At 36.2% G+C, this 57,671-nt stretch carries 58 protein-coding genes, 1 tRNA gene and 1 riboswitch (1 of these 60 cut by a window edge); of the genes, 23 read left to right on the top strand and 36 right to left on the bottom strand.

Features of this window, described 5'->3' with window-relative positions; translation table 11 throughout:
- Window positions 1-39 precede the first annotated feature (39 nt).
- From ACXY7N_RS05415 to ACXY7N_RS05395, 5 genes are all read left to right on the top strand, one after another.
- Window positions 40-483, top strand: a complete 444-nt coding sequence (locus ACXY7N_RS05415) for a MaoC family dehydratase (RefSeq protein WP_001067917.1) — start codon at window positions 40-42, stop codon at window positions 481-483.
- 147 nt (window positions 484-630) lie between these two features.
- The gene (locus ACXY7N_RS05410; protein WP_000241212.1) at window positions 631-816 is read left to right on the top strand and encodes an alpha/beta-type small acid-soluble spore protein; all 186 of its coding nucleotides are present in this window, start codon (window positions 631-633) and stop codon (window positions 814-816) included.
- Between the two features lie 114 nt (window positions 817-930).
- Window positions 931-2,250, top strand: coding sequence for a TrkH family potassium uptake protein (locus ACXY7N_RS05405; protein ID WP_016133939.1), 1,320 nt, complete (start codon window positions 931-933; stop codon window positions 2,248-2,250).
- A gap of 38 nt (window positions 2,251-2,288) precedes the next feature.
- Window positions 2,289-2,454, top strand: a riboswitch (yybP-ykoY riboswitch).
- Between the two features lie 90 nt (window positions 2,455-2,544).
- Window positions 2,545-3,339, top strand: a complete 795-nt coding sequence (locus tag ACXY7N_RS05400; protein ID WP_000383326.1) for a TerC family protein — start codon at window positions 2,545-2,547, stop codon at window positions 3,337-3,339.
- Between the two features lie 203 nt (window positions 3,340-3,542).
- Entirely contained in the window at window positions 3,543-4,394 is an 852-nt protein-coding gene (locus tag ACXY7N_RS05395) for a formate/nitrite transporter family protein (protein WP_098412876.1), read from the top strand.
- A 27-nt stretch (window positions 4,395-4,421) separates the two neighbouring features.
- On the opposite strand, the gene ACXY7N_RS05390 is transcribed toward ACXY7N_RS05395, so the two are convergent.
- The 9 genes from ACXY7N_RS05390 to ACXY7N_RS05350 form a co-directional block, all read right to left on the bottom strand.
- Window positions 4,422-4,733, bottom strand: a complete 312-nt coding sequence (locus ACXY7N_RS05390) for a cyclic-phosphate processing receiver domain-containing protein (protein WP_098412877.1) — start codon at window positions 4,731-4,733, stop codon at window positions 4,422-4,424.
- Window positions 4,734-4,747: 14 nt separating this feature from the next.
- Entirely contained in the window at window positions 4,748-5,470 is a 723-nt protein-coding gene (locus ACXY7N_RS05385) for a prepilin peptidase (RefSeq protein ID WP_016088798.1), read from the bottom strand.
- A gap of 112 nt (window positions 5,471-5,582) precedes the next feature.
- Complete coding sequence (locus ACXY7N_RS05380) at window positions 5,583-6,293, bottom strand: LutC/YkgG family protein (RefSeq protein ID WP_016088799.1); 711 nt, start codon at window positions 6,291-6,293, stop codon at window positions 5,583-5,585.
- Window positions 6,293-7,714, bottom strand: coding sequence for a LutB/LldF family L-lactate oxidation iron-sulfur protein (locus tag ACXY7N_RS05375; protein ID WP_000061930.1), 1,422 nt, complete (start codon window positions 7,712-7,714; stop codon window positions 6,293-6,295). Before ACXY7N_RS05375 ends, ACXY7N_RS05380 begins: the two co-directional genes overlap by 1 nt.
- Before the next feature lie 16 nt (window positions 7,715-7,730).
- Complete coding sequence (locus ACXY7N_RS05370; RefSeq protein ID WP_000869154.1) at window positions 7,731-8,450, bottom strand: (Fe-S)-binding protein; 720 nt, start codon at window positions 8,448-8,450, stop codon at window positions 7,731-7,733.
- 168 nt (window positions 8,451-8,618) lie between these two features.
- Window positions 8,619-9,308 (bottom strand): FadR/GntR family transcriptional regulator, encoded by a 690-nt coding sequence (locus ACXY7N_RS05365; RefSeq protein WP_254913065.1) that lies wholly within the window; start codon window positions 9,306-9,308, stop codon window positions 8,619-8,621.
- Window positions 9,309-9,536: 228 nt separating this feature from the next.
- Entirely contained in the window at window positions 9,537-10,937 is a 1,401-nt protein-coding gene (locus ACXY7N_RS05360) for a sensor histidine kinase (RefSeq protein ID WP_016133937.1), read from the bottom strand.
- Window positions 10,938-10,940: 3 nt separating this feature from the next.
- A complete protein-coding gene (locus ACXY7N_RS05355) occupies window positions 10,941-11,612 on the bottom strand; it encodes a response regulator transcription factor (RefSeq protein WP_000049878.1) in 672 nt (223 codons plus the stop codon).
- A complete protein-coding gene (locus ACXY7N_RS05350; protein ID WP_016088801.1) occupies window positions 11,605-12,579 on the bottom strand; it encodes a YncE family protein in 975 nt (324 codons plus the stop codon). The genes ACXY7N_RS05355 and ACXY7N_RS05350 overlap by 8 nt, the downstream gene beginning before the upstream one ends.
- A gap of 136 nt (window positions 12,580-12,715) precedes the next feature.
- Here ACXY7N_RS05350 and ACXY7N_RS05345 point away from each other — a divergent pair, with 136 nt between their 5' ends.
- The 4 genes from ACXY7N_RS05345 (at window position 12,716) to ACXY7N_RS05330 (ending at window position 17,965) form a co-directional block, all read left to right on the top strand.
- Entirely contained in the window at window positions 12,716-13,831 is a 1,116-nt protein-coding gene (locus tag ACXY7N_RS05345) for a CdaR family transcriptional regulator (RefSeq protein ID WP_016088802.1), read from the top strand.
- A 117-nt stretch (window positions 13,832-13,948) separates the two neighbouring features.
- On the top strand, window positions 13,949-15,361 hold the full coding sequence (gene glcD, locus ACXY7N_RS05340) for a glycolate oxidase subunit GlcD (protein ID WP_016133936.1): 1,413 nt from the start codon (window positions 13,949-13,951) through the stop codon (window positions 15,359-15,361).
- Complete coding sequence (locus ACXY7N_RS05335; RefSeq protein WP_016133935.1) at window positions 15,358-16,686, top strand: (Fe-S)-binding protein; 1,329 nt, start codon at window positions 15,358-15,360, stop codon at window positions 16,684-16,686. The genes glcD and ACXY7N_RS05335 overlap by 4 nt, the downstream gene beginning before the upstream one ends.
- A 466-nt stretch (window positions 16,687-17,152) precedes the next feature.
- Window positions 17,153-17,965, top strand: coding sequence for a CAP domain-containing protein (locus ACXY7N_RS05330; RefSeq protein ID WP_016133934.1), 813 nt, complete (start codon window positions 17,153-17,155; stop codon window positions 17,963-17,965).
- A gap of 41 nt (window positions 17,966-18,006) precedes the next feature.
- Here ACXY7N_RS05330 and ACXY7N_RS05325 read toward each other — a convergent pair whose 3' ends face one another.
- From ACXY7N_RS05325 to inhA1, 11 genes are all read right to left on the bottom strand, one after another.
- Window positions 18,007-18,612 carry a DUF1648 domain-containing protein gene (locus ACXY7N_RS05325; RefSeq protein ID WP_016088806.1) on the bottom strand — a complete coding sequence of 202 codons (606 nt, stop codon included), beginning with the start codon at window positions 18,610-18,612 and terminating at the stop codon, window positions 18,007-18,009.
- Window positions 18,613-18,703: 91 nt separating this feature from the next.
- A complete protein-coding gene (locus tag ACXY7N_RS05320) occupies window positions 18,704-19,627 on the bottom strand; it encodes an RluA family pseudouridine synthase (RefSeq protein ID WP_016088807.1) in 924 nt (307 codons plus the stop codon).
- 99 nt (window positions 19,628-19,726) lie between these two features.
- On the bottom strand, window positions 19,727-20,143 hold the full coding sequence (locus ACXY7N_RS05315) for a hypothetical protein (protein WP_016088808.1): 417 nt from the start codon (window positions 20,141-20,143) through the stop codon (window positions 19,727-19,729).
- Window positions 20,144-20,244: 101 nt separating this feature from the next.
- Window positions 20,245-22,437: an MMPL family transporter gene (locus ACXY7N_RS05310; RefSeq protein WP_016088809.1), complete on the bottom strand. Its 2,193-nt coding sequence runs from the start codon at window positions 22,435-22,437 to the stop codon at window positions 20,245-20,247.
- Between the two features lie 110 nt (window positions 22,438-22,547).
- Complete coding sequence (locus ACXY7N_RS05305) at window positions 22,548-23,195, bottom strand: phosphatase PAP2 family protein (RefSeq protein WP_016088810.1); 648 nt, start codon at window positions 23,193-23,195, stop codon at window positions 22,548-22,550.
- Between the two features lie 60 nt (window positions 23,196-23,255).
- A complete protein-coding gene (gene potD, locus ACXY7N_RS05300; RefSeq protein WP_016088811.1) occupies window positions 23,256-24,305 on the bottom strand; it encodes a spermidine/putrescine ABC transporter substrate-binding protein PotD in 1,050 nt (349 codons plus the stop codon).
- A gap of 38 nt (window positions 24,306-24,343) precedes the next feature.
- Window positions 24,344-25,144, bottom strand: coding sequence for a spermidine/putrescine ABC transporter permease PotC (gene potC, locus ACXY7N_RS05295; protein WP_000714199.1), 801 nt, complete (start codon window positions 25,142-25,144; stop codon window positions 24,344-24,346).
- A 6-nt stretch (window positions 25,145-25,150) separates the two neighbouring features.
- Window positions 25,151-25,999 carry a spermidine/putrescine ABC transporter permease PotB gene (gene potB, locus ACXY7N_RS05290; RefSeq protein ID WP_000715494.1) on the bottom strand — a complete coding sequence of 283 codons (849 nt, stop codon included), beginning with the start codon at window positions 25,997-25,999 and terminating at the stop codon, window positions 25,151-25,153.
- Window positions 25,996-26,979, bottom strand: coding sequence for a spermidine/putrescine ABC transporter ATP-binding protein PotA (gene potA, locus ACXY7N_RS05285; protein ID WP_016088812.1), 984 nt, complete (start codon window positions 26,977-26,979; stop codon window positions 25,996-25,998). Before potA ends, potB begins: the two co-directional genes overlap by 4 nt.
- A 236-nt stretch (window positions 26,980-27,215) precedes the next feature.
- A complete protein-coding gene (locus ACXY7N_RS05280; protein WP_016088813.1) occupies window positions 27,216-28,583 on the bottom strand; it encodes an aldehyde dehydrogenase in 1,368 nt (455 codons plus the stop codon).
- A 171-nt stretch (window positions 28,584-28,754) separates the two neighbouring features.
- Window positions 28,755-31,142, bottom strand: a complete 2,388-nt coding sequence (gene inhA1 / locus ACXY7N_RS05275) for a M6 family metalloprotease immune inhibitor InhA1 (RefSeq protein ID WP_016088814.1) — start codon at window positions 31,140-31,142, stop codon at window positions 28,755-28,757.
- Window positions 31,143-31,485: 343 nt separating this feature from the next.
- On the opposite strand from inhA1, the gene ACXY7N_RS05270 reads away from it, so the two are divergent.
- Together ACXY7N_RS05270 and ACXY7N_RS05265 are read left to right on the top strand one after the other, a co-directional pair.
- Window positions 31,486-31,620: an anti-repressor SinI family protein gene (locus ACXY7N_RS05270; protein ID WP_016088815.1), complete on the top strand. Its 135-nt coding sequence runs from the start codon at window positions 31,486-31,488 to the stop codon at window positions 31,618-31,620.
- 79 nt (window positions 31,621-31,699) lie between these two features.
- The gene (locus ACXY7N_RS05265) at window positions 31,700-32,023 is read left to right on the top strand and encodes a helix-turn-helix domain-containing protein (RefSeq protein WP_016088816.1); all 324 of its coding nucleotides are present in this window, start codon (window positions 31,700-31,702) and stop codon (window positions 32,021-32,023) included.
- A 72-nt stretch (window positions 32,024-32,095) separates the two neighbouring features.
- On the opposite strand, the gene calY is transcribed toward ACXY7N_RS05265, so the two are convergent.
- From calY to ACXY7N_RS05235, 6 genes are all read right to left on the bottom strand, one after another.
- Window positions 32,096-32,689 (bottom strand): biofilm matrix protein CalY, encoded by a 594-nt coding sequence (calY, locus tag ACXY7N_RS05260; protein ID WP_016088817.1) that lies wholly within the window; start codon window positions 32,687-32,689, stop codon window positions 32,096-32,098.
- Between the two features lie 295 nt (window positions 32,690-32,984).
- Window positions 32,985-33,803, bottom strand: coding sequence for a DUF4047 domain-containing protein (locus tag ACXY7N_RS05255; RefSeq protein ID WP_346724757.1), 819 nt, complete (start codon window positions 33,801-33,803; stop codon window positions 32,985-32,987).
- Between the two features lie 134 nt (window positions 33,804-33,937).
- Entirely contained in the window at window positions 33,938-34,525 is a 588-nt protein-coding gene (locus ACXY7N_RS05250) for a CalY family protein (RefSeq protein WP_016088819.1), read from the bottom strand.
- A 62-nt stretch (window positions 34,526-34,587) separates the two neighbouring features.
- Window positions 34,588-35,157 (bottom strand): signal peptidase I SipW, encoded by a 570-nt coding sequence (gene sipW / locus ACXY7N_RS05245; RefSeq protein ID WP_033659645.1) that lies wholly within the window; start codon window positions 35,155-35,157, stop codon window positions 34,588-34,590.
- Window positions 35,158-35,359: 202 nt separating this feature from the next.
- Window positions 35,360-36,646, bottom strand: coding sequence for a D-alanyl-D-alanine carboxypeptidase family protein (locus ACXY7N_RS05240; RefSeq protein ID WP_016133932.1), 1,287 nt, complete (start codon window positions 36,644-36,646; stop codon window positions 35,360-35,362).
- Window positions 36,647-36,801: 155 nt separating this feature from the next.
- Window positions 36,802-37,029 (bottom strand): hypothetical protein, encoded by a 228-nt coding sequence (locus ACXY7N_RS05235; protein WP_000251865.1) that lies wholly within the window; start codon window positions 37,027-37,029, stop codon window positions 36,802-36,804.
- 285 nt (window positions 37,030-37,314) lie between these two features.
- Between ACXY7N_RS05235 and ACXY7N_RS05230 the strand changes: the two genes are divergently transcribed.
- The 3 genes from ACXY7N_RS05230 to ACXY7N_RS05220 all read left to right on the top strand — a co-directional run bounded on the left by ACXY7N_RS05230 (window position 37,315) and on the right by ACXY7N_RS05220 (window position 39,015).
- Window positions 37,315-37,539: a hypothetical protein gene (locus ACXY7N_RS05230; RefSeq protein WP_016133931.1), complete on the top strand. Its 225-nt coding sequence runs from the start codon at window positions 37,315-37,317 to the stop codon at window positions 37,537-37,539.
- Between the two features lie 188 nt (window positions 37,540-37,727).
- Window positions 37,728-37,800, top strand: a tRNA-Val gene (locus ACXY7N_RS05225).
- A gap of 159 nt (window positions 37,801-37,959) precedes the next feature.
- A complete protein-coding gene (locus ACXY7N_RS05220; RefSeq protein WP_016133930.1) occupies window positions 37,960-39,015 on the top strand; it encodes a tyrosine-type recombinase/integrase in 1,056 nt (351 codons plus the stop codon).
- Here ACXY7N_RS05220 and ACXY7N_RS05215 read toward each other — a convergent pair.
- Window positions 38,977-39,207, bottom strand: a complete 231-nt coding sequence (locus tag ACXY7N_RS05215; RefSeq protein WP_016088824.1) for a hypothetical protein — start codon at window positions 39,205-39,207, stop codon at window positions 38,977-38,979. The genes ACXY7N_RS05220 and ACXY7N_RS05215 overlap by 39 nt on opposite strands.
- 480 nt (window positions 39,208-39,687) lie before the next feature.
- On the opposite strand from ACXY7N_RS05215, the gene ACXY7N_RS05210 reads away from it, so the two are divergent.
- Both ACXY7N_RS05210 and ACXY7N_RS05205 read left to right on the top strand, forming a co-directional pair.
- Window positions 39,688-39,963 carry a TIGR04197 family type VII secretion effector gene (locus ACXY7N_RS05210; RefSeq protein WP_016088825.1) on the top strand — a complete coding sequence of 92 codons (276 nt, stop codon included), beginning with the start codon at window positions 39,688-39,690 and terminating at the stop codon, window positions 39,961-39,963.
- Between the two features lie 166 nt (window positions 39,964-40,129).
- The gene (locus tag ACXY7N_RS05205; protein WP_016079286.1) at window positions 40,130-40,432 is read left to right on the top strand and encodes a contact-dependent growth inhibition system immunity protein; all 303 of its coding nucleotides are present in this window, start codon (window positions 40,130-40,132) and stop codon (window positions 40,430-40,432) included.
- A 353-nt stretch (window positions 40,433-40,785) separates the two neighbouring features.
- Here ACXY7N_RS05205 and ACXY7N_RS05200 read toward each other — a convergent pair whose 3' ends face one another.
- The 6 genes from ACXY7N_RS05200 to ACXY7N_RS05175 all read right to left on the bottom strand — a co-directional run bounded on the left by ACXY7N_RS05200 (window position 40,786) and on the right by ACXY7N_RS05175 (window position 43,255).
- On the bottom strand, window positions 40,786-41,334 hold the full coding sequence (locus ACXY7N_RS05200) for a tyrosine-type recombinase/integrase (RefSeq protein ID WP_033659644.1): 549 nt from the start codon (window positions 41,332-41,334) through the stop codon (window positions 40,786-40,788).
- A 338-nt stretch (window positions 41,335-41,672) separates the two neighbouring features.
- On the bottom strand, window positions 41,673-41,942 hold the full coding sequence (locus tag ACXY7N_RS05195) for a hypothetical protein (protein ID WP_001195374.1): 270 nt from the start codon (window positions 41,940-41,942) through the stop codon (window positions 41,673-41,675).
- An 18-nt stretch (window positions 41,943-41,960) separates the two neighbouring features.
- Window positions 41,961-42,320 (bottom strand): hypothetical protein, encoded by a 360-nt coding sequence (locus ACXY7N_RS05190; RefSeq protein WP_016088827.1) that lies wholly within the window; start codon window positions 42,318-42,320, stop codon window positions 41,961-41,963.
- A gap of 134 nt (window positions 42,321-42,454) precedes the next feature.
- Window positions 42,455-42,637, bottom strand: a complete 183-nt coding sequence (locus tag ACXY7N_RS05185; RefSeq protein ID WP_016088828.1) for a DUF3976 domain-containing protein — start codon at window positions 42,635-42,637, stop codon at window positions 42,455-42,457.
- Window positions 42,638-42,665: 28 nt separating this feature from the next.
- Entirely contained in the window at window positions 42,666-43,043 is a 378-nt protein-coding gene (locus tag ACXY7N_RS05180) for a hypothetical protein (RefSeq protein ID WP_016088829.1), read from the bottom strand.
- A gap of 2 nt (window positions 43,044-43,045) precedes the next feature.
- On the bottom strand, window positions 43,046-43,255 hold the full coding sequence (locus tag ACXY7N_RS05175; RefSeq protein WP_000428506.1) for a helix-turn-helix transcriptional regulator: 210 nt from the start codon (window positions 43,253-43,255) through the stop codon (window positions 43,046-43,048).
- A gap of 822 nt (window positions 43,256-44,077) precedes the next feature.
- Between ACXY7N_RS05175 and odhA the strand changes: the two genes are divergently transcribed.
- From odhA to ACXY7N_RS05145, 6 genes are all read left to right on the top strand, one after another.
- Window positions 44,078-46,945 carry a 2-oxoglutarate dehydrogenase E1 component gene (odhA, locus tag ACXY7N_RS05170; RefSeq protein ID WP_016088830.1) on the top strand — a complete coding sequence of 956 codons (2,868 nt, stop codon included), beginning with the start codon at window positions 44,078-44,080 and terminating at the stop codon, window positions 46,943-46,945.
- Window positions 46,946-47,076: 131 nt separating this feature from the next.
- A complete protein-coding gene (odhB, locus tag ACXY7N_RS05165) occupies window positions 47,077-48,339 on the top strand; it encodes a 2-oxoglutarate dehydrogenase complex dihydrolipoyllysine-residue succinyltransferase (RefSeq protein ID WP_016088831.1) in 1,263 nt (420 codons plus the stop codon).
- A gap of 125 nt (window positions 48,340-48,464) precedes the next feature.
- Window positions 48,465-50,384, top strand: coding sequence for a putative thiazole-containing bacteriocin maturation protein (locus ACXY7N_RS05160; RefSeq protein ID WP_016088832.1), 1,920 nt, complete (start codon window positions 48,465-48,467; stop codon window positions 50,382-50,384).
- Window positions 50,381-52,330 (top strand): TOMM precursor leader peptide-binding protein, encoded by a 1,950-nt coding sequence (locus ACXY7N_RS05155; protein WP_016088833.1) that lies wholly within the window; start codon window positions 50,381-50,383, stop codon window positions 52,328-52,330. The genes ACXY7N_RS05160 and ACXY7N_RS05155 overlap by 4 nt, the downstream gene beginning before the upstream one ends.
- Before the next feature lie 16 nt (window positions 52,331-52,346).
- Entirely contained in the window at window positions 52,347-53,888 is a 1,542-nt protein-coding gene (locus ACXY7N_RS05150) for a SagB family peptide dehydrogenase (RefSeq protein WP_116363185.1), read from the top strand.
- A 92-nt stretch (window positions 53,889-53,980) separates the two neighbouring features.
- The gene (locus ACXY7N_RS05145) at window positions 53,981-54,571 is read left to right on the top strand and encodes a class I SAM-dependent methyltransferase (protein WP_088083440.1); all 591 of its coding nucleotides are present in this window, start codon (window positions 53,981-53,983) and stop codon (window positions 54,569-54,571) included.
- Window positions 54,572-54,603: 32 nt separating this feature from the next.
- Here the strand turns inward: ACXY7N_RS05145 and ACXY7N_RS05140 are convergent, their stop codons facing one another.
- From ACXY7N_RS05140 to ACXY7N_RS05130, 3 genes are all read right to left on the bottom strand, one after another.
- Window positions 54,604-55,014 (bottom strand): DUF3908 family protein, encoded by a 411-nt coding sequence (locus ACXY7N_RS05140; protein ID WP_016133926.1) that lies wholly within the window; start codon window positions 55,012-55,014, stop codon window positions 54,604-54,606.
- Window positions 55,015-55,252: 238 nt separating this feature from the next.
- Window positions 55,253-55,741 carry a GNAT family N-acetyltransferase gene (locus tag ACXY7N_RS05135; RefSeq protein WP_016133925.1) on the bottom strand — a complete coding sequence of 163 codons (489 nt, stop codon included), beginning with the start codon at window positions 55,739-55,741 and terminating at the stop codon, window positions 55,253-55,255.
- Between the two features lie 102 nt (window positions 55,742-55,843).
- Window positions 55,844-57,178, bottom strand: coding sequence for an FAD-dependent oxidoreductase (locus ACXY7N_RS05130; protein WP_016133924.1), 1,335 nt, complete (start codon window positions 57,176-57,178; stop codon window positions 55,844-55,846).
- 200 nt (window positions 57,179-57,378) lie between these two features.
- On the opposite strand from ACXY7N_RS05130, the gene ACXY7N_RS05125 reads away from it, so the two are divergent.
- A protein-coding gene (locus tag ACXY7N_RS05125; RefSeq protein WP_016088839.1) for a hypothetical protein crosses the window boundary here: on the top strand, window positions 57,379-57,671 show its 5' portion. Its footprint extends 136 nt past the window's final position; the window shows 293 of its 429 coding nt (coding positions 1-293); its start codon is at window positions 57,379-57,381; its stop codon lies off the right edge, out of view.

Here is a 57,671-nt window from a genome sequence, read left to right as displayed (position 1 = left end):
TGGCTGGCATTTTTCGATATGGAAAAGAAGGAGGCCCAAATGAATCCATTTCAAGAAGCACAAACTGTTCCGGAGCTTCGTTATGATGAGATTCAAGTCGGTGATCAAGCATCCCTTACAAAAACGATTACGGATGAGGACGTTATCAATTTTGCAAAATTGACTGGAGATGTGAATCCTATTCATATTTTAGACTCTTTTGCAAAAACGACAATGTTTAAAGAACGTATTGCTCATGGTATGCTCGTTTCAAGTTTTATTTCTACTATCCTTGGAACGAAGCTCCCAGGAAAAAATACGATTTATTTATCTCAAAACGTTTCATTCCGTGCTCCTGTCAAGATTGGCGATACACTTCGCGTTGTGGCAGAAGTCATAAAAAAACGTGACGATAAAAAAATCATTACGTTGCAAACAAACATATATAATCAATCAGGTGATATTGTCGTTGAAGGTACAGCGACAATACTGAAAAAAGAGTAGCAAATTTGCTACTCTTTTTTCTATCCAATAACTTCTAATCACACCGATTACTTCCGCGTATGAGTACGCCGTTTCCACATAAAATAACGTTACCAGTTTAGATAGGTACTTAGCTGAACTGGACTACTCATAAGGATGTGTATCAACATGGTAAAAACAAACAAATTACTAGTTCCAGGTGCAGAACAAGCACTTGAACAATTTAAATATGAAATTGCACAAGAATTCGGCGTAAGCTTAGGTTCTAATACAGCATCTCGTTCTAACGGTTCAGTTGGCGGCGAAGTAACGAAACGCCTTGTTGCTTTAGCTCAACAACAATTACGTGGATAAACCTATAACATATGGCTTAGAGGCAGATATTCTCTGCCTCTTTCTATTTTTAACATACATAATCGTGCTTTTTCACATACTAGTAAGAGCAAACTGAAAGGAACGATATGTAACATGAAACGGATTAACATTCGTATGAGTCCTCCCCGTGTTCTTACTTTGTCTTTTATTATGTTATCAGTTATCGGCACATGCTTATTAAAGCTACCAATTGCTACAACAACGTCTATTTCATGGCTCGATGCTTTATTTACAACCGTTTCTGCTTGTACGGTTACAGGGCTTGGTGTTGTGGACACTGGGAAAGTATTTACCTTATTTGGCCAATGTGTCATTTTAGCGCTTATACAAGTTGGCGGACTTGGCATTATGAGCTTTGCCGTTTTAATTGCAATTATGCTCGGCAGAAAAATTGGCCTTCAAAACCGAATTTTACTGCAACAAGCGTTAAATCAAACGAATATTGGTGGCGTCATTCGTCTTGCCAAAGCATTATTTTTATTCTCTTTTACAGTCGAATGTATCGCTACTTTGATTCTTTCTTTTGAATGGGTACCGAAATACGGTATTGCTAAAGGGGTCTATTATAGCTTTTTTCATTCGATCTCTGCATTTAACAATGCTGGTTTTTCTGTATGGAGCGATAATTTAATGTCCCATTCTCATAGCATTCTTGTCAATCTCGTTATTTCCTCCCTCATTATTTTAGGTGGGATTGGTTTTACAGTAATCGTAGATATAAAAAGAAAGAAAAATTTTAAAAACCTTACATTACACTCAAAACTTATGCTCTCTTCTACTCTAATCGTCAATATTATTGCGACTGTTTTTATTTTTATATTCGAGTTCCACAATTCCCTTTCTATGAGAGGATTTACCCCATTTGAAGAAGGAATGGCCGCTTATTTCCAGGCGATTTCAACGCGTACTGCCGGGTTTAATACAGTTGATATTTCTGCATTATCAAAGCCTTCCCTTTTATTAATGATGCTCCTAATGTTTATTGGGGCTGGCAGTGCTTCAACTGGTGGTGGAATTAAGTTAACAACATTTTTAATCATGTTTTTTGGGGTATTTAAATTTTTACAAGAACGAGATGATATTGTCGTGTTTAAAAAATCTATTAAAGATACTCTCATCGTCAAATCATTGACCATCACGATTATTTCCATTTCATTTATCTTTTTTGCTATTTTAATTTTAAGTATTACTGAGCGAGTTCCTCTATTGATGAGTGCTTTCGAAGTATTTTCAGCATTTGGGACTGTCGGTCTCAGTATGAATTTCACACCACACTTAACTATGATTGGAAAAGCTATTATCATCTTTATGATGTTTTTTGGGAAGATGGGACCTTTAACATTGGCTTTTTCTTTTGCACGTAAAAAGAAACAAAAAATAAAATATCCGAATGAAGATATTTTAACAGGTTGACAACCGTATAAATTATCCATATAATGAGAGTACAATAGCATATCTCCAAAGGGGAGTAGCGTCCAAGAATCTTTCTTGGAAACAAAGTCGTCATTACGTAGAACTTAGTTCTTCCGGCTTTGTTGGCATTTTCATTACATATGTCTAGCAAGACCTTTGCCTATTAACGGCAGAGGTCTTTTTTGCATTCATTACCAAATTCTTCCAAAGTTAATAGGCAGGAGTATGGGGAAACTAAATAGTGGGGAAATTCTTCACTTATTTAGTACTTATAGAAATGAGAGGAGAATGTACATGGATGTATCATTATTATTGGAGTATGGTTGGGTATTACTCATCCTAATTGCACTTGAGGGGATTTTAGCGGCTGATAACGCGCTTGTTCTTGCAATTATGGTAAAACATTTACCAGAAGAAAAACGAAAGAAAGCACTATTTTATGGATTAGCGGGGGCATTTGTTTTCCGATTCGGATCGTTATTTATGATCTCGTTCTTAGTCGATGTATGGCAAGTGCAAGCAATTGGTGCCATTTACCTTATGTTTATCGCTGGTAATCACTTATTTAAAACGTATGTTAAAAAGAATACAGATGAAGAAACAGAAGAAAAAGAAGCAAAGAAAAAACAAGAGAATTTTTGGTGGACTGTATTTAAAGTTGAGGTTGCTGATATCGCCTTCGCAGTTGATTCAATTTTAGCTGCTGTTGCATTAGCAATGACTTTACCAAAAACAGGATTAGGTACAATTGGTAGTCTTGATACTGGGCAATTCGTTGTTATCTTTGTAGGTGGACTTATCGGATTAATCATTATGCGATTTGCAGCAACTGCTTTCGTACAAATCTTAAAACGTAAACCAGGACTTGAAACTGCAGCATTCTTAATTGTAGGTTGGGTTGGTGTGAAGCTAGCAGTTTATACATTAGCACACCCTGCATTAAATGTAATTCCACATTCATTCCCAGAATCCACTCCGTGGAAGCTTACATTCTGGATTGTATTAGTCGGAATCGCAGTTGGTGGTTGGTTCTTCTCGAAAGAAGTAGAAGTAAAAGTAGAAAAGAATTTAGACGAAAAAGCGCTGTAATTACAGCGCTTTTTCTTTTTTCCTTGTCCCCTCTCTATGTCCAGAAAAAATTCCATTATACTATTTTTTGTAAGCGTTTTCCTTATATATGTATGTCCTTTTTGTGAAACATTGCACAAACTCATTGAAACTATGACCGAATCCATGTACTTTATTCATATAAGGAGTATTTATAGATGATGTACTAAAGGAGCGTATTACTCATGCTAGAACAAGGATTAGATTATGTTGTCAAACTGGCTAAGAGCAAAAAACAAATGCTAGATACAAACCCGCTGCAATATTTCATTCGTGCCGCACTTGCGGGTATTTATATCGGCTTTATTATTGTACTATGTTTTAAATTAGGTAACTTTTTTCACATTGCAGATTCACCAGCAACTTATTTAGCTGCTTCTATGTTTTTCGGAATTGCCCTCGTACTTATTATATATGGCGGTGCTGAATTGTTTACTGGAAATACAATGTATTTCACAGTGGCAACTTTACGAAAAGAAACAACGATTTCTGATACACTTCGTAACTGGGTTGCTTGTTATGCAGGTAACTTAGCTGGCGCTTTATTCTTTGCCTTACTATTTTACGCAACTGGCATTTTCGGAGCAATTGATCACGGTCATTTCATGAATAAAGTAGTGGAAGGAAAAATGAATACACCTACAATACAATTATTCTTTAAAGCAATTTTATGTAACTGGCTTGTATGTCTTGCTTGTTTCTTACCTTCTCAAGTTAAAGGTGATACAGCAAAAATTATGATGATGATGCTACTCGTTTTCACATTCTTCTTATCTGGTTACGAGCATAGCATCGCAAACTTATCACTATTTGCTTTATCTTTAGTTTCACCGCATCCGGAGACAATTTCTTTTGCAGGTGCTATTCATAATTTAATTCCAGTTACAATTGGTAACATTATTGGCGGGTCTGTATTTGTCGGTATGGTATACCACTACTTAACAAAGAAAACACCTGAAGTTCAACAGGAAGAAACTGAAATCGCAGCAGCTCAACAAGAAGAGATTATTCCTTTACAAGCACATATGAAACATTAAAAACTCCAAAGTTTTACTTTGGAGTTTTTAGCTCCCCACATATTTAACAACAAGATTAGGATTAATCTCTCCTTCTTCCTTTCCCTTATTAATTCTCTGTTTCACCTTGTACATACCGATGACATCATTCGTATGAAGGTGAATTTCATTTACGTATAACCCCTCTTTACAAAAAACCTCTACAAAATCTAATCCACTTTTTTCTCCCCACCCCATATTGAAATCAAGGGAAAGAATATTCACATCATAATCCCGAACCATTTGCAAGGCACATTCTACTGTAGTTGCGGGCACATACCCGTACGGACAACTTCTTTGATCATCCATATATACGTTCACTCTCTATCCCCTCTCTATTTTGTATACGTGACCAACATGTAACATATTGCCCCAAGGCTAATAAAAGGGCCAAACGGAATTGGGGTCCTCATTTTCATACGTTTTAATACTATACCAGCCCCAAAGAAACAGAGACTAAAACAAGATGCTAAAAATAAAATCATAAAAATCCCTTTCAGTCCCACTATAAATCCAAGTAACGAAAGTAATTTTACATCTCCTCCACCAAGCCCTTCTGGATATATTTTTTGCATGCAATATAACAAAATGAATATAACCCCACTACCAACTATACTATCTGTCCAAGTGACTAACGGTACAAAAACACATTCTAAAATGAGTAAACAGGCGAACCAAGCTAAAATACGATTAGGGATTAACATATATATGTAATCTGTAATTGAAATAATAAGAAGTAACGAAAAAAGCGATAAAATGATGATAAGCTCTCGTTCCACCCCAATCATATATACAGTAAGAAGAAATATCATTCCGGTTACAAGTTCAAATACTACGTACAAAATTGAAATTTCCCTCTTACAATTCGTACAACGTCCTCTTTGTATACAAAATGAAATGATTGGAATCAATTCTTTTGGCTTCAGCACATACTTACAATAATAACAATGTGAACGCGGGGTAATGATAGACTCACCTAGTGGAACTCTCATCGCAATTAACATAAAAAAAGAACCAAACACCATCCCCACTAACAATGCATATAAATAAGTGAACATCCCTTCCTCTCCTTTCCAGAAGAACATAGCAAAAAAAGGAGAGAACTTCTACTTTATATTATCTCTATTCTATTAAAAAAGCAGGCCATTTTCTGGCCTGCTTTCCCCTCTTTTATACGATGAAATATACTGCTTTTAATGGTCCATGTACTCCGACAACAAGATTCATTTCAATATCTGCCGAGTTACTAGGTCCTGTAATAAAGTTAATACAAGATGCCACTGTCTCGCCATTTTCTACACGTGTGTTCATATCCTGAACTGCTTGTGTAATACGAGGCACAAGTGTTTCACGTGGAATAATAGCAAAGTATACAGTCGGTAAAAAGTGTAAAGAACGACCTTGGCCTTTATGACTTTGTACAACAATCGTACCAGATTCAGCTAAAGTATAATCACTAAATGCGATTCCAATATTCGCCCTTTCCGCTATACGCATATTCTCTTCTTTTCTCTCTGGATCCCATACATTTACTTCAACATCTCGCTTTGGAAGTTCTTCTTTAAATAAAGAAGTCAATCCATAAGAATCAAAACGGTCATCTGCTGATAATAAAATAGGTCCCCCGCCGTTTTCCATGATTACTTTTTGAATATCTTCACGCAAACGGTCATTTGTCGTTTCCACTACAGTTGTATGAATGTTTGTACATTGATTTTTAAATACTTCTAACAATTCTTCTTGTGAATAATCTTTTAGCGTTTCTACATTCACATTACTTTTCCATGCTGGACGCTTTACGCCTTCCGTTTTCCGCTCACGTCCAAGTTCTTTTGCAATATTATCTAGAAAGGACTCACGGTTTTGAATTAATCCTGTCATTATTTGTCCCCGCCTTTCTTATGGTCTTTATACCAATCACGGAATCGTTCTTTACTTGGAGCCGGGAATTCACGAATATCTGTCCAGTTTTTAAGTGGCCCAACACCTTTTGATACACGGTTACCAGATGTAAATGGACTCATTGCTGCTGGCGCCATTTTTGATCCCATTTTATATAAAGCTGCTGAAGATGCGCCCATACTAAACATTTTCATTGCTAATTTTTCCGCAAGTGGAGCACGCCCTTCTTGCTCAACGATAACTTGACGATGTTTTAATAATAAATCATGCAATGGTATTTTTACTGGACAAGCTTCTGTACACGCTCCGCATAAACTAGAGGCATAAGGAAGCTCTTTGTAATCATCATACCCACCTAAAAGTGGTGTTAATACCGCACCAATTGGTCCTGAGTATATAGAACCATACGAATGTCCACCAACGTGACGATATACAGGACATACGTTAACACAAGCAGCACAACGAATACATTGCAATACTGAGCGGAATTCAGATCCAAGAATTTGAGAACGACCATTATCGACAACAACTAAGTGGAATTCTTCTGGTCCATCTACTTCCTCTTCTTGAATTGGTCCTGCTACAGTTACATAACTTGTTAACTTTTGACCTACTGCACTACGACATAGTAAACCAACTAAAACATCTAATTCTTCCATTGTCGGAACCATACGTTCCATACCCATTACTGCAATTTGTGTTTTTGGAATCGACATGACAAGATCTGCATTACCTTCATTCGTTACTAAACAAAGAGAACCAGTATTTGCAACAGCGAAGTTACAACCTGTCACACCAATTTCTGCATCCATAAATTTCTCACGAAGTTGTTTACGAACAAACTTTGTCATTTCGTATGGATCATCAGAATTTTCATAGCCAAGCTTTTCTTTAAATACATCACGAATTTGCGTTCTATTTTTATGAAGTGCAGGCGCAATAATATGTGAAGGTGGATCGTTATCTACTTGCAGAATATACTCTCCTAAGTCACTTTCTAACACTTCACAACCAATCTCTTCAAGCGCATGGTTCATACTAATTTCTTCTGTTACCATCGACTTTGATTTTACTACTTTTTTTGCCTGCTTCTTTTTTGCAACGTCTTGAATGTACTTTGCTGCTTCCTCTTTCGTTTTCGCAAAGTACACATGTCCGCCTCTTTTTGATACATTTTCACTTAACTGCATTAAGTAATAATCAAGATTTTCTAACGTATGTTGGCGAATTTGTTCACCTAGTTCACGCCACTCTTCCCAGTTTCCTAATTCGTCCGCTGCTTTTAAGCGATTCGTATATAAGCGCGTTTGCGCAGAAGATACTGCTCCACGCATAAACGAATCTTGAATTCCATCGCCAACACGATCATTAAATTTTTTCTCACTGATTTTCATAGACATAGCTTATGTTCCCCCTTCATGAGCGACTATTCAGTACCTCAGCAATATGCATTACTTTTATTTCTTTCCCTAAACGTTCAATACGTCCGCCAATGTTTAACAAACACCCACAATCTGCACCGATTAAATAATCTGCACCTGTTTCCATTGCACTATCTACCTTTTCATCTACCATTTGCTCAGAAATTGGAGTCATCTTCACTGAAAACGTTCCCCCAAACCCACAACAATTTTGTGCGTTTGGCAGTTCTCTCACAGTTAATCCTTTTACGTTAGATAATAAAATTCCTGGTGCCTCTTTTACTCCAAGCAGACGTGTCATATGGCAAGATTTATGAATAGTAGCTATCCCTGGTAAACTTGCACCAACATCTGTAACTTTTAAAACATCTACAATAAATTGTGTCAATTCATATGTTTTATCAGCAACCTTTTGTGCACGTTTAGCCCACTTCGGATCATCTTTAAAAACATGCGGATACTCATGAAACATTGTCGCACAAGAACCAGATGGTGTAACAATATATTCTGCATCTTCGAAAGTTTCAATCATATGTTTCATCGCTTCTTTTGCTGCTTCTACGTGGCCGCTATTATAAGCAGGCTGCCCACAACAAACTTGTGCTTCTGGAAATTCAATTTCACAACCTAAACGCTCCAACACTTCAACTGTTGCTTTGCCGACGTTTGTTTCAAACATATCGACTAAACAAGTAACAAATAAAGTAACTTTCATAATTATTACTCCCCCTTTTTACAACTCTACCAACAAACATATGGTCATCAGATGACTAAGGAGAGAAGAAGTAGGCTCAACCATGGCCTATCCTCTCCCTCTTCTAAAGAAAACGCTTACTTAATCTTTCTCTATTTTATCAAAAAATTAGATTTTTAAAAGATTAAATTACGAATTTATATCGTTTTTACCTGTGACAATATGTTCTACATTTGTTAAATGATCTAGCATTGCTTGCTGCGCTAATTCTACATCTTGCTTTAACACCGCATCATATATAACTTGATGCTCTTCTATAAGTCGTTCTGATGTTGTTTGTTCACCATATAAAATAATGCGTCTTGATTCACCAATCGTTTCAGCAATCATCTCTGAAACGTGATTCATGAGTTCAAGCAAAATGTTGTTATGCGAAGACTCCGCAATTCCCATATGGAACTGAAAATCTGCTTTTTCGCCAGCCTTTTCATCTCCAATGCTCTTTGCCATTTCATCTAACCAATGCTTCATATTTTGCAAATTATCTTCCGTACGCTTTGCCGCAGCTGCTCGAACTGCCCCCACTTCAAGCACCTTTCGTACTTCTAATAAGTTTAAAATATCTTCTTTCTTCATTAATAATTTATTGTTTAATGATTTTGTTAATGAAGAAGAATCGAAATTCTTCACATATGTACCTTCTCCTTGTTTCATCTCAATTAAGCCCATTGCTCTTAGCGCACTTAACGCTTCACGAACAGCAGATCTACCAACTTGAAACTGCTCAGCTAATTGATGTACAGGAAGTAGTTTGTCACCAGGTTTTAACGTACCATTTTTAATCATTGTTAAAATAGCTTCAGATACTTCTTCGTAAATCTTTTTCGGTTTAATAGATTTGTACTCCAGTTAAATCACCTCAGTATCTTCCAAACAACAATTGAAACGATTTATAAAAACTTTGCATCATAACTATTTTAGAACGAATTGGTAAGAAGTACAAATGTTTTGTTCATAAAATCGTCAAATTTTTAATATTTATTTGATATTAATTTATATGTATTCCTATATTAATTTGCATTCATGAAGAAAAGCATGTCCTTCACGTTAGAACATGCTTTCTTCACCTTGCATTTTCAATTTAATACTAACCGTCGTTCCATTCCCTTTTTCACTTTCAATTAGCCATTGTCCATCATGTATATGAACAATTTGTCTTACAATGGCAAGCCCTAAACCTGTTCCACCATGTTGACGACTTCTCGCTTTATCAACTCTGTAAAAACGTTCACCAAGATTTTCTAAATGCTCTGTATCAATACCGATTCCTGTATCTTTTATTTTTAATTCACAGTAATCATCAATTTGTTCTAAGGTTATATTGATATCCCCGTTTTGATTTGTATACCGTATCGCATTATCTAACACGTTATGAAGCACTTGTTGCATACGATCCTCATCAATTATTACAATGATTTCTGGATTTAAATTTGTTGAAATACGAATTTTCTTTTCTATAAACTTAATCTCATACGTATCTAACACATCTTCAATTAGTTGTGAAAAAACGATAGGTTGTTTCTGTAACGGAAAATGTTCACCTTCTAATTGTGCTAAATCTAATAAATCATGAACGAGACGCTGCATACGATCTGCTTCTTTATGAATAAGCTGTATTACTTTTTCCTGCTGCGGTCCCTTTGCTACACCATCTAAAATAGCCTCGCTATATCCTTTTATATAACTAAGTGGTGTTCTTAGTTCATGCGAAACGTTAGCTAAGAATTCCTTACGCTTTACGTCTTCTGTCTCTAAAGAATTTGCCATTTTATTAAACGCTTTTCCTAATCGTCCAATTTCATCTTCAGAAGAAATTGTAATCCGTTCTGAGAAATCTCCCGTAGCCAAATGATTGGCTACTCGTTCCATTTGCGAAAGCGGCTTCGTAATAGCAATAATAATTTTTCTACCAATCCATATCGTAATTAAAATCATGGCAAGTGCTAACGGTGCTAAAATAAGGCCCATATCATATATTAAGTCTTTTATACTTTTTAAAGGAATATAAGAATATACAATGCCCACTAATTTTTTATTTTCTAAAACAGGGATGACAACCCCCATAATATTACGGTCAAAATGTTCCTCATATCCTATCTTTGTCACAGTTTTTCCGTCTAATAGTGCTTGCCTGTCACCTTCACTTATAAGAGAATGATGATGCACATCAAAAGGTAAACATGCGCTTAAATCACGCGGATTAGATACGAAAAGAACGTCCGAACTAGATATTTGATCAAATGCTCTTACTTTCTCTTCAAAAGTTGCTATTCCTTCACGCTTATCATATTGCGCAGCAAGACGCTTCCCTTCCATTACTAATGAATCTTTTAAATTATCAACGTATAGTTTTTCATACGAGTATAAGGATACAAAATAAAGAAAGGAAACTGTTACACATACTGCACATACTACTGTAAGCCAAAGCTTCTGTACCATCGTAAACATACGTTACACCTCAAATTTATAGCCTACACCCCAAACAGTTTGAATGTAGTTTCCACTTTCTCCAAGCTTCAAACGCATCGTTTTCACGTGCGTATCTACTGTTCTCGTACTTCCGGCATAATCATATCCCCATACCTTCTCCAGCAATTGTTCCCGGCTAAACACTTGTCCTGTATGTTGACAAAGAAAATAGAGTAAATCAAACTCTTTTACTGTAAGAGAAATCGGCTCACCATCAGCCTCAATCTTCCTACTTTTTTCATTAATAAGGATCGGTCCAAACTGAATCTCCTCTTGTTGCTCTTGCTTTGTATAGCGTCTTAACACAGCTTCCATACGAGCAATTAATTCTCCAGGACTAAATGGCTTTACAATATAATCATCTGCTCCCATACGTAAGCCGTTCACCCTATTCCACTCTTCACCTTTTGCTGTTAAAAATATAATTGGTACATCTGACGTTTTTCTAATTTCTTTACAAACTGAAAGTCCATCCATCTCTGGCATCATAATATCTAATACAACGAAATCATAATGATCCGTCTCTAATTTTTTTAGAGCCTCTTTTCCATTTTCAGCTTCTCCCCACTCGTATCCGAAATTGTCTAAGTACATTCCAACAAGCTGCCTCATATCACTTTCATCATCTACAACTAGCACCCTATATTTACTCATTGTCCTTCCCTTCCCTCTCTATGAGTTGAAACGGTCCTTTTCCGACTTTAATTGTTTGTTTTATTTTCATACTCTTCATATCCATAACGCATACTTCATCGCTATCATAACTAGCCACATATCCTTCTGCTCCGCTCTTCAAAAATGCAAATGGGTTCGATCCTACTTCTACAGAAGCTACCTCTTTATACGTGCTAACATCGAACTTTCTAAGTGTATTCGAACCATGACTCAATGCATATACATACTTATTATCCTTCGTTATATTCACAGGCATAAACGGAGCGTGTAAAGAACGGACCATCTCTCCGCTCTGCAATGCATACACTAATACTTTCTCATTGACTTGATTTCCATCACCATGTCCGCCAATCCATATTTCTTTCCCATCCGGACTAATTGTCGCTCCTGTTGATGCCGGGGGAATCATAAAGGATTGTATCACTTCTTTTTTCTTTGTATCAATTGTCGTTAACTTCGTATCATAAAAGTTTAATACGGATAACTGATTATGATGCTCTACCATTGTTATTGGCCCTTTTCCGGTTGACACACTCCCGATTTCTTTCCCTTTTATCGTAAAGAATCTTACTTTTTGAGCCTTTTGATCAGCAGCAAATAATTGTTTTTTATCTTCTGATACGACTACATTCACAATTCCTTTATCAGTCTTATATTTATCCACCTGTCTTCCTTCTGTTAGTGAGTATACATACATATATTCTAACTGCTTACCATATACAAGTATGTCCTCACCATTTGGAAGTAGTGCAATTCCTGCCATTGGTTCATTAAGCTCCCATGTCGTAATTAACTTTTTAGTTTGTTTATCAACAAAACTAATACTACCCTCTTTTATATTCGTTGTTATAATAATACTTTTATCTTTAGCAATCGGTGTATATGAACTTCCTTGACACCCTACTAATAGAAATAAAAAACAGAGAAGAAAAACATACTTTCTCAAAAGATTCCCTCCATCTTCAGATGATTTCGCTATAATTGTAAAATAACAAATAAATGTGTGGAAAGTGTGAAATTTTTCTTTCTTACTTCATTTACATATATAATGTACAACAAATAGAATTTGAGGTGTGCAAATTATGCTTTTTCCTGATTTAGCGAATAAAATTGTACGAGAAGTACGCAGACTAATTACAGAAAATATTATTATCATTAATACACAAGGCGTTATTATCGCAAGTACAGATGCGGAAAGAATCGGTCAATTTCATGAAGGTGCACTCCGCTGCGCGAAAGAAAAGAAGACGGTCATTATTACAAAAGATGATGAGCAACAACTACATGGCGTAAAAGCCGGCATGAACCTTCCTTTACTATTCCATGACGAAGTAATTGGTGTTATTGGAATTACAGGCGAACCTGAAAACATTTCACAATACGGTGAGATATTACGTAAGATGACCGAATTATTAATTCATGAAAACTATTTTTTAGAACAACTAGAACTTGAGCATCGTTCTTATGAAGCATTTGTCTTTGATTGGCTTCAAAATACAGACTGGTCTCCAAGTTTTCTCGATCGCGCAAAAACACTTGGTATTGATTTATATAAGAAGAAACAACTTATTTTGTTCTCTATCGATCAAAATGACACGATGCTTCAGCGCAAAATTTGGCAACACATACGCAATCTATTAACAAAAGAGCATCTATTTGTTCGCTGGGGAAATGATCGATTTATTTTATTTACAGCCACAAACTCCAAAGAGCAAACGTATCAATTTTTTAAACGATTAAAACAAGACTGTGAAACTTTATTTTCTATTCCTTTATATATTGGGATTGGACAATCCGTTACACCAAGCAATATGAGCTTATCGTACGAACAAGCATTACAAGCTCTTTCTGTATCACTTGAAACGAAAAAAATTGTATTTAATGAAGATTTACGTTTAGAAATGTGCTTACAAGATATTTCTGCTGAAACGCGGGAACAGTTTCTAAGGCGCACCATCGAAAACTTATTATCCTCTCCTGAGCTTATGCACACTTTACGCTTATTTATCGATTATAACCAATCCTATAAGCAAACCGCTGAACAATTGCATATACACATTAACACATTGCATTACAGACTAAAAAAGATTGAGGAGCATACGGGACTTGACCCGAAACACTTCAAAGATTTAAACATTTTATACTTCTCACTCCTCTTACTAGATAATCATACAAAAAAGAACGATAAAACAGATTAATCTTTAGATGATTATACATAGAAAGAATCCCCCGACTTTTTTATCATTATAATGAAAGCACTGTGACAACGTTTTTTATTATCACTAATTACGTTAACAGTTTGAGGGGGATTTCCAATGTTAGAAAAGCAAATTATTGATTCATTCGTATCCATTGTTGGCGAAGATAATGTAGATACATCCAATATGGGGCGTTTAACGTATAGTTATGATGCCACTCCAAACTTCCAAGCAATGCCTGATGCAGTCATTGCTCCTCGTAATACAAATGAAGTAGCTGAAGTATTAAAAGTATGTAACACTCATAACATTCCTGTATATGTTCGTGGTTCTGGAACAAACCTTTGCGCAGGAACATGTCCACTTGAAGGCGGTATTGTCCTTATCTTCCGCCATATGAATAACATTTTAGAAATTGATGAAGAGAATTTAACAATTACTGTACAAGCTGGTGTGATTACACTTGATATTATTAAAGCGGTAGAAGAAAAAGGTTTATTTTATCCACCAGATCCAAGCTCGATGAAAATTTCTACAATCGGCGGTAACATTAATGAAAACTCAGGTGGATTACGTGGTTTAAAATATGGCGTAACGCGTGATTATGTAATGGGGCTTGAACTCGTCTTACCGAACGGCGATATCATTCGCACTGGTGGTAAATTAGCAAAAGATGTAGCTGGTTACGATTTAACTCGTTTATTTATCGGTTCTGAAGGCACACTTGGCGTCGTAACCGAAGCTATATTAAAACTTGTTCCTATGCCTGAAACGAAGAAAACAATGCTTGCGCTCTATGAAGATATTAATGAAGCTGCACGTGCTGTTTCTTCTATTATTGCAAATAAAATCATTCCAGCGACACTTGAGTTTTTAGACCAGCCAACAATTGAAGTAGTAGAAGAATTTGCACAAATTGGTTTACCAACAGATGTAAAAGCAATTTTATTAATCGAACAAGACGGCCCGCCCGAAGTTGTCAATCGAGATATTGAAAAAATGGCTAATGTTTGCCACTCTATGAATGCAGTCGATGTTCGCGTTGCAAAAGATGAAGCGGAAGCCGATGCACTTCGCACCGCTCGCCGTAGTGCTTTATCTGCGCTTGCTAGATTAAAACCTACTACAATATTAGAAGATGCAACGGTACCACGTTCACAAATCGCTCCGATGGTTGAAGCTATTAATGCCATTGCAAAGAAATATAATATTCCTATTTGTACGTTTGGGCATGCTGGCGATGGTAACCTACACCCAACTTGTATGACAGATGCCCGTAATGAAGAAGAAATGCACCGAGCTGAACAAGCTTTTGCTGAAATATTTGCGAAAGCAATCGAACTTGGTGGCACGATTACTGGTGAACATGGCGTTGGTGCAATGAAAGCTCCGTATTTAGAAATGAAATTAGGTAAAGAAGGTATTGCTGCTATGCAAGGAATTAAACAAGCCTTCGATCCAAATAACATTATGAATCCAGGCAAGATGTTCGCGAAAGACACTCGCAAAAGAGTGGTGGTTGAGCGATGACAACATTAAATAAAGAAAACATTCAAAAGGAATTTAAAGAACGATTAAGTGAAGATGAACTACTAAATTGTATGCGATGCGGTTTTTGCTTACCAACTTGTCCTACTTACATTCAATCTGGATATAAAGAATCACATTCACCACGAGGACGTATCGCAATAATGAAAGCGGTCGTTGACGGTTTAATCGAGCCAGATGAAGATGTTGAGAATACATTAAACGTTTGCCTTGGCTGCCGTGCTTGTGAACCTGTATGTCCATCTGGTGTGAATTATGGACATTTACTAGAAGAAGCTCGTGATATTATTAATCAAAACAAAAAGTTCTCGGTGCCAGTGAGAGCCGTTCGTAAAGTCGTTTTTGAAGGACTATTCCCCCATCAAAATCGAATGAGAACATTAACAGGACTAATTGGATTTTACCAGCGTTCCGGTTTACAAACGCTAACACATAAAACAGGGATTATGAAACTATTCCCTGAAACACTTGCAACGATGGATCTCGTTTTACCAAAAGTCCCTAAAATGACAGCAATGAAAGACCGTCCTGAATTTTTACCTGCTGAAAGTACACAGAAAAAACAAGTTGCATTCTTCACGGGTTGTTTAATGGATACGATGTTTTTAGAAACAAATAACGCAACGATGAAACTTCTTCAATTAGCTGGTTGTAATATCGTTATTCCGAAAACACAAAGTTGCTGCGGGGCATTACATGGGCATGCTGGTGAGAAAAGTGGAGCAAAAGAATTAGCGAAACGAAATATAAAAGCATTCGAAGATTTAAACATCGACTATATTATTACGAATGCAGGTGGTTGCGGAGCTTACCTCGTAGACTACGATTATCTTTTAAAAGATGATCCACAGTGGGCAGAACGTGCAAAGCAGTTTGTTTCTAAAATTAAAGATATTACCGCTATTCTAGTAGAACTAGATTTCCATAAACGAAATGACTTACGACTCACACCGCAAATTATTACGTATCAAGACTCTTGTCATTTACGCAATGTTATGCGAACATCTTCAGAACCTCGTATGTTACTAGAAGCAATTCAAGGCGCAACATACCGTGAAATGAAAGATGCTGATCGCTGCTGTGGTTCTGCTGGTATTTACAATATTGTTCATTCAGAGCTATCCATGGAATTTCTAGATTACAAAATGGACCGTGTGCATGAAACAGACGCAGCAACCATTGTTACTGCAAATCCAGGTTGTTTATTACAAATGAAATTAGGGATTGAGCGAGAAGGTCTTTCTCATAAAATGAGAGGAATTCACATCGTAGATCTATTATTAGAAGCAATTGAAACCAACTCGTAATAACTCGTAACATACGTAATAATAGGAAAACGGCTATCTCCTTCGTCTATGTAAAGAGATAGCCGCTTTTTTGTCTGCTACAACATTAAAAATATGTTACTTTATTATAAAAAAGAACAACAGAAACATTACAGTTTTGTAAAAATCAATCCAGTATATTCCTCAAAAAAATGCTCAAACCATTGATACAATAGGATTCTTCATTTTCTACTTAGGTAACTTTATCCAAAAACCCCCTCTTAAAACGAAGTATAAAAATGCTGAAAATTCCTTTTATACTCTACGTTTCTCTTATTTCTTCCCTTTTCTTCACTTAGGATAAATTAGGTAATTTTAAAGTCTATGAATTTTTTTCCATCTTTTTTCTCGCAAATTGTATGCTACGATGAATTGGTCAGTCAGACAGGCTGTCAAAAACAAATCGTGTGAAAAACAAATTAAAACTTTATATAGGGGGACACACATCATGAAAAAGCGTGTTTTATTATCTGTAGCTGCTGCAACAGCTCTTACTCTAGGAGTATCATCTTTAGATGCACAAGCTGCAACAGTACAACCATCTAACATAAAGGTTCAAAATATTCAGCATTCTAATGTGATGATGAAGCAAATGAGCCAACAAGAATTACAAGCATTCTTACAATCTATGGGAGTTGAGTCATTAGCACAATGGCAACAAGGAAATTTCCAACCAAACTGCTTCATTCCTGGTCAACAACCAACTGAAAATGTTGTAACTGAGCAACCAACAGCTAAGCCAGAAACTCAAAAGCCTGTTGAACAAAAACCTGCTGAAGAAGTTCAAAAACCAGAAACTCAAAAGCCTGCTGAAAACAACAATACTCAAAAACCAGCTGAACAAAAACCTGCTGAGCAAAAGCCTGCTGAAGAAGCAAAATCTTTAAGCGAATTCGAACAACGTGTCGTTGAATTAACAAACGCTGAGCGTACAAAACAAGGCTTACCAGCATTACAAATCGATACTGAATTAAGCAAAGTAGCACGTATCAAGTCTGAAGATATGCAAAAAAACAACTACTTTGATCATAACAGCCCTACATACGGGTCTCCATTTGACATGATGAAGAAATTTGGTATTTCTTATAAATCTGCAGGTGAAAACATTGCTCAAGGCCAACGTACACCTGAAGAAGTAGTACAAGCTTGGATGAACAGTGCTGGACACCGTGCAAACATTTTAAATAATGGCTTCACTCATATCGGTGTTGGTTATGTAGAAAGCGGCAACTACTGGACACAACAATTTATCACAAAGTAAATAGATTAAAAGAGTCTTCTCATTATGAGAAGACTCTTTTTTTACGTTTCATAACTTTCTAATATGTACGAATACAAGACGTAGAACATAAACAAAATAGAGCCACCACTTATTACACTAAGTAACACATAAAATCCCCATTTCAAGTTCAAAAACAATGAAAACAATATACTACATGCCATCACTTGAAAAATCCGCCTACTCACTAAACGGATCTTTTGTAATTTGATTGGATCTTTTTCCGTACTCTTAACTTTTTTAAACCCTTTACTAAGCATAAAAAGAAACATACTAATTCCAATTGTTAGTCCTGTCTGAAAGGATATCATGCTTCCATAATTAATAAAGAGAATGAGCATATGGATAAACAACATAAATAAAGTAATCGTCTTTAGAAATCCACTTATAATAACATGCTCGCCTTCATTAAACTTATATATATTATGTGAAATAATATACATCAATCCATGTAAGAAAATAATAAGACAAGGAATAAATGCTACAACAATTTGTTTACTCATAAACTCGTTCGGCCCACCATTTTCATTCCAATGTACTGCCATCCGGTTTGGTACATATGGATAGAGGCATAGAGTAACTAAAAGACAAGCGAAAAATATTCCTAGTATATATTTATATTTGACCAAGTAATTCTCACCTCTCTTTTCTCTTAACGGCTTCGCTTCTTTTAGAGAAATTCCTGCAAAAATCTACTTTTCTCAAATTTAAACTTACACTTTACACATTCATTCTTTGCAATTCTTTCATTGTATTATTTAATTTTGTAGGAAATGGTACGTCCACTTCAATTTCTTCTTTCGTAATTGGATGCAAGAAATGAATCTTCATCGCATGTAATGCTTGCCCGGACATATATTTCGTTTGTCCACCATATAATACATCGCCAACTAACGGATTACCATTATAGCTCATATGAACACGAATTTGATGTGTTCTACCTGTTTCTAATTGTAACGTTACGAGCGTAGCATTTTGTTTTTTAAAATACTTCTCCACTTTATAATATGTTATAGCTTGGTCTCCCTTTGGGGAAACACGTCGTCTCGTCGCATGATGGCGATCTCTTCCAATAGCTGCGTCAATTGTTCCTTGTTTCTTCTTTACTTTCCCTTCCACAAGCGCCGCATATGTTCTTTTAATTTTTCGTTCCATTAATAAACGATCCATAATTGCACCAGCAATTCTATGCTTAGCAAACACGACACCACCTGTCGTATCTTTATCTAACCGATGAATATGACGAACCTTTGTCTCTAAACCTTGCATTTGAAAATGAAAGGCAACAAGGTTTGCAAGTGTTCCCGTTCCACCTTTTTCAGCAGGATGCGTATCCATTTGCTCTGGTTTATTTACAATGAGTACGTGATCGTCTTCATATACTACATCTAATTCCCCGTATTCAGGCTCTACATCGTATTCTTCTTCCATAAACATATGAACTTGTAACTTATCGCCCTCTTTTAAAAGCTCATTCCATCTCCTCTGTTCTCCGTTAACGGTAACACCTTTTTCCATACGAAGCTGATGTAACAACTTTTTCGGTATTTCCCATTCTATTTTTAATAACGAATCAATACTTATGCCATTCCATTTAGCTGGAACAGTAATTTCGCACCATTCGCCCTTTTTCTTCGTTTCCATACTATATCACCTTATTTCTATTGATTCTCTCATTGTAACGGAAAACACAATTTGATGCACCGTCAAAAATAGAGGACAGTCTTATAGTAGACTGTCCTCTCACGCTCTACGCCGTTTCATTTCCTGCAATACTTCTTCCGCTTTTTGCTCATACGATAAATCTTTAAAGAAATCCGCCAATCTTTTATAATCATTATACGTATCTAATAAATCATCCATCTTTTCTACTTTCATCACTTGTTGTTTTTGCTTCATTTTTACTGGATAACGATAGCCCGATATTTCTTGTATTTTGTAATACTCATCCTCTACTTGAATGACCTTTACAAGTTCCTCCTCTTCCGCATCCATCGTATACCCATCAAAATCTCTAAGTAATTCATAAATGATATGAGTCCATTCATCTTTTGGATAAAATCCTTTTTCTAACCGATAACCGACAATGCGATACATATGCCCATCGTTTTCTGCAAACTGTACTGTATCATTTAGCTTAAACTTAAAATAACGAAACATTGCCTTCACCTACTTATATGTAATGTTCTTATCACATACTATTTGCAAAATGTAGGTCTTGCTATTCATAAAAAAATACTCATCTTATAGATGAGTATTTTTTACGATGATTTTTCTCTTTTCTTTCGAAATGGCAACCACCAGTTCCAGTCTCCAAACAATTTCATTAAACTCGGTACAAGCATAAGACGAATAATTGTTGCATCAAGAAATATCGCTAACGCAACGCCAAGCCCCATTTGCCGTACTGGTAAAATATCAGTAAAGGCGAACGCACCCGTTACAACAATCATAATTAAAGCAGCTGATGTAATGATTCTACTTGTTGACACAAGTCCTTCTAACGTCGCTTGATCGTTATCTCCTGTTTCTTCATATAACTCATGAATACGCGAAATAAGAAAGACTTCATAATCCATGCTAAGCCCAAATACAAGGCCGAAAATGAAGATTGGTAAAACGAATAGAACAGGACTCGCTTCTAAACCAAAATGACCACCTTCAAATAACCAAACAACAATTCCAATTGTTGCGCTTAAACTAAGTATATTCATAATAATCGCCTTAATCGGAATGAGTATAGATCGGAATGCAAATAATAATATAACAAAGGTTGATCCAAATATAACAGACATACCAATTGCAACTTTATCTTTTATTTCATCTTCTAACTCTTGTTGGAACGTCGTCATTCCGCCTAAATAATACGTAACATCTGTTTCTTTATAATTTTGTTTAAAATCACGAACCCACTGTTTAGCAGTTTCAGTACGCGGTTTCGTTTTCAAAAAGACTTCTATCGTCGTCTTATTCCCTTTCGTATATGCTTCAAATACAGGAGCTAGTTTTGCTGCTTCTGGTGACTGTAGCATTCCCGCAACTTGATCTGCTTTCATTCCAGTCAGCCCGTCGTATAAACTTCTTACTTCATGCACTTTCTTATCGTCTTTTAATTTTCGAACGACTTCTTCTATCTTTTGTAAACTTTCTTTTTCTTTCATATCTTTTTTCGTCTCTACCAATAACGTAACATCAGCATGTGTTTTTGCAGTTTTATTAAATGCTTCTTCGTACTTCTCATATGCCATTCTTGTATCACTTTGTTTAGGTAGAGCTTCCACGTCAGGGAACTGTAAATTTGCAGTACGTAACGGCAATAAGCAAATAACAATAAATAGTGTAACAACAATAATCATCGCAATTGGATGTTTCATTACAAATTGTGCAAATTTACGCCACGCCTTTGCCGGCGTATGTGCTACTTGATTCTTTTTTAATATTCGTTTACCAATTAATGATAATAGCGCTGGAAGAAGTGTAAGTGAGAATAAAATACTCATAATCACAACAATCATTCCGCTAATTGCGACAGACTGAATATAATCGATCTTAAAGAAAAACAAACCGGATAATCCAACAAATACACATAATCCTGAAAATACGATCGCACGCCCTGCTGTCTGATATGTAATTGCTATCGCTTCTTTTACCGTTCGCTTTGCAACTTCCTCTCGAAAGCGATTTACAAATAACAGCGCAAAATCAATAGATAGCGCCAGTCCGATCATCGGTGCAACATTTAACACAAAAATAGATAGTTCCTTATCGCTACCTATAAAGTATAATATTCCCATCGTACTAATAACACTAAGTGCCCCATTTACAATTGGTAAAATAGATGCCAAAAGACTACCAAATGAAAATAGTAATACGAGAAATGCAATTGGCAGACCAATCATTTCTGCTACTTTTAAATCATTTTGCGTTCTTTCATTAATCTCTTGATTAATTTTTGGAAATCCTGTAGGCGTTACTTTTAACGCTGCATTACTTTCCTTTTCGATTTTATCAGCAAATTGTAATGTCTTTTCCATTCGTTCCTTATTTGTTTTCCCGGAAAATAAAATTGTCGCATAACCGATATCATCTTGTAACATTTCTTTATTTTGTATTGGGTGATGGAAAGATTCATATGTCTCTTTCTCTTGTACATTTTTTACAATTCCCTCTACTTGCTTTTGAAATTCCTCATGTGAAGCACCCTTATTTTTTTCAAAAACGAGTAGAAGTGTATCTTGAGACCTCTTAAAATCTTTATCTAAAATTTCTTTCGTTTTTTGATAGTCCCCTTCCGTTTGGAAGCCATCACCACCTAACACTCCCGGCAGCTTTGGAGCGAAAATACCGAGTGCTACCGCAAGCAATAATAACGCCACAATTACTGTATAACGAAACTGATACAAAAAAGCTCCTAACTTCCCCCACTTATCTACTTTATGTACATTTGTTTTCACACATTTTCACCTACTTTAAATAATTCAATTGTCATTTATACTGTATCACATCTTCGTACAAACAAAAAACGTCTAGAAACACTATAATGATAGTTTTTCCAGACGTTTTTTTATCTCTCTTTATTAAGTCCCAATCTCTCCGTAAGTAAACGGTGACAGTAAATCGCCATAATTAACAAAATACCACCTACGCAATAACCAGCTAAAATATCAGTTGGATAATGTACATTTAAAATAACTCTACTTAATCCAATCGATACAATTACTATTCCCATCAAAATCGTTATAACATATTTCCCAGTTACACTCTTCAAATTCGCAGCAATGATATAAGCAAGAAATCCGAATGTCATAATAGATAACATTGCATGCCCACTAGGGAAGCTATATCCAAGTGCATCCAACGCTTCATTTAACGACGGACGCTCCCTTTTCACAATTTCTTTTATCCCTTTATTAACAAGATGTGTTATTAAAATGCCCATTGGATACACAATCATCGCAGCATAATAACGTTTTCTCCAAAAAACAAGTAAACTTATAACGAGCGTAGTTACGATCCCAATGGCAGACCCTAATTTTGTATAGTGTGAGAAAAATGTAAGCGAACCTTCTGTTTGTAATCCTTTTACTAATGATCGGACATATGTATCCATCACTGTAACGCCACCCGCATGTACTCGCCAAGCAACAATGCCAAATACAGCAAGTAATAAAACAATACATACTACCTCATATTGATGCAACTTCTTTTTCAAGCGATTTCCTCCTACTATGAAAAAAATGCGATTTCTATTTTAGAAACCGCATTTCCTTACTTATTTACCTTTTGTTTTTAACTCTGTCCAGTAACGATCATAGTCTTTTAGCTTATCGTCTACATCAACAAGCCATTCTGTACGATCTAATTCTTCTTTCGTTAAGAAGATCATATGATTATCACGATATTCTTTACTATGAAGAGGATGAGCTTTTTCATTCGGATTACTGTATCCAATTGACTCGTAGTTTTTCACACTTACTTTTTCATCTAATAAGTAGTTCATAAACTTCTCTGCAAGCTCTTTGTTTTTCGCACCTTTTGGAATCGCTAACGTGTCAGCCCAAATTGTGCCGCCTTCTTTTGGTACAACGTACTCTACATCTTTATTATCTTTTGCGATAAATGCTGCATCTCCAGACCAAACTGTTCCAATCCAAGCATCTTCTGTAATGAATTTTTGTTTAATATTATCTGTATCAAATGCTAATAAGTTTGGAAGTAGCTTCTGTAAATCAGTTGCTGCTGTCTTTAACTGTGCATCGTCTTTCGTGCTGTTTGAGAATCCGTGCTTCTTAAGACCCATTCCTAACACTTCACGAGAATCATTTAATAAAGTTACATGCCCTTTATATTTCTCATTCCATAGGTCAGCCCAGCTTGTAGGTGCTTCCTTCACATACTTTTTGTTGTATGCAATACCTGTTACGCCCCAAGTATATACTAAAGAATATTTATTTTCTGGATCAAACGCAGGTGTTTTGAAATTAGAAATCATGTTTTCGATATTCGGGATATTCTTTTTATCTAACGGCGCTAATAAATCCATTTTCGCCATTGTTTTAACCATGTAATCAGATGGCTGAATTAAATCATACTTCGCGCCACCTGCTTGTAATTTCGCAAGCATTTCTTCATTACTTGCATACTTATCATAGTTAATTTTCACGTTATATTTCTTTTCAAAATCTCTTAGCACTTGCTCATCAAAATTGTCAGCCCAGCTATAAATGTTTAACTCTTCTTTCTTTTCACCACAACCAGCAAGTACACCAGCAACAAGGCTAAAGCTAATTGCTGCGCCGGCTAATCTTTTTATTAATTTCATCGATTTATTACCCCCTCGTACTTTCTAGATCGTTCGTATTATAAAGGAAGGTGTCCTCCAGAGTTTTCTTCACCATCTGCACCTTTGTTACGGAAGATTTCAGATAGAACCATTAATCCTACGATAGCTACAATTAAAATTGTAGAAAGTGCATTAATTTCTGGTGATACTCCACGCTTAACCATACTGTAAATGTATAATGGCAATGTTGTTGATCCTGGTCCTGATACGAAGAAACTAATTACAAAATCATCAATTGATAATGTGAATGTTAATAATGCGGCTGAAATAACTCCTGGTGCAATTGCTGGGAACGTTACATAACGAAACGTTTGCCACGGCGTTGCTCCTAAATCATTCGCAGCCTCTTCTAAATCACGTCCCATACCAGAAAGACGTGCTGCTAAAATAACGACAACAAATGAAATACTAAATGTAATGTGCGCAATAATAATTGTTGTTTTACCCAGTTCCATACCTAATTGACTAAATAAGATAAGTAAAGATAGTCCCATTAAAATATCAGGGATTAAAATTGGTAAATATACAAGACCGTTAATAGCACCTTCATAACGATATTTGTAACGATGTAATGCAATCGCAAAAATCACACCAAGAACAGTCGTTACAATCGTCGTTACGATCGCAATCGTCATACTATTTACAAACGCATCAATAACATCTTGTTTTTGAAATAAATCTGTATACCAATGGAATGTAAAACCTTCCCATTCCGCATTAATGCGAGAATCATTGAAAGAATATACCATTAAAACCATCATTGGAAAATACAAGAACAATAAAATTAACCAAGAATAAGAAACTAAAAACTTCTTCATCTTTGCCTATTCCCCTCCGTTCCCATCATATTTATATACTTTCGTTGCACGATAATATAAGTAAATTAACAGAACAGAGAATAGAACAACAATCATAGATAACGCAGATCCAAACGGCCAATCACGCGCTCCTAAGAATTGATTTTGAATTACGTTTCCGATTAATGCTACTTTCGATCCACCCATAACGTCTGATACAACAAACATTCCGATAGAAGAAACAAATACTAAAATAGAACCAGTAGCAATCCCTGACATCGTCATTGGTACTGTAACATTCCAAAATGCCTTTACTGGTGTTGCTCCTAAATCATAAGCTGCTTCTAACTTACGCTTATCAAGCTGCTCAATCGCTGCATACACAGGTAAAATCATAAATGGTAATAAAGAATAGACCATTCCGAGTATTACAGAAGGAGTATTATATAGTAAATTTAAAGGTTCACTAATAATACCTAGTTTCAATAGCAATGTATTTACAAGACCTTGTGAACGTAAAATAACAATCCATGCGTATGAACGAACAAGAAAGTTAATCCAAAACGGGATCGTTGCCAATAATAAAAGAATCGAACGGTATTTACGATCAACAATCGTAATGGTATACGCAAATGGATAACCAATCAGTAAACAGATTACTGTTGTAATGACTGCGATCTTAACAGTTTCCCATAACGTCCCCATATATAATGGGTCAAATACACGCGCTATGTTCTCTAATGTAAATTGCATTTCCACTGTCCCATATGCTCCGCGCTGCATGAAGGCGAATGCCAATACAAACAGAAGTGGAATTAAGAAGAAGATTAACAGCCACGCGACTGTAGGTAGTGCGAGTAATTTCCCTTTTTTCAATTTAAGGTCACCTCGTCCTCTTGCTCCCAGCCTACGTATACATTATCTCCAATGCTCCACTGTGCTGCTTCTTCAGCAGTTTGATATGCCATTAGTAATTCTGATGTTTTCTCATCACGCACATAAAGCTTTTCCATATTTCCAACAAACTCGATGTCTTCAATATGTCCAAGATGGTATTCTTTTAAAATCGGCTCTTCAACCGAACGCACTTTTACATTTTCAGGGCGAATTGCTACATAGCCTTCCCCGTTTTTCACAATATTATTTTCACCGATAAATGTCGCAACGAACAACGTTTTCGGCTTATTGTAAATTTCTTTCGGCGTTCCGATTTGCTCAATATGTCCTTTATTCATAACAACGATACGATCACTCATGCTCATCGCTTCTTCTTGATCGTGCGTTACGTATATGAACGTAATTCCTAAATTACGTTGTAAGTTTTTCAATTCACGTTGCAAGTCTTTTCTTAACTTAAAGTCTAACGCCCCAAGTGGCTCATCTAGTAATAATACACGCGGGTTATTTACAATCGCTCTCGCAATTGCTACACGCTGCTGTTGTCCACCAGAAAGCTTTGCAGGTTTACGATTACGGAACTCAAGTAACTGCGTTAAACGCATTGCCTCTTCAGCACGCTCTTTCTGCTCTGCTGCCGGTACTTTCTGCATTTTCATACCGAAACAAATATTCTTCTCCACATTCATATGTGGGAATAGCGCATAATGTTGGAACACTAAGTTCATATGACGCTTATATGGTGGCAAATCGTTAATCTTTTCATCATCTAATAAAAGATTCCCTTTAGTTGGAGTTTCAAATCCTGCGATCATACGAAGTAATGTCGTTTTCCCGCAACCACTCGGTCCTAAAATTGTTAAAAATTCTCCCTCTTTAATATCTAAAGAAAGAGGTGGGATAATCACTTGACTTCCAAAATGTTTTTCTACTGCTTCAACTTTAATAATCTTTTTCATTTTCCCGTCCAATCTACCTTAAATTTTAATTTTTATATTCATGAATAAACATTTATGTTCTATAGACTATTTTTTGTTTCGATCCAAACAAAAATGGTTATTTAGCAGCGTTCTCTTCTATTCTATATGTAGTATGTTTGATTCATTTTCGCATGATACATATGTCGAACAGAAAAACCCCTTCCATTGCGAAGGGGCTATTATCATACGGCTACGCCTACTGATAAACACCATCATCATTTTAACAACTTTCGTATGAATTTTAAAGCACTTTTTGTAGAAGAGTAACGAATTTTCATATCAAATGCCGTAGATTGGGCTAAAATGCTTTTATAATGTGAAAAAGTCCGAAAACTTTCTTCTCCATGATAACTCCCTAATCCGCTACTTCCGACGCCCCCAAAAGGTAAATATGGCGTTGCAAGATGATAGACAACATCATTAATACAGCCTCCGCCATATGAAATATTACTCGTCACTTTCTTTTGTACTTCTTTATCTTCAGAAAATACATACAACGCTAACGGTTTCGGATGTTGCTGAATGGTGCCAATTACCTCTTCTATGTTGTCGTATTCTACAATTGGTAAAATCGGACCAAAAATTTCATCTTCCATCACAGCACTTTTCCATGTAACATTTGTTAACACTGTTGGTTCTATATGTAAAGTTTCTTTTTTATAGTTCCCGCCAATTACAGTTTTACCATCTTTCAAAAATGTACATAAACGTTCAAAATGACGCTCACTCACAATTCGTACGTAATTATCATTGTGCAGTGGATCTTTTCCATACTGCTCCGCAATTTCGTGTCGTAACGCATCGATTAACTGTTCTTTCACGGAAGTATGCACATACATATAATCAGGTGCTACACATGTCTGCCCAGCATTTAAAAATTTCCCCCACACAATTCGTCTTGCTGTTACATCTATTTTTGCATCTTTATGTACAATACAAGGGCTTTTTCCGCCAAGTTCTAACGTAAGCGGCGTCAACTGTTTCGCAGCTGCTTCCATGACAACTTTCCCAACTCCCACACTACCTGTAAAGAAAATATAATCAAATGGTTCCTTCAGCAAAGCTGTACTCTCTTCAACGCCACCTTCTACTACCGCTACGAGCTCTTCTTGGAATAATCCCTCTAACATTCTCGTAAGTACTTTGGAAACGTTTGGCGTTAACTCTGACGGCTTTAAAACGATTGTATTCCCAGTTGCCAGCGCTCCTACAAGCGGTGCAATCGCTAATTGAAACGGATAGTTCCACGGTGCAATAATAAGTGTCACACCGTACGGTTCAGGAACTACTTTCCCCTTCGATCCAAAATGAGTAAGTGCTGTTCGAACTCGCTTCGGTTTACTCCACGATGAAATATGCTTCAATTGAAAGGAAATTTCTTTTAATACATATCCAACTTCCGTTGTAAACGACTCGTGAACTGACTTATTTAAATCTAATTTCAATGCCTGAAATATTTCTTCTTCAAACCGCTGAATGCCTTCATAAAGCTTCTTCAAATTACTCTTTCTCGCTTCTATACTTCTCGTATGACCTTTTAAAAAATATTCCTTTTGTCTACTTACAATAGAAGAAACACTCATTCACTCACCCTCTCCCACTATTTTCATCCAATTCTTTCATTATTTATATAGGCTTCATATGAAACAAATTTCTATTCGTAAAGTTACATTATATATAATTTATTCTTTTATATAAAATTCATTGCTCACAAAAAAACTACCGAAAGAAAATCTCTCGGTAGTTTTACTGTATTAACGATATAAACGAACAGCACCTGCAGAATTATCATCAGCTTGTCCTACTACTTCAAACTTCAGGCCAAGATTCGGTAAAATACGTCCTGCATCTGGAATCTGTTTATTAATATACGTTTTCGAATCATCAAACTTTGGCACACCTGCTAAGCCATTATACGTATACGTTCCGCGCGTTGGAGATACAACTTTCCAAGCTGGCGTTTTATCAAATGAGAACGCCGCATCAGCGATTTGGAATCGTGTACTACTTTCAATTGTCGGTTTACCATTTAAATTTCCTACAATTGCTTCTGGATGAGAATCAACTACACCAAGGAAACCATGTCCTGGATGTAAACCAACCCAGTTATCTGTGTAAGCTGAGTCTGCATACCATACAACCATACCAGAGTTATATTCTGGACCGCGAGCAAATTTCAATGCGCTATCTGATCCAGTATGATTTCTCCACTCTACATAGTAGTTATGTTTTTTCTTCTCAGTTCCGTTAGAAACTGCGAAACCATCTAATTTAAATTGTGGTGTACCTTCTGCATCATCAGAGAATACTACTTTACCATCGACTGTTAATGAAGCATTATCAAGTAGGAAACCGTTTAATGCTAAACCACCGTCCGTAATGTACTCAAATGTTAATTTTACTTTCTTACCTTTGAATTGGCTTAAATCATATGATTTGTCAACCCATTTTCCATTTGTCGAATCTGCATTTCCACTATTTGCTTTCTCACCAAGTTTTTCAATTAGCGTTTTTTGACCATCTTCTGTTACAGCATGTACTTCAAGGAAATCATACTCTGCTTCGATTTCATATAACGATTTGAAATCAAATTTCGCATTCGTTGCATTCGTTAAATCGAACAGTGGTGTTTCTAGCGTTGTATGAAGATTGTCACCTTTTGTGCTGTAGTAATACTGCTTACCAAATGCTGGAGCAATCGTTTTTATATCTTTATCCGGTAAGTTGACACGAATCATACCTGGTCTTGCTGATTTCGTAACACTTTGGTCTAAATATGTTGCTAGACCGATACCTTTATTTAATTTCTCGTAATCTACTTCTACAATATTTGCCCAGTTACCACCAATTGTTTTTTGGAAATACTCTTTATTTTGTGGTGAGAAACTTGTTGGCGTTGTTCCTGCAATCTTACCAGCCCAGCTTCCGCCACTCATAACAGACCAAGCTTGAATTGGCTCACCATGACCCGTATAGTTTGTATCATATTCATCTGGAAGACCTAAATCATGACCATATTCATGTGCGAATACACCAACTGCGCCATCTTCTGGTTCAATTGTGTAGTCGAATGCTGCCATCTTTCCGCCCCAATATGGAACTTTCGCTTGTGTACCTTCAATTGCGAATGGCTTTGGTCCAACTGTCCAGCGATGTGACCAAATTGCATCATCACCTAATTTACCACCGCCTGCTTCCTGTCCAACACCCGCATGAATAATCATTAAGTGATCAATTAAACCGTCTGGTTGATTTTGATTTCCATCACCATTTACATCGTATTGATCGAACTGATCAAACTGTGATAAATCAAGTCCGCTATCTACAGCTGCTTTTAATGCATCTTTTACTAGATCACGTGGTCCTTTTGGTCCTTTATTATCATGACCTGTAGCAGCATCCGCACCGTAATCAGCAGCTTTACCAGGAACTGTTAACCATTTAGTAACCGTTCCGTCTACTGTGTAACTACCACCAGATTGCTCTTCGTAATATTGTTTAAACGTTTCGATTTTACTTCCATCCTCTAACTCGAATGGTTCATTACCGAATAACATTTTTTCATAATGTTCTTTGTTAAAATCGTCAGTATACATATAACCAGGTTCTTTATCAATATTGTTATGTTTAAAGTCAGCGTACTCTACAAGTAAAACGAGTACTTTATCTTTACGAACTTCACCGTTATATTCTTTTCCCTTTGCTGGAGAAGTTGGTACTTTACCATTTAGACCACCCTTAACTGGGCCTGTCGCTGCAGGTGTTCCTGTTGCTGGTTTGTCTAACTTTTCTTTCGTATCAGCTTTCGCATCTTTCACTTTCTTTAAAAAGTCAGATGCTTCTTTCGTAAGTGGGTCCCCATTTGATACTTCTTTCCCAGGATTTTCACCCTTTTTGTTCTCTACGTATTTTTCGACGGCTTTCTTTGTTTCTGTCTCTGAAGCCTTCGAATCAATTACCCCACGGTTTTTTAGCGCATTTGCTAAACGGTCTTCCGGAATTAAATGGTCATCGACTGGGCTCGTAGCTGTCTTATTCACAGGCGTTTCAGCATATGCAGATTGAGTACCAGCTCCGAACGAAAGGCCTAATACAGCTGTCAAAGCGATTGATGATAAAACTTTGAACGGTTTCTTGTTCATCCCTTATTTCCTCCCCTAATAAATAATATGTATTACAAATTGAATTTTATTAAAAATTCAATATTTTTTCAATATTTAGTCATATTATGTAATGTTTTTAATATATTTGTAAAAATTCCATAGTTAGCATACGAATATATCACAATTCAACAATGTTTTCTGAAAATATTGAAAATATTTGTCAGAAACTTTATAATCGCCATAGAGGGAATTTAATGGGGATTTTATCTTTGTTTTATCTACAAAATATTTGATAATTCACTACATAAAAACACAAAATCTGATTGCATTATCACGTATTCTGTAGCAGCAGTTATGACCGATAATTAGGGAGGAATTACATTTGTACAAAGATAAGACTGACGCACTGGATCAAGAATGGATTGATTTAATACTTGAAGCTCTAGATGCTGGTATCGCCCTGAAAGATATTGAACATTTTTTCCAACGTATGAAGTCATCCAGTCAGGCTCAATAGGTTTGTTCTTTTTAGCGAAGTTTATGTTATAATAATGACATCATAAGACGACGACATATTGATAGAAAGGTGCGCAAATATGATTGGAGAACGTATAAAACGCCTGCGTTTACAAAAAGGTATTTCATTAACTGAACTTGCCGAAAAAGCCGGCGTTGCTAAATCTTACATTAGTTCTATAGAACGAAATTTACAAAAAAACCCTTCCATTCAGTTTCTTGAGAAAATCGCAGCAGTTCTACAAATTCCAGTTGATACTCTACTACATGATGAAACAGCAAAGGAAAACCACTTAGACTCCGAATGGACGCAACTCGTTAAAGATGCGATGAGCTCAGGTGTCTCCAAAGAACAATTTCGTGAATTTCTTGAATTTACAAAATGGAAGCAAAATCAAAAATAATAATAGAAAGAAGTGCTAACAACCAGCACTTCTTTTTCTTTATAAAAAAAGCGGGGGATACCCGCTTTTTTATTATTTTTCTTCGCCAGCTTCTTGGTTAGCATTGAATGTCCATTCTAAATTCAATGAATCACCTTGGAAGATATTTTGTTCTTTCCCATTATCTACAAATTCAAATTGTACCCACAGATAATCCTCTGTGCCTGCTTCTAATCCACCCTTTTCTCCCCACTCAGGAGCAAAGATGTCTTTAGCTAAAAGATCTGGATCAGCATTTTGTAAATCAGCTAAAGTTGTTTCATATACAGGCTCACTTTGTTTATCCCAGTTCCAAAGGAATTTCACTTTAACGTGCTTACCAAAGTCTTCACCAGCATTATCGCCTTTTGCATCTTTCACAGTATACTTTGTCGCTAGTTTAACGTCTTTAATTGTTAATGAACCGCTATTCTTTAATAAGAACTCTTTCTTAATAGAATCCCCTGGTTTTAAATCTTTAATATCTACAAGCGTTTTAGGGTCTAATGTAAGATCTAACGTCCCAGCTGCAAATGTATTGTTTGATACTTCTTTATCGCTAAAGAATGCAAATGTTCCTCCACCAATTAAAGATAACCCCAATGCCGCTGATGCAACTCCCATACCTAATTTCTTTTTCAGACTCACAATCAATTCCCCCTAGCTGTTTTTTATATTTATTTTTCAATAAGAGACATAAAGAAAACTATATTAGCTTAGCTAATGTTCGTTCTCTTTTAAAAACCTTAAGTTCATTATAACGAACAAGCTTGTGTAAATACAACAAATATTTATTAGTATTTTCAATTATTTTTATTTCTCAATATTATTTAGATTTTTCTGAATTTAGATGTTTTTATTTTAAGAACAGCAATAAGTGCGAGGGCAAATACTCCCTCACACTCGTTTACATCATTCTTTTTCATAACGATTAATCGTCAGTTTATTCTGATGCCTTCTCTAACTCTACAAGATTATGATTATTGGCAGTAGCATTTTCATGAGTTCCTTGCTCAGGTTTTTTAGCTGTCTCTACTTGTTTCTGATTTTCTACTTTCTTCTGATCTTCTACCTTTTTCTGATCTTCTACTTTCTTCTGATCTTCTACCTTTTTCTGATCTTCTACTTTCTTCTGATCTTCTACCTTTTTCTGATCTTCTACTTTCTTCTGATCTTCTACTTTTTTCTCCTCCTCTGCCTTCATTTGAACTTCCGCCTCTATCGCATCATTTAATTGTTGGTGAAGAATCTGAATTTGTTCATCAATCGCTTGCAAACTAACTTCTTTCGCAATATAATCGTGCTTCTCTTTTATACTATGAAAACCTTCATTCACATATAGAGCTACTTGTTGAATCGATTCACTTTTATTCACTTTTAATTCTTCTTGTATTTGATTATAAGGAGCTTCGATTGTAGTATATACATTTTGCAGCGCTTCCTCCTCAGAAGCAATTTTCTCACGTCCTTGTTGCCACACTACAATTGCCTGTTCAATTTCTTCTATAGAAGTTACTGCTAATTTCTCCTTCATCGCCCCATACTCATGTTCAATAAACTGTTTATGTTGCTCAGCCTGCTCTTTAAACGTATTTACTGTTTTCGGAAATATAATCGCTGTAGAAAGAGCGGCTTCCACTTTCGTTTCATGAATAAATGCAGCTTCTGTATACGTCATTATTTGAGAGCCTAAATAAAACGTAATGGAGCACATACAAGGCAATATAAGCATCTTTTTTAATTTGCGAGGTGTTTTCAGCATCTTAATCTCTCCCATCGAACAATATGTTCTCTATACAGAACGTTAACTTTATTATAATAAAGAACGATACAAAATGATAGCTGTATACTAGAAAAATAGAAAAAGGGCTATCCATATGATAGCCCTTTTTAATATTATCTTGCTTCACCTTCTGTTTGTTGTGCATCAAACGTCCAAGTTAAATTTAGTTTATCGCCTTGGAATTCATTTTGGTCTTTTTTATTATCAACAAACTCGAATTTCACTGTGAATTTATCAGACTTACCTGCAGAAATACCTTTTTCATCCCAGAACCAAGCAGCTAAATCATTATCTACCGCTGTAAGTGTGTCACCCTTCAATTTATCTAGCGTTGTTTCTTTTACGATTGTTTCATGCTTGTCTACATTTTTTAAGAATGTTACTTTAATATGTTTACCAAAATCATCTTTATTGTCGCCCTTCGCATCTTCTACCTTATAATCTGTTTTTAATAGAACCTTTTTAATATCTAAAGATCCTTTATTTTCTAGTTTAAAATCTCTTTTAATTGTATCGCCAGGTTTTAAATTCGATACATTAACAACTGTTGATGGATTTAATGCTAAATCCAGTGTACCAGCCGCAAATGTATTGTTTGACACTTCTTTATCACTGAAAAATGCAAATGTTCCTCCGCCAACTAATGCAGCTCCTAATACAGCTGATGCGATACCCATTCCTAATTTTTTCTTTAAAGTCATGTCCATATCCCCTTAATCTATATATTTGTTAACTTCCTAAACGGAAAGTATAACCAAACGAACTAGACGGATTGTTCTACTTTTTTCTCTTTCTTTTCTCCGTCAATGCTGCGAATCGCACCAAAAATAGAAATCGCAGAATAGCCTAATAAAAAGACTCCTGGAATAATAAGAAGCAATGCAGCTCCAGCCTTTGAACTAGCATAATTTAATGCATATCCTGCATAAGGAACTGTAATATCTGCATATTTTCCAATTACATTCTCCGCGCGTACTGGTTCTAAATCAGGACCGTTGTTGTTATCACCTTTTGTTTCATACATTACTTTTCCATTTGTATCTTTCACACCGATAATACGGTGAGTGATAATTTTTTCATCTTTCTCTTTAAAGGTAATCACATCACCTTTTTGATATTTAGAACCATCTTTCGTCGGTTCTATCGCAATGATTGATCCTGTTAAAAACGTCGGTTCCATTGATCCTGATAGCACTGATTTAAATTGATATCCCATCACTGTTGGATCTCCGCCACTCGCTTTTGACGAAATAACTACAAAAGCTAAAAAAACCATTAATGCAAATAAAACAAATGAGATAACGTTGCTAATAATCTTCCAAACGAATTTCATCATCTCTCTCCCTCTCCGTTGTTTTATATTATTTGAAGTATATAATACCCACTTCGTTCTTTAACAAGAACACAACTAAATAATATAACGAACAAAAAATAAATGCAATAAGAAAATTTACAATTATTAGTTATTTATCAGCGAATAGATGAAAACAAAAAAGACTGTGACAAAATCTATTCACAGTCTTTATACTAATAATTTATTTTTCTTCTGATTTCATTCCTTGTGTATTTCGGCGTATCACTACATATAAAATGAAGCCAAATAATACAATGGCACCTATCCCAATACTTATCATTTTCACATTTGATTCTTTTACTTCTGGCTCAACCGTATCTTTTTTAGGCATCGCAAAAGTAACATCTTCTTTAGAAAGAACATTTACCGTCGCAATTGTTTGATTATTTTTTGTAATATCAACTGCACCAACTACCTCACCACGATGAATTCCTTTATGATACAAAGAATTTTTATCTAATGAAGCCGCACGGAAAATCGTCCTCACATTTTTCCCTTCATCTTTCTTAAGCATAAGTTCTGCACTTTGTTCCAGTTCGCTATCAATATCTTTATTTAAATATGTTGTCTTTTGGTGCCAACTATGTTTATCTAGTACAGTTTGCTTCACAAATTGACCAAAAGAATATTCCGCCATCTGCTTCAAATCTTCATAAATTTCAGGTCTTTGAGAAGCCATTACTACATTTATAATACGATTTCCATCCTTCTCATTTAATAAAACGAGTGTATTGCGGGCTTCATTTGTAAAACCCGTCTTACCACCAATGCTATATGGATTTTCAAAATAAGTAGACTTATTAAAAATAGAAACCGTCTGGCTAGATGTCGTAACCGTCGTCCTTTTCGTATTCATCGCTTGTAAAATCTCAGGATACTTTTGTACACCTCTCGTAATCATAGCCATATCATACGGCGTCGTATAATGGTTTGGATCATGCAATCCATTTGGCGTTACAAAGTGGCTATCTGTAGCACCTAATTGCTTCGCTTTCTCATTCATCATATGAGCGAAATTCTCAACACTTCCGCCAATACGCTCCGCAATTGCATACGACACATCATTCGCACTCAGCACCATTAGAATCATAAGCGCAGTATTTCTATTAATCGTCTCACCAGGTTGAAACTCAATTTGATAATTACTCTTCTCCTGATCTAATGCTAATTGTGAAAACGTAAATTGATCCTCTGGCTTCGTATGCTCCATAAGTAAAATCGCTGTTAACACTTTCGTCATACTAGCCGGAAATGCGCGATGATGTGCGTTTTTGTCATACAAAACATCACCAGTTTTCCCATCAATCGTAGCTGCAAACTGACTAAAAACATTTGGTCCTTCCGCAGGTGGTGGTGCCACTTGTTCTGGATTCACTCCAATATTCGTCTCAGCACGTAACGTCATAGGTGTCAAAAAAAATAAACAAATAACGGTAATAAAAGCCAAAATTTTCTTAAAATTTACCATATGACTCTCCCTTTTCACTATACTCTCACAGTTAAAAAACTGAATCTACCAATCTATATGTAATTTGTATTAAATTGGAAGAACTTTCACTGTTTTTTACTATATCATACTTTTACGATGAAGAACATAAATATACAATAAAAAATAAGAAGGAATTACTCTTTCTTATCCTTCTCATCAATCAATGAATCTATTAAATTTTGACTAGCTTCTTCAGGCGTAATCTCATCTGTCATCCCCATAAACGACCAACCTTTAGAATCGACCCACTCAACAAACTCTTGTAAAAACTCATCATGCGTAACATCCACATCAAGAATTGAGCCATTAATCGAAATTGTTCTATTTCTAGATACGCGCATCTTGAACGTTTTTCTTACCATTACAATAATTCTCCCTCTACTTCTGAATATTTATGAAATAATCTTGTATCTCTGTTATACATGATTTTAAGTAAATTGTAAAAAGGATATATTGGCCAATTTGCATATTAAAACTGAAAACCTATCACCCTTCAAAAAGATCAAACGATATGTAAATGATCATAAATGACCTAATAGATCCACATAAAAATAAAACAAATTACATTTTATCACACAAAATACAAATGACTTTCGTACAATGAAATGGAATATACTAGAAGAAACCTTAAAATGAGGAGGAACCCCATGGCGCGTTGTACATATTGTAAAACGAAGTGGACAATAAAAGATGTATGGTCGATACTCGTGACATTCGAAAAAGATTGCCCGTATTGTTTCAGAAGACAATATCTATCAAAGAAAACATTGAACGCTATGCCAGAACTTATAAGCTTACCTTTACATTTCTTATTCCCTTTTCTAGTTGATTTGAGTGATGAGGGGCCTTTGGATTGGTATCGGAAGTCATAACACCTCAGTATCTTCTATTTATTACATATAAAAACATACATACTAATACACCTCTAAAATAAAAACTATTTTCTATTACACTACCTCTTTAAAAACTTACTACACAAAAATATTGTAAATTTTCAGTTAATTATGTATAATTGCTTTAACATAATGATTAAAATTGCAAATACATAATTATTTTTGAAGATCCCGTAGCTCAGCAGGGAGAGCGCCACCTTGACAGGGTGGAGGTCGTGAGTTCGAGCCTCTCCGGGGTCATAAAATACGATGAAATGACGTTCTATCAACGGATAGAGCGTTATTTTTATGCGATGATTTACTCATTGATTTAGCCGACAGGGTTACGGTACACCGCCAAACTGTATGTCGGTATGGAAACCTCCTATTTCGTTATAAAACGGAAAGGGGGTTTTTTGTTTGTCTTCTAATCGTTTGAAAGGTAAACGTATAAAACAAACGCGTACTACTCGTCGTACCTTAGACGATTTACACGTTCTATTTACAACATTCACTCACGTAAAAGAAGCCGAAGGACAAGCGCCTGGTACCTTACGTCAATACCGTGAAAACTTTCATTATTTTATCGAGTATTTAAACGAAAAAGATATAGCGCATAATTTAGTCGCTCTTGATACAGATATAATCCGAAACTATGTCCTTTATATGCGAAATGAAAAAGTTAAATTCGAGGGGCATCGTTTTAAGAAAGAGAAATATATGACGGTTGGTTTGTCGGAATCTACCGTTAATACTAGACTAAAAACTTTACGAGCATTTAGCCGGTATTTATATGAAGAACGAATAATAGACGTAAATCCTTTGCTAAAAGTTAAAAATCTTTACGAACCTTTGGAGGAAACCGAAACGTTATCTTTAGTTGAAGTAAAACAACTACTAAACGCACCTGACAAAAGAAAATTTAGCGATTTTAGGGACTTCGTATTAATGAACGTTTTACTAGATGGAATGCTACGGATTAGCGAGGCTTTAACGTTAACTATTAACGATATCGATTTTGAGAATAACGTTATACATGTAAGAGGACGGAATGCAAAGAGTAGAAAATATCGGATAGTCCCAATACAGAAACAGACGAGCAAACTTATTATCGAGTTGATAACGGAGAATAAAGTTGATTTCGATAGTGAGTATATATTCTTAACCAACTACGGCGAACCAATCGATAAGGACCACTTTAATAAGCGTTTAAAGTCATTCGCTAAGAGAGCGGGAATAAAGAAAAACGTACACCCGCACTTATTCAGACATACGAGTGCTACCGCTGCATTAGAGTCAGGCATGGATTTACGCCATTTACAACTCATATTAGGTCACAGTGATTTACGGATGGTTATGCGATACACTCATCTATCAAAACAATCGCTAGTAGATCAGCAGAATCAACATTGGATAATTAAACAGGTCGTTGCACCTTTAAATAGAAATCGGAAAACTAATAGAACTCATTTTTAAGACAAAAAAATAGAGCATCCGCCAAGACCGCATATAAGCATACAAACCCACAACATCGGAATTAAATTCAGGTAATAACGTGTATAGTCTCACCAGCGAATTCGATACACGTGAAAAACCGGTAGGATCGCCGAAATGTTTTTTAAGTGTATCTTCCGCTAGGATATCTGCATCTTCAGTTTCTTTTTCCATACAAACGTCCTCCTTCGTAATTTTTACCGCCTATACTTATTAGGACGCGGGCGGGTCCTTCGTCGCGCATTTTCCGATTAAATAAACGTAAAAAAGAACGTGTGTAGGCCGCACGCTCTTTACTCGTTCTATATATAAAATTGCCGTCATCGTTTTCGTCTTACCTTGCCCGAGTTTGTTTTCCGACCAGTTGCCGCTGGTTTAATTCTGTCTCTCTAGTACCTCTTCAATAAATTCTGCGGCGCTCATTTCGTGTATATTTACGATTGTCGCTCTGCAATAAATTTTGACTGTTCTATAACTATCCGTATCATAAATCGTTAAATCTTTTTTACCGCGTTCGCACAAAGGTATTTCTCGGAATTATTGCCTTTTAGACTCTAAAAAAAATTCCCCAACAAAGGTTCTCTATCAATACGGAATTTTATACTAATATGGTATAATTTTCATTGTTTATTAAGTATAGAAAGGATTCAAGTAATGGGAAAATTCCAAAGTAATTTACAAACAGCAACACAAATTGCTACGAAAATGGGATTAGCCTCTGACAGGCTTCAAAGTGCAACAAGTCGTTCTATAACAAAGGCGACGCGTACAACACTATCTGTTAATTCCAAAGCACAAGAAGCGAATCAACAGGTTTTAGATTTAACGAAACAATTTTCTGCTGCTTTTCAACAAGCGATTGATAATATTCATTCGGTAGCTAACGATTTTGAGAGAATGGATAACGAACTTCAAAATATTTTTCGCTAATGTAATAACCTACGTAAAGTAAAACGGTAATAGTATACTTGGACGATATGTCGAAAGAGGATCAAATGGTGCTTTAGATGTGGAAAATGCTGTGATTGTTTTGAAAAAAGATAACCAAGGAAGTTTTATTATTACAGGATATCCAGAAAAGTAGAGGAGAATTTGTATGGAAAATAAATATAGCCATTATGAAGAATTAGGTGATTTCTTAGCAGGAACATTTCACCAAGATATTGAATCACCTGAGGAAGCTCTTAATGAATTTATAATGGAAGTTACTAAAATATGTATCGAAAATACTAAAAATGATATACTTTTGTTTTTAAACAGTAATCTAACTGATAGTGAAAAAGAGGAATTTATTAAATATAATGCTTACATTTATTTCCCTGCATTAAACTTAACAGCTATAGAATGGTTACAGCAGACCCTTGAAATACTAAAAGAAGCTATAAAAAGTAAAGAATAAAAACTAAACAAAGCCGACTCAGCTTGATATGAGTCGGCTTTACTATTACTTCACACTCACATACGCATCACTAGCCGTAATGTAGTACGTAGTTCCTTTCAAATTACTAATTAGAGTCGGTATTTTACGTTTTAAAGCCGTTTTCCCTAGAGAATTGTCTAGGAATTTAGCGGTATGTATTCGGAATAGTAGTAATACATAAGAAAGGTTTATAGTCCGTAAAACGTAGAGTATTATCTAGTGATTTAGACCCGAAGTTTTAAATTCTGCACGGATTTTGCGGGCACCTGGCAAAACTTTTTTATTTTTGATAGCCCCGGGGGGTAAAAAAGAAGCCGGTATTATTTTACCGACTATAATTTAAACGTTTTTAATTTGCCTTCAATTTGTTCTTCCGTAATTCCAATGTAATGTAACGTTATCGAAGGATGACTATGATTTAATATCTTTTGCAACTCCGCTACATCTTTGTGTTGTTTATAGTACCAATATCCGAATGATTTCCTTAGCGAATGATTGCCTACGCTTTCTACTCCTGCAAAATCTGCCGCTTTATTTAACTGACGATATGCTTGTGTCGGTGAGATTGCTTTGTCTCCTTTGCGTGATGGAAACAACCACTCACTATCTAACGTGGCTATGTACTCTTGTACCTCATCGTATACTGAATCTAGGTAGATAGTACGTTTCTTTTGCGTCTTACCTTCTTTAACGATAGCTTTTCGTTTCTCCTTTACGTCCAATACCTTTAGCTTTAGTAGATCACCTACACGTAATCCCGTATTAATACCGATCAAGAATAGTATGTAATCTCTTTCGCTACAGTGCCTACGTAATGCCCACTTCATGTTATCGATTTGTTCTAAATCTCGAATCGGTTGTACGTCCTTCAATTGATTCATACCAAGTACCCCTTTCACGAAGACAGTAATATCAGCATTTTGAATGTACGATTTTTTAGATGAATCTATTTTACCGATGATATCTCGAAACGTCAATAGAATAAATGAAATGAATGTACGTTTTTATCTAGAATATCTCCCTCTTCACACAGTTGTAAAATTTGATTGTATACTTTGTCATCTAGTTCCAATTCTCTTTACCTCCAATTATTTTTTAGTTGGTGGCAAATATCTCTCACCTAATTTAGCACCTGCTGATCTATTTAAACTAAAATGAGATAATTCTCTATCTCCATATAAATAGCAAAAGAAAAACCAGCAACTTTAAAATTACTGGCTTATCTCTTATTCATATTCGAAAAAACAATTACAATTGCTCCAAGTACATAATGCCCCGCTACCATCCACATACTCCGATCAAAGATCATAAGCGATAACCAAAGCGATATATTAATAGCAGCAAATAATACATATAAAATGAAGTCTCTTTTTTGTAGCGCCTCTCTATTCATCAAAATATAAATTGCACCGATAGGAGGCAGGATGAAGCAAAGGAAAAAAACAAACATTTTTCTTAACGACCATGGATATGAAGTTACTGTCTGCATATGAGTCTCCTTTTCACTTTATAGTACATGTAACATCGGTCTTACTATTCTATATTCGTCACTATAAGGCTCCTTTATGATTAAAGGGGAGTGAGGACCTTTTTCTTCTTCTATCACTGTGAATAGTTCTGTTTTTTCTTGTAATATATTGGATTCACTATTTTTAGTAGGTTTTTTACTTGTTTCAAGTTTCTTTGTTACTTCTCCGAGCCTTTGCCCAACTTCTTCTGCTTTGGCAGGTTCATTCGTTACGTAGTATTTCTGGCCCTCCCATACTAACATAGGTGGCACTTGTTCTCGTTTGTTACATATTATATAAGTAATACTAGCTATAAGTAGTAGGCATGTTAATAAAAAGAAGATAGTTTTTTTATTCATATACTATTCTCCCTATCTATCATTTTATTAAATTATATAATATCGATTATATGTAGTAAATGGATTATATGGGAAATTTCGGATTTTAAACCAAAAAGAAAAACCTTACTACAGTAAGGTTCCATTTTTAAATTCTATAGTGACTGATTTATTAAAACGATCATTACGATAATCGCTATAAACATAACAACTAAACAGCCGATCATTTTATAAAAGCCTCTTTTCGTTAACGTCCCACCTTGAACGTCTTTACGAATAAATAAGAATACGGCTAAAAATAATACAAGCCCCATTCCAAAAGCATACAACATTTGCATATGTTAATCTTCCTTTCTCTCTTCCATCTTAATATCTTTTCGCTAAAACAACAAATGAGATAAAAACTGTACTCATCGTAAGTGCCATTAGTATATTCAATAATTCAGTAGCAGATAGTGTAAGTATTTTTAAGTTTAGACCGATAGAGAAAAGAAGATAATATGCTGTTAATGCAAAAAAGGTCACGAACATTCCTTTATAACGAATGAGCTTCATTCGCTCGTCTTTTTCTTTAAATTGTGGGTGCAAGTAACTTAGACAGAAACTCATAATCATCATCCCAATCAATGGATACGTTATAGCTGGCGGTGCAGAATGCGTCATTATGCCTGTTAATATCATAAATCCACCCATAAACAGAAAAATAATTCCCATAATAACGAAATACTTTTGTGAATAGTTCATTTTTACTCCCCCTCTTCTTTTCCTTCATAAATAAATACATGTTCTATCGTTGTCTGAAATGTTTTCGCTATTTCAAATGCTAACGGAAGTGATGGATCGTATTTTCCTTTTTCAATTGAAATGATAGTTTGTCTGGAAACTCCAAGTTTCTCAGCCAATTTTTCTTGAGATAGTCCAAATTTTTTTCGGTATTCGACCATTTTATTTTCCAAGGAAATTTCCCCCTCCTCCCATATACTGAGTATATATGTAAAGGAAACTTTACGTCAAGTTTCCTTTACGTATGTTTTAGTTTGTTCCACTCCATTTATATAGAAGAAACTTTTTCAATTTCAGCACGTCTATTTTGTAATGAAACATGGGACAATGTATATATCCGTTACTATATCTCTTCCCCGTTTCTGTGAAAATTTAATATCCCCCTATTTGTTTTATCCTTTTAAAATATTTCATTTTCATCTTTATTCAGCAAAATCCATTGTTTGTTTTGCGGTGTTTTTCGGCATATTTATAGAAACTAACTGTTTATGAAGCATTTTTTATGTTTAACCACTTTTTTTGTAGAAATCCTTCACTTTCCTTTCAATATTTAACACTATCTAAATAAAGTTTACGATAAATTCATAATTTTTTATTTTTTATACTATATTCCGTTATATTGTTGTATAATATCAATGAAAGCGCTTATTATTTCAATATACATAATTCGAACTTATTTTTATCGAAACATTCTTACTATTATACTTATATTTACATGCAACAATTTTAGTTATTCGTATAGGTATACCAAATATATCCACCCCATTTTTCTGTAAAATTACTTTATAACATGAAAGATTAACTTGGGTGATAAGTTATTGTGAATGTTTTTTTACAAAACAGATAAGTAATAGTGTTTGGTATTATGTAAATTATTGTAATAACATAAGAGTAAAGAAAACATTTACATTGATTATTGATTCATCAATTATTGAAAAGAGCAAAATGCACCTTTTGTAAGGAAAAGGATTATATGCATTGGGAGGTTTAAACAAATGACGAGGAAGAATACAACGACAAACCCTTGGGCCAAGTTCCACGGTCCGAACCTTGGTTATGTGATTGAACAGTATGATCTTTACGTAACTGGAGCAGGTTCTGTTGATCCGGAATTACAAGAGCTTTTTGAAATTTTTGGAGCTCCTTCGTTTCAAGATGATGTCGTAACAGGGGACAACACAGCAACACATTTTTCTCCTCAAAACACAGGGAACATTGAAAAAATTCTTAAAGTCGTTCAACTTGTGGAACAGATTCGTTCTTTCGGGCATACGTTGGCTCACATCAACCCGATGGAAGATGCTGCAAATGGACAATCTCTTCTTGAGAAAGCAATGAACGAACTGAGCGATGCTGATTTGAAAGCAATTCCAGCTAAAACAGTATGGCAAGATGCACCAGAAGGTATTCACACTGCACTTGATGTAATTCATAGATTAAAAGACGTTTATACAAAATCTTTAGCTTATGAATTTTCTCATATACAAGATAGTGAAGAACGCGCGTGGTTGCATCAAATGGTGGAATCAAATTCATTGCGTCAACCACTATCAAATAAAAAACGAACTGCTCTTTTAAAACGTTTAACAGCTGTTGAAGGTTTCGAGCAATTCTTGCATAAAACATTCGTTGGGCAAAAGCGTTTCTCTATCGAGGGCGTTGATATGCTTGTACCCGTTCTAGATGAAATTGTTCTAGAAGGTGCCAAGGGCGGCGTTGAAGATGTCATGATTGGTATGGCTCACCGCGGTCGTCTAAGCGTACTTGCACACGTATTAGAAAAACCATATAGTCACATGTTTGCTGAGTTCAAACATGCAAAAATAGAAGGCGCAGTGGCAAACTCTGGCTGGACTGGCGACGTAAAATACCACTTAGGTAGAGAACAAGTCGTTAGTAACGAAGAAGTTAGCACTCGCGTTACATTAGCAAATAACCCGAGTCACCTTGAGTTCGTTAACCCTGTTGTGGAAGGTTTCGCACGTGCGGCTCAAGAGAATCGTAAAAAATCTGGTCTTCCAGAACAAGATACTTCAAAATCATTCGTAATTTTAGTTCATGGTGATGCTGCATTCCCTGGTCAAGGTATTGTATCTGAAACATTGAACTTAAGCAGATTGAACGCGTACCAAACAGGCGGAACAATCCATGTTATCGCTAACAATGCAGTTGGTTTTACGACTGATAGCTATGATTCTCGTTCTACAAAATATTCAAGTGACCTTGCAAAAGGTTTCGATATTCCGATCGTTCACGTGAACGCTGATGATCCGGAAGCTTGTCTTGCTGCTGCTAACTTGGCTATCCAATATCGCATGTTGTTCAAAAAAGATTTCTTAATCGATTTAATTGGTTACCGCCGCTACGGTCATAATGAAATGGATGACCCAGCAGTTACACAACCACAAGTATACAAAAAGATTAAAAATCACCCAACTGTAAGAGCAATTTATGCAGATCAATTACAAGCTGCTGGCGTTCTAAATGCAGATGAGGTTGAAACAATTACACAGTTTATACAAGAGCAATTAAAATCTGACTATGCACAAGTACCGCCAGCTGATACGAGCGATGCAACAATTCACGTTAAAGTGCCAGATGTTGTTGCAAAAGGCATTCAACCAATTGATACTGGTGTTGAGATTGACTCACTTCGTGCAATTAATGAAGGTTTACTATCTTGGCCAGAAGGCTTTAACGTATATCCGAAAGTGAAGAAAATTCTTGAACGCCGTAAAGATGCTCTTGAAGAGAACGGTAAAATTGAATGGGCACTTGCTGAGTCATTAGCATTCGCTTCCATTTTACAAGAAGGTACGCCAATTCGTTTAACTGGTCAAGATTCACAGCGTGGTACATTCGCACACCGTCATATCGTATTACACGATACTGATACAAATGAAACATATTCACCATTACATCGCTTACCGAACATTAATGCTTCATTCTCTGTTCATAACAGTCCGTTATCAGAAGCTGCTGTTGTTGGTTACGAGTATGGTTATAACGTATTCGCTCCAGAAACTCTTGTTATGTGGGAAGCGCAATATGGTGACTTCTCAAATACTGCGCAAGCATTATTTGATCAATATGTTTCAGCAGGAAGAGCAAAATGGGGTCAAAAATCTGGTTTAGTTCTTCTATTACCACACGGTTATGAAGGTCAAGGACCAGAGCACTCTAGTGCACGTCCAGAGCGTTTCTTACAGTTAGCTGCTGAGAATAACTGGACAGTTGCAAACTTAACGAGTGCGGCACAATACTTCCATATTTTACGTCGTCAAGCATCTATCTTAGGAACAGAAGCTGTTCGACCATTAGTATTGATGACGCCGAAGAGTTTATTACGTCACCCACTTACGCTTTCAACTGCTAGTCAGTTAAGCGAAGGACGTTTCCAACCTGCTCTAGAACAAGAAAACCTTGGTACAAAACCAACTAAAGTAAAACGTCTTGTTTTAAGCACAGGTAAAATGGCGATTGACTTAGCAGCAGAAATTGAGTCTGGTAAACATGAGTACAACTTAGATGAAGTTCATGTCGTTCGTATTGAACAGCTGTACCCATTCCCTGCTGAGAAAGTTCAATCTATTATTAAACGCTTTAAAAACTTAGAAGAAATTATTTGGGTTCAAGAGGAACCTCGTAATATGGGCGCATGGCATTATATGGCTCCAATTCTGTTTGAACTTGCTGGAGATAAAGTGAAGACAGGTTACATTGGACGCCCAGATCGCTCTAGTCCATCTGGCGGCGATCCATTCGCTCACAAAGCTGAGCAAGAACTAATTGTTGCACACGCTTTAGATGTGAAGTATAACTTCCGTCAAGATAAACAAGAAATTGAAGTTTTCAGCAACTGAAAATAACAATGAATGTTTCTAGCTTGTTCTTGGGCAGATATTCTGCCCAAGGTCAGGCTAACAAATGGAGATTACCGAAGACAAAAGAAGAAAAAACACACCGTTAGGCAAATAAGGGGAGGACATTTAAAATGATCGAAATTAAAGTACCTGAGCTTGCAGAATCTATTACTGAAGGAACTATCTCACAATGGCTTATCAACGTAGGCGACAAAGTTGAGAAAGGCGGCAGCGTTGTTGAGCTTGAAACTGATAAAGTCAATGTAGAAATCATTGCAGAAGATTCAGGTATTGTATCGAAGTTACTAGGCGAACCTGGGGATACAGTTGAAGTTGGCGCAACTATCGCAATTTTAGATGCAAACGGAGCACCAGTTGCAGTAAGTACACCTGCACCACCTGCTGAGCAACCAAAACAAGAAACGGCTGCTGAAGCACCGAAAGCTGCGGCACCAAATGCTGAGCAAACTGCAACTTTACAAGGTTTACCAAATACGAACCGTCCTATCGCATCACCAGCTGCTAGAAAAATGGCTCGTGAATTAGGAATCGACTTAAACGACGTACGTAGCACAGATCCACTTGGACGTGTGAGACCACACGATGTACAAGCTCATGCTGCAGCACCAAAAGAAGCACCAGCTGCTCCAAAAAGTCCAGCTCCTGCTCCAGTTGCAAAAACGGAATTCGAAAAACCAGTTGAGCGTGTGAAAATGTCCCGCCGCCGTCAAACAATTGCAAAACGTCTTGTAGAAGTTCAACAAACATCTGCAATGTTAACAACATTTAACGAAGTTGATATGACTGCAATCATGGAATTACGTAAAGAGCGTAAAGATGCTTTCGAGAAAAAACATGATGTACGTCTTGGCTTTATGTCATTCTTCACAAAAGCAGTTGTTGCAGCATTAAAACAATTCCCATTATTAAATGCTGAAATTCAAGGCGATGAGCTTATCATTAAAAAATTCTATGATATCGGTATTGCAGTAGCAGCTCCAGATGGATTAGTTGTTCCAGTTGTACGCGATGCTAACCAATTAAACTTCGCTGAAATCGAAAGTGAAATTCGTAATTTAGGTATGAAAGCACGCGATAACAAACTTTCATTAAAAGAACTACAAGGTGGTACATTTACAATTACAAACGGTGGGGTATTCGGTTCTCTAATGTCAACACCAATCCTAAACAGCCCACAAGTTGGTATTTTAGGAATGCATAAAATCCAAGTACGTCCAGTTGCAATTGATGCAGAACGTATGGAAAACCGCCCGATGATGTACCTTGCACTATCTTACGATCACCGTATTGTTGATGGTAAAGAAGCAGTTAGCTTCCTTGTTGCTGTTAAAGATATGCTTGAAGATCCAAAATCATTATTATTAGAAGGTTGATAGATTAATAATCTATTACAGGCTGTAGAATGAATCATTCTACAGCCTTTTTTTATTGCGTTCATACGGGACAAATTGCATGACATAAGCTAATAATGTATGCCTAAAACGTAAGGAGGATTAAAATGAGTAACCTTCCAATTCATGCAAAACTGAAAGCAAATAAGGATACTTTCTTTCTTCCCGACTCAAACGGTGGTGTCTATTTTCGAAATAACGCCAGTTCATTCCGCATGGACGGTGATGGAATTTATAACTGGATTGAAAAACTAATGCCGATGTTTAACGGTAATTATTCTTTAGCAGAAATAACAGATGGTCTCCCTCTCCCCTATCAAAATCGTGTATTTGAAATTGGAGAGCTTTTATATGAAAATGGTTTCGTTCGTGATATAAGTCAAGATGCCCCTCATGAATTGAATAGCGCATTACTTGATAGATACGCTTCACAAATTGAATTTTTAGAAGCTGATTCTCATTCAGGCGCTCTAAAATTTGAAACATATCGTGCGACAAACGTCCTTATAATTGGTTCTGGAGATATGCTTACTTCCTTAGCTTCTTCTTTATTAGAATCCGGATTACCTACCTTTCATTACCTTGTCACAGATTATACGGAAACAAATTACGACCGCATTCATGAGCTGGTAGAACTTGCATATGAAGTTGATGATCATGTTCTTGTTCAAGAAATAAATACGACAATTGATCGTCCCCTGCATGAAGTGTTCGAGCCTTTCGACTGGATTTTGTACGTTTCCCAAAATGGAGATATTGAAGGCCTAAGAGCAGTTCACACGATTTGCAAGGAAGCAGGAAAGAACTTCATACCAGCCGTCTGTTTATCAACAATTGGTATAGCTGGCCCTGTCGTAATGACAAATCGTGAAGAATGCTGGGAATCCGCATGGCATCGGCTACATGAAACGACTTTACAAAATGAACATTCATCAGCATCATTTTCAGCAGTTACATCAGCAATGTTAGCAAATATAATCGTATTTGAATTATTTAAGCATGTCGCTGATGATTCTTACCGAGAAAAAGAACCGCAATTCTTTTTATTAAATTATGAAACACTCGAAGGAACATGGCATCCTTTTATAAAACACCCTCTTGCAACTGATGAAAGTTTTACAATTGATACGATAGAAAATCTTTCTGAACAACTTGAGCATCGGTCCAACCAACATACCTCAACTGATTTATTCCGTTTTTTCGATTCATTAACTTCTAAAGAAGCCGGTATATTCCATCTATGGGATGAACAAGATTTATATCAATTACCGTTATCACAATGCAATATTCAAGTGGCTACTCCACTAACAGATGGTCCTGCTTCCCTCCTGCCTCTTATGACTTGCGCTGGTTTGACTCATAATGAAGCGCGCCGAGAAGCTGGTTTAGCAGGAATTGAAACATATGTAGCGGAAATTATGCACCGCCTTATTCCTGAACATAACGATATCGGTATCGGTGCTGGAGAAACGATGACAGAAGGTGTATACCGGGCGCTACAACAACATTTAAATAACAAATTGTATGAACGGCATTCACATATGTTAGAAGAAATTACAACAATCGACTTAACCGAAATTCATGATAAGCATTGTAGATTTTATTACGATGCCCTCTCTACAATTCATGAAACACCTAAAATTGCGATGAGTGAAGAAATTCTCAGCTTTCCAGTCGTTTGGGTCGGTATAAATGATCGATGGTACGGTGCATCTAATATTAATATGACGTTAGCACTACGAAACGCATTACAACTATCACTTCTTCATATTCAAAACGAAGAGACTCCTTATAGAGCTAATATCTTGCCTGAATCATCAATTATTTTATATGACACTGATTCTTTTAGAGTTGAAATACAAGAGGAAAAAGAAATTCCAGGCGTGCAATCTTTACAGCTTGCCTTGCAACATTTAGAAGAACATAATTTTTATCCATTCGTGTTTGATTTAGCAATTGAATCATTTTTGAAAGAAAACTTAGATGGTGTGTACGGGGTATTAATTGCAAAGGAGGACGGTCTATGACTCAAAATATTTTGCTTATAGGAGATGGCCTTCTTGCCGACTATGTAAACGATCAATTATGCAAACAATATTCCATCATTCGCCAACATACAATTACAGACGGACTCCCTGAAAATATCGACCTCGCTCTCGTATTACATGATGGTTCTCCTTCTGCCATTCATCATGATGCCGAGCTAATGTTTCGGTCAAATCATATTCCATGGCTACGTGCATTCACTTCATTTGGTGAAGGTATTATCGGTCCTTACATTCATCCTCTTACAACTGGCTGTTCCAACTGCTCTGATGGACGCCGCTTTATCGCCGGCTTTGATCAACAAGAAATGTGGGAACTACAGCGGAAATATACGTTAAAGGCAGATAATGTAACAAGGCGTGATGTACGTGCCACCCAAAATGGTATGTTACAAATGTGCCATCTTATTCGTGCAGAAACAGAGAAGATCTTAACTCATAACCATTCTTCTTTAGAAAATGAACTCATTTTACTAAACTTACAAACACTGCAATGTACGCGGCATTCTTTTCTTCCAGATCCCCTCTGCCCTGTATGTAGCAATTTGCCTGATGATACGGCAGATGCAGCATCGATTTCATTACAACCGAGCTTAAAAACAAGTGATGCAACGTATCGTTGTCGTTCGATTCATGAGCTAAATACATTTTTAACGAGAGATTATTTAGATTATCGGGTCGGTATGTTGAACGGAAAAATGCAGCATTCTTTATTACCGTTTGCTGACGTTATTATAAACATGCCGTTAATGTTTGGAAATGAAGGGGTTGCAGGTCGAACTCATTCATTTGCAATGAGTGAAGCAACTGCTATTTTAGAAGGTTTAGAACGATATTGTGGTATGTCACCTCGAGGGAAAAAGACAAATGTACACGGCAGTTTTCGTGAGTTAGAGGATCATGCACTGAATCCCCTCTCACTCGGTGTGCATACAAATGAACATTATAATCGTAATAGTTTTCCGTTTAAGCCGTTTGATCCTGACTACGAACAAAACTGGGTATGGGGATATTCTTTATCACAAAACCGGCCACTTTTAGTTCCTGAATCTGTTGCCTATTATAGCCTTGGTCATCGAGATGCCTTCGTATATGAAACATCAAATGGATGTGCAATTGGTGGTAGTTTAGAAGAAGCAATTTTTCACGGCATTTTAGAAATTGTAGAGCGTGACGCCTTTTTGCTCACTTGGTATGCGGAATTACCTCTTCCTCGCCTTGACCTGAGTTCAGCAAATGATACGGAATTACAATTAATGATTCAGCGGCTGTACACGATTACTGGTTATGAGTTACATGCTTTTAATGCAACGATGGAACACGGCATCCCAAGCCTATGGGTAATTGCGAAAAATACGCGTGCAAATGGAATGAACGTTGTTTGTGCAGGAGGCTCTCATTTAGACCCAGTCCGCGCTTTAAAGAGTGCCATTCATGAAATAGCAGGCATGTTACTTATAACAGACGATGAACTCGAGCAAAAAAGAGAGCACTACGAAAATTGCTTACAAGATCCGTATCTCGTAAATAAAATGGAAGACCATAGTATGCTGTACGGATTGAAAGAAGCAGAAGAACGGCTTCACTTTCTTTTACGTGACGATGCACCTGTGCAAACGTTCCAAGAAATGAACGGGTTGCAATCATTTAATCCTGATTTGACCTCCGATCTTCATCAACTTTTAAACCGGCTGCAGCAATCTGGACTTGAAGTAGTCGTTGTAGATCAAACCGTCTCTCTTATAGATAAGAACGGATTGCATTGTGTAAAGGTCATTATTCCAGGCATGCTACCGATGACGTTCGGTCACCATCTCACTCGTGTTACAGGACTAGATAGAGTGTATACCGTACCGATGACGCTTGGATATAGCGCTGAGCCTTTAACGAATGAACAATTAAATCCACATCCGCACCCGTTTCCATAGTAAAGGAGGGGATTCTATGCAGCTGGATACTTTTTTACATCATCTTCATTTTTCGATCGATGAAATTATGCCGAATCATGAAGTGGACTGGGCAGATGCACCGCTTCCTTATAAATTATATCGAAATGTACCTGCAATTCCTCTCTCTTTAGAAATACCATTATCTTTACCTAACTCTTCTACTACACCTACTTTAAAGGAGATTGGTCATTACCTTTGGCACTCATTTGGTTTAACCCAATTATGTCAGCTCAATAGCGAGAAAATTTTATTCCGAAGATCTATCCCGTCAGGCGGTGCTTTATATCCGAATGAATTGTATATATATTTAAAGATTGACGATTACCCAGACGGTATTTACCATTACGATGCCGCGCATCACCGGCTTGTTTTACTTCGTGAAGGAAATTTCGATTCTTATCTTTCGGAAGCACTTGGCAATCGTTGTAACATACAGTCTTGTTTTGGTGCTGCATTTGTATCCACTATGTTTTGGAAAAACTTCTTTAAATACAATAACTTTTCGTATCGCCTTCAAGGATTGGATAGCGGTGTTCTCATCGGACAATTACTTGAATGTGCCAAGCAATTCAGCTACACAAATGGCGTATATTTTCAATTTCTAGACCGTGCAATCAATCATTTACTCGGACTTTCAGAAGACGAAGAAAGCGTGTATGCTGTTGTTCCTTTAAGTACGGAACCGCAAACTGTTTGGTTTCACAATGATTACCGTGGAAATAAAACAATTACTTCTCATGAATTGTTGCAGCAAATTCCGCCGTTAGCACATGAACATTTCGTTCGCTCAAAACATGTAGAGAAATATCCGATGATAACAAAAATAAATGAAGCTTCTATGATCGAATCGACGGCACATTTCCAAACACTACATCATGAAGAGCACTATCAACATAACACGCACGCTGTACAACTGCCGAAAGTAGAGCGGTTATCTTATGATTTCTTACAACTTTGTAAACAACGGTATTCCCCTGACGCTGACTTTACTTTAACGAAATGGGATGCAGCCGAGCTCGCTACTTTACTACAAGAAGCGAGCCTCGCCTTCCCTTATTACAACGATCTTGACGGGAAGTATATAAATGAAAATGCACGCGTCTCATTATATGGATGTATTTATAACGTAAAAGATATAGAAAACGGTGCTTACGCTTATAACAGTAAAACTCATTCCATACAGCCACTTCGATACGGAGACCTTCGTTATCCCCTTCAATCTAGTATGACGATGGATAACGTAAATCTTTTTCAAGTACCGCTCTGCCTACATGCAGTCGGAAAGAAAGATTACTATACACATGCATTAGGCTATAGAGGATACCGTATTCACCAAATGGAAGCTGGCATACTCGTTCATAAACTCGTTTTCGCCGCAACCACGATGGGGATGGGCGGGCATCCATTACTAAGTTTTGATACAAATTCATGCGACCAATTGTATGGGATAGATGCTGGAAATGAAACGTCTCTCATTCAAATTCCTGTTGGAGCGTATCGGGCGCGGAATTGGTTACAAGGAGCTTTGCGGAATTAGAAGCACGCCGGTAGACGGCGTGCTTTTTTTAAAGGACTTAATTTATAAAAAGCGAAATAAGTATATATTCTTACATAAAAGGAGAGTTTAACTTGAGCATTTTACAACAATTAATTCAGCAAGCGAAAAATCCTCGTGGGACAATCGGTTCCTCCATGCTTTGTATTATGAACACTGCACATACGAGACTAACAAATTGGGGATTGCAAAAAATACATATAAAGACAGATGCAGTCATATTAGATATCGGCTGTGGTGGAGGTAAAACGATACACACTCTTTCAAAACGAACTCCACTTGGGAAAATATATGGGATTGATTACTCCGATCAAGCTGTAAAAAATTCTATACAGACTAATATAAAAGATGTTCAAAACCAAAAAGTAATTGTTCAACAAGCAAGCGTTTCTTCTATTCCCTATCATACGAACTTCTTTGATCTCATTACCGCTTTTCAAACACACTACTTTTGGCCTGATATGGAACAAGATATAAAAGAAGTATTTCGCGTCCTACAACCGAACGGATCCTTTTTATTAGTGGCTGAAACTTTCAAAATTCAATATCATATGGAGAAATGTAAAACGAATGAAGAATTAATAAACCTATTTTATAAAACAGGATTTACAAACGTGAAATGTTATGAAGAAAGAGGATGCCTTTGTGTAATAGGAGTTAAGTAAAAAGCAGACCCTTTGCGGTCTGCTTTTTTGTACTAGATTAATTTAAAAATACTCTTAATTTGTCTTGCAAATAACCAGTTTTTCGTACCGTAGTTATCATTTAAACTATCTAAATCGATAGATTGTCCGCTAGCAAACTTTAATTCTAGTGTTGTATTTTTATCATTTGTTTTTAAATTACTATGTGTAATAGCATCATACTTTAATTTTTCAATTTCAATATATTCGTCTCTTTCTTGTCCAATTACGACATGGTCTTGGAAAAAGAACAATACTTCTACCTTCTTACCGAAACAAAATACATTTTTCGTATAAATTAATGTCGCATTATCAAGTCCAACGCATACTTCTTTCATCTCTTCAACAACGTTTCCAAAGTTTTCTTCCTGTCTTGCGTTTGATTCAGCAATCCATTCTTCGATTGTTTTCATGTTAATTGCCATACTGTGCCCCCTGGTTCGTTCATTGCTTTATTTAAAAATAAATACTATATGAAAATATAAGCGATAAGTACTATGTTTTCAAGGGTGAAAGATATATTCAAAATAAAGTGAAACTTTAATCAGTGGGGGTTTTCTTCATCACCAACTGATTATCCGCCCTCACCAATCGGGCTTTTAAGGGCCGTTAATTTGGGATAAAGCTACATTTCAAAGTAATATAGTAAGAGCACCTATTTCATTATATTTTAAACGTTTGAACAAGGCACTCTTCATCATCAATTATTTGTTTTCGTTCATCAAATTCAATGTTTAGCTCTCTATATACTTTCTTCCAAAACGTAACAGCTGGTACGTTTTTTATAAGTTCAATAACGAAATATTGTCCTCTTTTCTCTTCTAATACATTTTTAATAACCTTCTTTCCGATTCCTCTTCCCTTATATTGATTCAATATGAAAATATCATTAATACCAAAGTCATTTTCCTTTTTTAAAAATGGACGTTCCAGTAGCAATAAAAACCCTACAATATCATTATCACATTTAATAAAATACGGAGTTATTCCATCATTTACCCAAAACATATGCAAATCTTCGTATTCAAAAAATCCATTTGCCCCCATCGTTATATGAGGAGTAAATGTAGAGAGGTCATGAAGATATAGTGCATACAAATTACGTAATATTTCTTTTTCTGATTCCTGAACTATTTGAAGTGTTACAAACATTTTTAATGATCCCCTTCCCTATATGTAACTATTTCCCAATCCTCTTCATTCGACAAAAATGATTATTCCCCTTTAACGAAAAAAATAGCACTTTAAAAAGTGCTATTCCGCTCTCCTTGCCGCTTGCTGAATCGGATCCCAAACGCTGTTATATGGTGGTGCGTAACTTAAGTCGACATCTTCTAAATCGTGAATACTCATTTTATTGAAGAGTGCCATTGCAATTACATCTATTCGCTTATCTACACCTTCTTCTCCAATTACTTGTCCGCCTAATAATTGTTTCGTATCAGAACGATATAGTAATTTTAAGTAAAGTGGTTTTGCATTTGGATAATAGCCCGCCATATTTGTCGAGTCTACTTTGACTGTTTTATACGGGATATGTAGCTCTTTTGCTTCTTTTTCATTTAAGCCTGTTCTTGCGAGCGTCAAATCCATAAATTTAATAATGCCTGTACCTAGCGTACCTTTAAACGCTCTTCGTTTATCCAGCATATTCAGTCCAGCAAGTCGCCCTTGTTTATTGGCAGTCGTTCCGAGCGGGATATGATCATGAATTTCCTTTATAACATGGTAATGTGTTGCGCAATCACCAGCTGCATATACGTCTTGCACATTCGTTTGCATGTATGCATTTACTTCGATTGCTCCTTTATAATTTGTACGTATATTCGTTCCTTCAAGGAAATCACTATTTGGCTTCACTCCAACCGATACTAAAACAAGATCCGCTTTATACGTTCCTTTATCCGTTTCAATTTGTTCCACTCTTTCATTTCCTTTAAACGCTTTTACATTTTCATTCGTTAAAATTTCAATATTATGTTTATCTGCTTCTTTATGTATATACTCTGCCATATCAGCATCATAAATCGTACCGATATGATTATTTCGCTCAATCATTCTTACTTTTTTTCCTAGTTCTACAAATGTTTCCGCCATCTCTAGACCAATTGCACCGCCGCCAATGATGGTTACATCCTCTACTTTATTCGTTTCTAGCGTTTTTAATATACGCTCAGCATCAGGAATTGTTTTCAAAAGATGAACGCCTTGTAACTCGCGTCCTTCCCATTCCGGCATAACAGGGCGTACGCCAGTCGCAATTAATAAACGGTCATACGGAAATTCAAAAACATCTTTCGTCTCCGTATGTTCTGCGTACACCATTTTCTTTTCCGTATCTACTTTCGTTACTTCATGTCGTACTTTCGCATCAATTCCGTATTTATCACGAAACGTCTTTACATTACGCGCGATTAATTTTTCCGTTGAAGCGATAGCACCACTAATGACATATGGTAACCCACACTGCGCGTACGAATAAATTTCACCTTTTTCTAACGTCACAACATTTGCATTTTCATCGTTTCTAACAATTTGCATAGCTGCACTCATACCAGCTGCATCTCCGCCAATAATGACATAGTTCACTTTACCACTCCTTCTTTTTTACATACTTCTTTACGATTTCCATATTTTATAAAAACAACACCTACCTCCATTGTAAAGAAAGAGAATTTCATCTACAAATTTGCTGCACAAAACTATGTGTAAATAGGTATTCGTCGTGTCTTATAAACAAGATATTTAATATGCTATAACAGTAATAATTGAAAGTAGGTGAAATATACATGTGCGCTGGCCTTCTCGCTCAAACTCCAGAGGAACCGCAAGAACCGAAAGCCGCCATGCCACTTGACCAAGAATTTTCCATTAACGCAACCATATACAGCGCTCGTGCTTGGTCATCTGACAATGATACTTACGCACAAGATATTTGGAAAGGCACTCGCTTCGCTTCAGCCTCACATGCTGGTAAGTCCATATTTCCAAGTGGTACTATTAAAGTTATTAACTTATCTCAAGATACAATAACGGTTACTACATCAGGAGAGTCAGATCATACTCTCAAAACAATCGTAGC

This window comes from Bacillus sp. 5w2 (assembly GCF_054353775.1).
Note: the sequence above shows the minus strand (reverse complement) of the source record. Positions and strands in the feature narration are given on the sequence as shown.

Bases quoted from the DNA above. Each gene is read 5' to 3' on its own strand.
- ACXY7N_RS05415 (WP_001067917.1), top strand. From the start codon at position 40: ATGAATCCATTTCAAGAAGCACAAACTGTTCCGGAGCTTCGTTATGAT.
- ACXY7N_RS05410 (WP_000241212.1), top strand. From the start codon at position 631: ATGGTAAAAACAAACAAATTACTAGTTCCAGGTGCAGAACAAGCACTT.
- ACXY7N_RS05405 (WP_016133939.1), top strand. From the start codon at position 931: ATGAAACGGATTAACATTCGTATGAGTCCTCCCCGTGTTCTTACTTTG.
- ACXY7N_RS05400 (WP_000383326.1), top strand. From the start codon at position 2,545: ATGGATGTATCATTATTATTGGAGTATGGTTGGGTATTACTCATCCTA.
- ACXY7N_RS05395 (WP_098412876.1), top strand. From the start codon at position 3,543: ATGCTAGAACAAGGATTAGATTATGTTGTCAAACTGGCTAAGAGCAAA.
- ACXY7N_RS05385 (WP_016088798.1), bottom strand. From the start codon at position 5,470: ATGTTCACTTATTTATATGCATTGTTAGTGGGGATGGTGTTTGGTTCT.
- ACXY7N_RS05380 (WP_016088799.1), bottom strand. From the start codon at position 6,293: ATGACAGGATTAATTCAAAACCGTGAGTCCTTTCTAGATAATATTGCA.
- ACXY7N_RS05375 (WP_000061930.1), bottom strand. From the start codon at position 7,714: ATGTCTATGAAAATCAGTGAGAAAAAATTTAATGATCGTGTTGGCGAT.
- ACXY7N_RS05370 (WP_000869154.1), bottom strand. From the start codon at position 8,450: ATGAAAGTTACTTTATTTGTTACTTGTTTAGTCGATATGTTTGAAACA.
- ACXY7N_RS05360 (WP_016133937.1), bottom strand. From the start codon at position 10,937: ATGTTTACGATGGTACAGAAGCTTTGGCTTACAGTAGTATGTGCAGTA.
- ACXY7N_RS05355 (WP_000049878.1), bottom strand. From the start codon at position 11,612: ATGAGTAAATATAGGGTGCTAGTTGTAGATGATGAAAGTGATATGAGG.
- ACXY7N_RS05345 (WP_016088802.1), top strand. From the start codon at position 12,716: ATGCTTTTTCCTGATTTAGCGAATAAAATTGTACGAGAAGTACGCAGA.
- glcD (WP_016133936.1), top strand. From the start codon at position 13,949: ATGTTAGAAAAGCAAATTATTGATTCATTCGTATCCATTGTTGGCGAA.
- ACXY7N_RS05335 (WP_016133935.1), top strand. From the start codon at position 15,358: ATGACAACATTAAATAAAGAAAACATTCAAAAGGAATTTAAAGAACGA.
- ACXY7N_RS05330 (WP_016133934.1), top strand. From the start codon at position 17,153: ATGAAAAAGCGTGTTTTATTATCTGTAGCTGCTGCAACAGCTCTTACT.
- ACXY7N_RS05320 (WP_016088807.1), bottom strand. From the start codon at position 19,627: ATGGAAACGAAGAAAAAGGGCGAATGGTGCGAAATTACTGTTCCAGCT.
- ACXY7N_RS05315 (WP_016088808.1), bottom strand. From the start codon at position 20,143: ATGTTTCGTTATTTTAAGTTTAAGCTAAATGATACAGTACAGTTTGCA.
- potD (WP_016088811.1), bottom strand. From the start codon at position 24,305: ATGAAATTAATAAAAAGATTAGCCGGCGCAGCAATTAGCTTTAGCCTT.
- potC (WP_000714199.1), bottom strand. From the start codon at position 25,144: ATGAAGAAGTTTTTAGTTTCTTATTCTTGGTTAATTTTATTGTTCTTG.
- potA (WP_016088812.1), bottom strand. From the start codon at position 26,979: ATGAAAAAGATTATTAAAGTTGAAGCAGTAGAAAAACATTTTGGAAGT.
- ACXY7N_RS05280 (WP_016088813.1), bottom strand. From the start codon at position 28,583: ATGAGTGTTTCTTCTATTGTAAGTAGACAAAAGGAATATTTTTTAAAA.
- inhA1 (WP_016088814.1), bottom strand. From the start codon at position 31,142: ATGAACAAGAAACCGTTCAAAGTTTTATCATCAATCGCTTTGACAGCT.
- ACXY7N_RS05265 (WP_016088816.1), top strand. From the start codon at position 31,700: ATGATTGGAGAACGTATAAAACGCCTGCGTTTACAAAAAGGTATTTCA.
- ACXY7N_RS05255 (WP_346724757.1), bottom strand. From the start codon at position 33,803: ATGCTGAAAACACCTCGCAAATTAAAAAAGATGCTTATATTGCCTTGT.
- ACXY7N_RS05250 (WP_016088819.1), bottom strand. From the start codon at position 34,525: ATGACTTTAAAGAAAAAATTAGGAATGGGTATCGCATCAGCTGTATTA.
- sipW (WP_033659645.1), bottom strand. From the start codon at position 35,157: ATGAAATTCGTTTGGAAGATTATTAGCAACGTTATCTCATTTGTTTTA.
- ACXY7N_RS05240 (WP_016133932.1), bottom strand. From the start codon at position 36,646: ATGGTAAATTTTAAGAAAATTTTGGCTTTTATTACCGTTATTTGTTTA.
- ACXY7N_RS05235 (WP_000251865.1), bottom strand. From the start codon at position 37,029: ATGGTAAGAAAAACGTTCAAGATGCGCGTATCTAGAAATAGAACAATT.
- ACXY7N_RS05230 (WP_016133931.1), top strand. From the start codon at position 37,315: ATGGCGCGTTGTACATATTGTAAAACGAAGTGGACAATAAAAGATGTA.
- ACXY7N_RS05215 (WP_016088824.1), bottom strand. From the start codon at position 39,207: ATGGAAAAAGAAACTGAAGATGCAGATATCCTAGCGGAAGATACACTT.
- ACXY7N_RS05210 (WP_016088825.1), top strand. From the start codon at position 39,688: ATGGGAAAATTCCAAAGTAATTTACAAACAGCAACACAAATTGCTACG.
- ACXY7N_RS05205 (WP_016079286.1), top strand. From the start codon at position 40,130: ATGGAAAATAAATATAGCCATTATGAAGAATTAGGTGATTTCTTAGCA.
- ACXY7N_RS05200 (WP_033659644.1), bottom strand. From the start codon at position 41,334: ATGAATCAATTGAAGGACGTACAACCGATTCGAGATTTAGAACAAATC.
- ACXY7N_RS05195 (WP_001195374.1), bottom strand. From the start codon at position 41,942: ATGCAGACAGTAACTTCATATCCATGGTCGTTAAGAAAAATGTTTGTT.
- ACXY7N_RS05190 (WP_016088827.1), bottom strand. From the start codon at position 42,320: ATGAATAAAAAAACTATCTTCTTTTTATTAACATGCCTACTACTTATA.
- ACXY7N_RS05185 (WP_016088828.1), bottom strand. From the start codon at position 42,637: ATGCAAATGTTGTATGCTTTTGGAATGGGGCTTGTATTATTTTTAGCC.
- ACXY7N_RS05180 (WP_016088829.1), bottom strand. From the start codon at position 43,043: ATGAACTATTCACAAAAGTATTTCGTTATTATGGGAATTATTTTTCTG.
- odhA (WP_016088830.1), top strand. From the start codon at position 44,078: ATGACGAGGAAGAATACAACGACAAACCCTTGGGCCAAGTTCCACGGT.
- odhB (WP_016088831.1), top strand. From the start codon at position 47,077: ATGATCGAAATTAAAGTACCTGAGCTTGCAGAATCTATTACTGAAGGA.
- ACXY7N_RS05160 (WP_016088832.1), top strand. From the start codon at position 48,465: ATGAGTAACCTTCCAATTCATGCAAAACTGAAAGCAAATAAGGATACT.
- ACXY7N_RS05155 (WP_016088833.1), top strand. From the start codon at position 50,381: ATGACTCAAAATATTTTGCTTATAGGAGATGGCCTTCTTGCCGACTAT.
- ACXY7N_RS05150 (WP_116363185.1), top strand. From the start codon at position 52,347: ATGCAGCTGGATACTTTTTTACATCATCTTCATTTTTCGATCGATGAA.
- ACXY7N_RS05140 (WP_016133926.1), bottom strand. From the start codon at position 55,014: ATGGCAATTAACATGAAAACAATCGAAGAATGGATTGCTGAATCAAAC.
- ACXY7N_RS05135 (WP_016133925.1), bottom strand. From the start codon at position 55,741: ATGTTTGTAACACTTCAAATAGTTCAGGAATCAGAAAAAGAAATATTA.